We start from the raw sequence: 56,337 nt of genomic DNA on the forward strand, positions 1-56,337 counted from the left end.
CAGCGGGTCGAAGTCCTCCGCGGCTGACGCCTCCGCCCGGCGGGCCTCCCGCAGCGCCTGGGACGCCTGCCGGCCGCACGGGCAGGACGGAGTGTTGTCGGCCGTCCTCGGCGCGCCGCATTCCGGGCAGCCGTTCGGTTCCTTCACGTCTTCGTCCCTCCCCCTCCGGAGATTATGCAGATCTCCTCCACCGCTGGGGCTCGACAGGCCATAACCGGCCACCCGGACGACGATGGAAGCGGGCGTCCGATCCTCGGGAGGGCTCCATGGCCGTGGGCGAGCAGGGTGTCACGGACGTGCGGGACGCACCGCACGTGCCGGGGAACGTGCGGGCGTCGATCGGCGCCCTGCTCCTCGGGATGCTGCTCGCCGCACTGGACCAGACGATCGTGTCGACCGCGCTGCCGACGATCGTCAGCGACCTCGGCGGGCTGGAGCACCTGTCGTGGGTGGTGACCGCCTACCTGCTCGCCTCGACCGCCGCCACCCCGCTGTGGGGCAAACTGGGCGACCAGTACGGGCGCAAGCGGCTGTTCCAGGCCGCGATCGTGATCTTCCTGGTGGGTTCCGCGCTGTGCGGCATGGCGCAGGGCATGGGGCAGCTCATCGGCTTCCGGGCGTTGCAGGGTCTGGGCGGCGGCGGGCTCATGGTGCTGTCCATGGCGATCGTCGGCGACATCGTCCCGCCGCGCGACCGGGGGCGCTACCAGGGGGTGTTCGGGGCCGTGTTCGGCACGACCAGTGTGCTGGGCCCGCTGCTCGGCGGGCTGTTCACCGAGCAGCTGAGCTGGCGGTGGGTCTTCTACGTCAATCTGCCGGTCGGCGTGGTCGCGCTGGCCGTGATCGCGGGTGCGCTGCGCATTCCGCGCAGGGGCGCCCGGCACACGATCGACTACCTCGGTACGTTCCTGATCGCCTCCGTGGCCACCTGTCTGGTACTCGTCGCCTCGCTGGGCGGCACGACGTGGGCGTGGGGGGCGGCCGAGACCGTCGGGCTCGTGGTGCTGGGCGTCGTGCTCGGCGTGGCGTTCGTGCTCGTGGAGCGGCGGGCCGCCGAGCCCGTGCTGCCGCCGAAGCTCTTCCGGATCCGGACGTTCGCTCTGTCCGCCGTCATCAGCTTCATCGTCGGTTTCGCCATGTTCGGGGCGATGACCTATCTGCCGACCTTCCTGCAGGTCGTCCACGGCGTGACGCCGACCATGTCCGGTGTGCACATGCTGCCGATGGTGGTCGGCATGCTGCTGTCGTCGACCCTCTCCGGGCAGGTCGTCAGCCGCACCGGGCGGTGGAAGGTGTTCCCGGTCGCCGGCACGGCGGTCACCGCGATCGGGCTGCTGCTGCTCCACCGGCTCGACGAGACCAGTTCCACGGCTGAGATGAGTTCGTGCTTCTTCGTGTTCGGGCTGGGGCTGGGGCTCGTCATGCAGGTGCTCGTGCTCATCGTGCAGAACGCCGTGTCGTACGAGGATCTCGGCGTCGCCACCTCCGGCGCGACCTTCTTCCGGTCCATCGGGGCCTCGTTCGGCGTCGCCGTCTTCGGGACCGTGTTCGCGGGCCGGCTGGACGACAGGCTGACCGGCGCCCTCCGGGGCGTGGCGGGGGTCTCCGTCGACGCGCTCGAGTCCGACCCGCGGCGGATCGCCGCCCTGCCGGCCTCCCTGCGCCCGGCCGTCCTGCACGCGTACGCGCAGTCCATCACCGACGTCTTCCTCTACGCCGCCCCCGTCGCCCTCCTCGGGTTCGTGCTGGCCTGCTTCCTGACGGAGGACACGCTGCGCGGGTCGGTCACCGCGCCCGACGTCACCGAGACGCTGGCCAGCAATCCGGTGGAGCGGTCGTCGTACGACGAGGTGTGCCGCGCGCTGTCCGTGCTCGGCACGCGGGAGGGGCGGCACCAGATCTACCGGGAGATCACCGAGCGGTCCGGGTACGACCTGCTGCCCGCCGCGAGCTGGCTGCTGCTGCGGATCAAGAAGCACGGGACGGTCGAGCCGGGTCTGCTCGCCGAGCGCAGTTCCGTGCCGCTGGCGGTGGTGATCGCCGCCGTCCGGCAGGTGGAGGAGCGGCGGCTGGCCGAGCGGGAGGGCCTGGACCTGGTCCTGACCGCCGAAGGGCGGCAGGTCGCCGAGCGGCTGTCGCTGGCCCGGGAGGAGTCCCTGGCCGCGCTGCTCGGCGACTGGTGGGGGCCGGGCCGGCCGACCGATCTGACGCAGCTGGTCAGGGAGCTGACCGGGGAACTGTGCGGCTCGGACCGTGAGCAGCCGCAGAACGGGGCGCCGACGCGGATCGGCTGAGCAGGTCCTTGGCGAACCAGTGCCCGGCGTACGGGTCGTCGTTGTGCGGCTCGGTCTCGGTGTAGCCGAGGCGGGCGTACAGGGCGCGGGCCTCCACCAGGTCGCTGCGGGTGTCGAGGATCATGCGCGTGGCGCCCAGCGCACGGGCGGCCTCCTCCGCCGCGCGGACCAGCAGCTGGGCGCCGCCCCTGCCGCGCAGCTCCTCGCGCACGAAGACGCGGGTGAGTTCGGCCGTGGTGGGGTCCAGGACGCGTACGCCCGCCGAGCCGGCCGGTTCGCCGTCGTGCCGGGCGATCAGCAACTCGCCGGTGGGCGGGGCCAGTTCGGCGCCCGTGGTGGCGGCGATCCCGCGCTCCAGTTCGGCCGGATCGGTCCGGCGGCCCTCGTGCAGCAGGTACCAGCGGTCGCTGACCTCGGTGTAGTACGCCCGCCACAGGGCGACGGCGGCGGGGGAGCCGGGGGGTTCCGGAGCGATGGTCCAGGTCATGCCGTTCATTCTGCGGAGGCGGGGGGCGGGGGGTGCAACCGGTTTCCGGGGTGCGGCGGGCCCGCCGTTTGAGCGGTGCCTCGCGGGCAACCCGATGACAGAACCGGCCCGTTGGGCCGACACAACGGAAGGCATCCATGTCCACAGGCATGATCGTTGCGTTGATCGTGATCGTGGCGGCCGTGGTCGTTGTCGCGGCCGTCCTGACCCTGCGCTCCCGGGGCCCGCGCGGCGGCCGGGACCTGAAGCGGCGTTTCGGGCCCGAGTACGACCGCGTCGTGGCCCGGCACGACGGGGACGCCAAGGCCGCCGAACGTGAACTCACCGAGCGCGTGGAGCGGCACGGATCGCTGCGGGCACGGCCGCTGGAGACGGCGCGGCGCCAGCAGTTCGAGGCGCGCTGGGCGGCCGCGCAGGAGCGCTTCGTCGACTCGCCGCGTGAGGCGGTCGCCGAGGCCGACCGGCTGATCGCCGAACTCGCCGCGGAGCGCGGCTTCCCCGACGGCGGCCAGTACGAGGAGCAGCTCGCCGCCCTGTCCGTCCACCACGGCCACCGGGTGCACGGCTACCGCCGGGTGCACCGGGCCGCCCACGTGCCCGTGAACGCCGGCGACGCGGGCGAGCGGGCCGCCACCGAGGAGATGCGCGCGGCCATGGTCGAGGCGCGCGCCCTGTTCGAGGAACTGATGACCGACTCCCGCCACGGCGTCGGCCGGCGCCGCGCGGAGAGCGACGAGGCGGGCAGGGCGCCTGCCGGCAAGGCCACGCCGTGGGCGTTCGGCCGGCGTCACCCGAAGGAGGGCTGAGACAGATGTCCGACGTGACACGCCCGGCGGGCGGCACACCGGCACCGGCGGAGCGGGGCGGCGGTTCGCCGACGGGTGGCGACAGCGGTGCGGGGAGCGGTGCGCACGCCGACGCCGGCACCGGCACGGACACGCGGAGCGGTAGCGGTGCGCACACCGGCACCGGCACCGGCGCCGGTACCAGCGTCGGCACCGGCGCCGACAGTGGCGCGGGCGGTCGTGGTGAGCAGGGGCGCGCGAGCTCGCGGCTGCTCTCCGCCGAGGAGTGCGACACGTTCTCCGGGCGGTTGCAGCACGCGGTGGCGGGATTCGTCGACGCGCCGCACGACGCCGTCGAGGAGGCCGACCGGGTCCTGGAGGAGATCGCCGGCCGCTTCGCGGAGGCCGTGACGCGGCGCCGCCGTACCCTGCGCGCTTCCTGGCAGAGGCAGGACGGCCGGGCCGGCGGGTCGGCGGCCGGCGACACCGAGCAGCTGCGACTGGCCCTGCGGGACTACCGCGCGCTGGCCGAACGCCTGCTACACGGGTGACCCGTCCGCCCGGCCCTCGCGCCACCGGCGTACGACCTCTTCCACGTCGTACGGCTTCTTGCCCAGCGGGGGGCCGGGCGGCGGCTTGAACATCATGTCGCGGATCTTCACGTTGATCTCCGTGACGATCTTCCGGACGATCCGTTCCGAGGGCGCCGCGTACGCCGCTTCGAGCGCGTCCTCGGCCTCCTTGCGCAGGGCCAGGGCAGGCGGCAGGACCGACAGGCCCTCGCGCGCCATCTTCTGCCTGACCCACCAGAGCTCGTCGTACGAGGTGTCCGCGCCGTTCGGCAGGGGTTTGCCGGCGCCGGGCAGTGCGGCGAAGTCACCGCGCGCCTGCGCGTCGCGGATCTGTTTGTCCACCCAGGACTCGAAGGGCACGCCGGGCGGCTTTCGCTCGGTCATGAGCTCATTGTGCCGGACGTGACACGGCCGGGCGATTTATCATTCCGCGGTGCGCCGACCAGGCAGGCGTACGAGGCGGTTGCAGGCCGTCGAGGGATCGTTCAGGAGGAGCGCACGTGCTCGAACTCACCATGGCCACCGTCTCGGGGGAGCAAGAGGGTGCCACTGCCGGCATGGTCATGGCCGACGCGCCGAGTGAGCCCGGCGCCGTGCTGCGGGTGGGGCGGGACAAGTCGGTGTGCCGTCTGGCGACCCCCGACGACTGGCTGTTCGTCTCCCGCGTGCACCTGGAGTTCCGGTGCGGTCCGGAGGGGACCTGGCAGGTGACCTGGCTGCGCGGTTCGCAGCCCGACCCCTCCTCGGAGGTCCGGCTGATCGTCGGGGAGTACGCGCAGACCATCGCCTACGGAGGTCATGTGGCGCTGCCCCCGGGCAGCAACGGCGAGGTCGTCATCCAGGACCGCACCGCCCCGCGCAGTGTCAACGTCGGCTTCTACCACGAGGGTTAGCCGGCCACGATCGTCCTCGGCCGTCCGGTCCGTTCCCGTCAGGGGGCAGGCGGGGCGGCCGACCGCGCCTCCTCCGCACGGACCTGCCGGGGGAGGCTGTCCGGTGTGGCCGCGGGAGGCGGACACGCGGTCCTCGGAACGGTCCCGGTCACCGCCCGGGGGAAGTCAGCCGGCGGGGTTCGATGCGCTCCTCCACCGCCCTGGTTCCGTCCCTTGCGACCAGGTAGGCGCTCCTGCCCGGGATTTCCGTCACGGCCTCCACCAACTCCGTTCCGCGGTAGACCAGACCGACTCCGTCGTCCGTGCAGTGAGCAGCGGGCAGGGTGCCGTCCGCCACGAGCCGGTGGATCAACGGGCGCCGCCCCGCATCGGAGTCGTAGTGCACGCCGTTGCCGTAGGGCAGGAAACGGAGTGCGTCCGTGACCGGGCGCAGTCGCGGCCCGAACGAGTCGGTCGCACCTCCCTGGAACCAGCAGATGGAGCCGGCGCTGACTCCGCTGAGCACGACGCCTGCCTGCCAGGCGCGGTGCATGATGCGGTCCAGGCCGTGCGCCCTCCACACGGCCAGGAGATTGACCACCGAGCCCCCCGCGACCCAGACCACATCGTGGTCGAGCACCGATCCCTCGACGTCCTCGACGTTGGGCATGGGAAACAGTTGCAGCGGCGTCAGGTCGAATCCCGCCACCCGCGCGGCCTCGGTCATACGAGCCGTGACGTGCTCGGCGTCCCCGGCGGCGGTGCCGACGTACATGATGCGTGGGCGTCGGCCGTGAACCCCGGAGAGTTCGACCGCACGATGCACCAGGGCATCGAAGACCACCCTGGTCCGTCCACCGGCTCGGTGTCCGCCGGAAGTCGCGACGATGGTCGGTTCCAGTGCCGTCATGGCCTTGATCGTATCGGTGCCGTTCCGGGGCCCCGGCGCGGTGGCGGATTCCGCCGCCGGGGCGGGCGAGCGGCTTCCAGGAGGGAGAATCGCCTGGTCATCCGGGGTCACCGGGTGTTCGCGGAATACGGCCGACGGCCGCGACGCGCCTTTTGTCCCACTGGCGCCTTGTGGCCGTGCAGGACCTTCCCCATGTCGTCGCTGGTGCCGGTCCCGGCCCGGCCGCCAGTATCGGCACTGCTGGGTCCGTCACGGACCCGGCGGGCAGGTCAGCACGAGGAATCCGGCGGGCGGCACGTCACAGGGTGCTGCCGGATTCCGGTGCCGCACGTTACTACCGAGAGAATCCGACGACGTGGCCAGCAGACACGCGGCAGACTCCGTCCGGCCTCCGCGGCGCGACGGTGTCTCTGTTTCCACCGGCTCTCTGTACGACGTCGGTCTTCCGACCGAAGACGCGGTGTCGGTACTCGCCGACCTGGGTGTCAGGGACGTCGAGATCTACCTCCAGGGCCCCCCGGAGACGGGCCGTGGCTACGTCCGGCGGCTGGCCGACCGGTGCCGGGAGGCGGGGGTGCGGGTCGGTTCGGTGCACCCCTACGTGTTCGGGTTCGAGAACCTCCTGTACACCACCTACCGACGGCAGCAGCGCTGGGCCCTGCGGCAGTTCGAACGGTACGTGCAGATCTGCGCCGAGCTGGGGGCCGCCCACTACGTCGCGCACGGGCCGCCACGGCACCATGTGGTGGACGACGGGCGGATGAGCGACCGGTACCTGGCGGTCACGGCGGAGCTGGTCGAGACGGCTCGCAGCCACGGCGTGGTGTACTGCATGGAGAACGTGTCGTACGGCCTGCTGCGCGATCCGGCCGACGTCGCGGCCCACCGGGCGGCACTGGACGTACCGGTGCCGATCGTCCTCGATGTGAAGTCGGCGTGGAAGGCGGGGCTGCGCCCGCAGGACTTCGCTGCCGCGCTGGGCGAGGACATCGCCTTCGTCCACATCAGCTTCCCCGATCACGTGGGCGCCCGGTACGGCCTGTGCCCGGGGACCGACCTTCCCGACCCCGATCTGACAGCCATGGTGGGGACCTTGACGGCGATGCACGGGGCCCCGCCCAGAACCGTCGTCGAGGTGTGCGGGGCATCCGACGTCCGCGCCGTCGAAGCGGCGGTGGCGGCGACGGAGTCCCTTCTCGCACCGCACGCAGGCCCCGGGGGCCCCGGTGGCGGCCAGGCCGTCACCGGAGGCGCCGGCCCGTCGTACACGAGCTCTGAAGGAGAGCGATGCCGATCCACCTGACCGCAGGCGTCATGACGCACCCGAGCCGGAAGGACAACGCTCTGCGCGTCATCCGCTCCCAGGGCGATCTGGCCGTCGAACTCGTCGAGGACCCCGTCCCCCACGGTCGGCCGGGTGCCGCCCGCACGGCACAGCGTGCGTGGGAGGCGATGCCGGACGCCTCGACGCACCACCTGCTGCTCCAGGACGACATCATGGCGACGGAGGGGCTGGCGGGGCATCTGGCCGATGTGATCGCCCAGGTTCCCGACGCGCCGCTGTGTCTGTTCACCGAGTGGGCGTCCAGAACGGCACAGGCCGTCAGGCTGTCGGTCCTCGAAGGCCACGGGCTCGTGGAGGTGGTGGACCGGCTGCACACCACCCAGGGGGTCGTCCTTCCCGCGGGGATCGTCAGGGACTTCACGGCCCACCTGCGCGGGTCGGGCATAGACATGGTGAACGCCGTCGCCGACGCCGACCTGCTCTTCGAGTTCCTGCGCGCGGAGGGGCACACGGTCTACGTGACCGCCCCCAACCTGGTGGAGCACATCGAGCTTCCGAGCCTGCTCACCAACGACATCCTGCGCGGCCCGCGGCAGTCGCCCTGCTTCGATCCCTCGCTGCCGCCCCGTGCCTGGTCCGTGGAGCCGGCCGGCCGGGCAGCCGTCATCCCGCACATGTCCACGGACGGCCGGTCCTACTGTCATCGCCGCGACGACGGCGGCGGCTGGAGTTCCGGTCAGACGGTCGACTGGCTGGCCGAGCTCGGCGTGCCGTTGCCGCACCTCTTCGCGTCGTTCCGAAGTGAGCTGGCGGCACTGCCGCAGGCCCACCAGGTGCGGGCCGCCGTGTCGGACCCGCTGGTCTTCCAGCTGTGGCTGACGGCACTGGCGTCGGGTCAGGTGATGCGCGCGGAGCGGGGGTACGACCGGGCCGCGCTGGCGGCGGCGCTGGCCGAGCCCACGGCCGAGCTCGCCTGGTCGACCCTGGTGCCCGGCGCACTGCGCAAGACGCTTCCCGTGGAACTCGGCCACACGCTGGGCCGGGCCCTGAAGCCGATGCTGACGCGGGCGCTGCTCGACGCGGCCGGCCTTTTCGAGGGCTGACGCGGTGTCCGTGCGTTCCGGCGTCCGGCCGGCACCTCAGCGGTCCGCGCCCGGGGACGGTTTCCGCAGTCTGCTGGTGTGCGACATCCTTCCGTGGCGCAGGTTCGGGGGCGCCATGCGCTGCGACATCGTCGCCCGCGCCCTGGCCGCCCTGGGCGAGGTGGACCTGCTCGTCCTGTCGAACGGCGCGTACCCGGTTCCCGACGGCACCGTCTTCTCCCGCGTGCAGGTGCTCCCCCAGCACACCCCTGCCACCTCGCCCGCCGGCCCGCCCGGGGCGGCGGCCGCATCCGCGGCCGCGCAGGTCCGCACCGTGCGCGAGCAGGTCCACCGGGACGTGGCGCCATGGGTTCGCGAGACACGCTACGACCTGGTCTGGTGCGCCCGGGAACGGAACTGGCTGAAGTTCCGCGGCCTGGTGGACGCCCCCTCGGTCGTGGACGTGGACGATCTGGAGGACGTACTGATCAGGCGCTGGCTGGCGCTGGACCGGGCCCCGGACGGTACGGCGCTCACCCCCTCGCGCCGCGCCGACATGCTCCGCGACGCACGATGGTGGGCCTCCGTCCACCGCCGGACGGAGCGCACTGCCGACGTCCTCGTGCTCGCCAGCGAAGCGGACCGGGACCGCACCGGCCTCTCGCAAGCGGTCGTCGTGCCCAACACGTACGAACGTGAGCATCCGCCGGCCGCGTCCACCGCGCAGCCGTCCGTGCCGGCCGGCGGTCCGGTCCTGCTCTTTCAAGGCGCCCTCACCTGGCCGCCGAACGAGGACGCGGCTCTGTGGCTGGTCGAGGAGATCGCTCCGGCCGTCCGGCGGACCCATCCGGAACTGCGGGTCGTCCTCGCGGGTTCTCCCTCGGCGCGTGTCCTGGAGCTGCGCGGCCGTCCCGGGGTCGAAGTGGTGGGCCGCGTACCGGAGATGACGCCGTACCTCGACGCCGCCGACCTGGTGGTCGTCCCGTTGCGGGTGGGCGGGGGAACCCGCATCAAGATTCTGGAGGCGTTCGCGCACGACGTCCCCGTCGTGTCCACCGCCGTCGGGGCGGAGGGCATCGGTGTCGACCCCGGGGTCCACCTGGAGATCGCGGACACCGCGGACGCGATCGCCGACCGTTGCCTGCGCCTGCTCGCCGAGCCGCGGCGCGCGCGGGACATGGCCGGACGTGCCCGCTCGTTCTATGAGAACGGTCACCGGGCCGCCCACGCGCGGCAGCGGATCCACGAGGCGGCCGAACGCGCGCTGCGCCGGGCGGCGAGCCGCTGAGCGCGGTGTCGTCCACAGCCGCGACGTCAGGCGTCGTCGCGGCCGCTTCCCTCGGACAGGACGGTCTCCCGCGCCCAGGCCTCGCGGGAGTCGGGATCGTGCGGCGCCCGGGCGCACACGACGTAACGGTCGGGGGCCCGTACGTCGGAGCGGCCCCCCAGCGCCGCCATGAAGGCGCTGTGCAGCTCCGCGGCGCGGCGCGCCGGGCGGTCGGCGAGGTAACCGACCAACTCGGCCGTACCGTCCGGCGGTTGCGTCGCCCGATCGAGGAAGAGGCGAGCCGTGGCGTCGCCGGTGACCTCCTGCCAGAGGCGCCGGGCGGCAGCCAGGTCGACCCATCCCTCGGCGTACGGGACCCAGTCCGGCCGGCCGACCCGGGTGATGCCCAGGGTCGAGCCGAGCAGCGGGCCTTCGAGATCGTCGTGTGCCGCCGCGGTCACCACCCGCTCTACCGCGTGCAGCACGTGACGCATGTCGCCGACCGAGAAGTACCCGGTGTCGCAGACGAGGGAGAGCAACGTGCACGGGTCGGCCGACCGCACCGTGAGGTAGAAACGCGCGTCCGACGTGTCGGGGCAGGCCGCCTCGGCCACCGTCGTCCTCTCCGTGAGCCGGCCGAGGGCCGCGGGACCGGGGTCCCACTGGTCCACCCTCCCGCCGGATCGGCCGCGGATGTCGTTGAAGTGGGCGGCGAGGTCCTGGGTCGCGCCTCGCAGGTGCTCGTGGTGCCTGCGCAGCCGCCATGCCTCCTCGGGGTCGTAGTATCCGTTGCCGTACGCGGTCAGACCGGCCTGGAACGTCTTGCGGACGGTCTGCCGGAAGGAGGCCTGGCCGGTGTCCACGGTGATCAGCCCGTCCCAGGACAGCGTGCCGACCACATGGCGCCGTGCGGGATTCTCGCGGTTGGAACAGATGGTCTGCATCGGAACGACCCGGTGCCCGGTGAACTCCCCGAGTGCCGACACGGTCGCGGCGAGCAGGACGGAGGTGCTGCTCACCCGCATCCTGGAGGCGGCCAGTTCGGCGGCGACCGCGATCGCTTCACTGCGCATGACCAGCCGCCGGAAACGGGGTGTCCCCTCGGCACGCCGCGGATAGTCGAACAGGGTGGCGGGGGCCGTGCGCAGGCCGCGCGACCAGTGCCTGAGCGCCCGCTCGCTCGCGGCCCGGCCCTGCGGGGACTGCTCGTAGGCGGCCACGTCGAGCGGCTGGCAACTCCTCGGTTCGATCCTCCGCCCGGCCAGGGCCTGGCGCAGGTCTCCGGTCAACTGCCGCAGACCCTCCTGGTCCACCGCCAGGTGACCGACGGCCACGGCCAGCCGGGAGGGACGCGCGCCGTCCGTCACCAGGGCGAACCGGACCTGCCACTCGTTCCTGCCGAACGGCCGGCCCGCCAGTTCCGCGGCGATGGTCCTCGCCGCCTCGTCGGGCCCGTCCGTGACCTGGTAGCGGGCCAGTGACAGCGTCCCCGACGCCTGGACGGTCTGCCACAGCCGGCTGTCCGCGAAATGGAACACGGTGCGCAACGCATCGTGCGCCCGTACCAGTTCCGCGACGGCCCGGGTCACCGACCGCGTGTCGCACCCTTCGGGGACCTCGACGGTCCGTGCCAGGTTGAAGTGCGCCTCGGCCTCGGGAGCGGAGTCGAGACAGTGCCATATGGCACGCTGGCCCCAGGTGGCGACGGCCGTCGCGGCCCGGCGCCCGGTGACGTCGATCCGCAGCTGCTCGGCCGGGGTCAGTGCTTCCATCTGATCGTGTCCTTGTGTCGTCGGGCACCGGGGCGCGGCCGCCGCATTCGCCGGCCGGCAGAGCGGTTCGGTGGGGATGTCGTCGCACACCGAGGCCGGCGGTCAGACGAGGAGGCGCCTGCGGGCCTCCACGCCGGCCTGGAAACGACTGCTCGCGCCCAGGTTCTGCATCAGATCGGAGACGTGGCGGCGACAGGTGCGCAGCGAGACGCCCAGCCGCCTGGCGATGGCGTCGTCCTTCATTCCGGTGGCCATCAGCCGCATGATCGCCAGAACGAGTTCGTCCCCGAGCCACGAGGGCTGCGGGTCCGTGCAGGTGTACGAGGAGGCCCTGTTCCACGTCTCCTCGAAGGCGGCGGCCAGCACGGAGACGAGCACCGGGTTGCGGACGGCGAGGGCGATGTTCTCCTCGCCACCCGCGCGCGGCTCCCCGTCGGTGCCCGTCGTGGCGGCTTCGAGCGCCTCCGGTACGCGCAGAACGCAGACCGAACGATCGATCACCACCATCCTCAGGGGAACCTCTCCGACCGTCCGGATCTCCGCTCCGGAACGCGTGGCGGTGTCCATGAACCCCTCGGAGGGGAGGTGATACCTGGCCGCGTGCTGGAATACCGCTCGCACCCGGACTCCGCGACCGCCGGCGTCGGCGAGCCACTTCCGGCCCAGGAGCCGGTGGTCCACCCTCTGCTGGATGAACAGCACCTCGGTGGAACAGCCCGCCACCTCCTCCTCGATCAGCTGGTCGAGCTCCTTCCCGTCCGTCATGGTCTGGATGATGTCCCGGGACTCGAGCCGCTGCATCTCCTGGTGGGTCCGCAGCAGTGCCTGAAGGCGTGCGCGCAGGTTCTCGGCGTCCTCCACGCGGCGCTGAACCTCTTTGTCTATGGGAGTCATCAGCTTGGCCATGGCGACCCGGGGGGAGACTGCCCGCCAGGTGCCGTGGTCGCTCTCGGGTTCGATCACACGCAGATCGGTGAGAACGCGGCGAGCCTCACGGATCTCCGCCGAGGTGGCCCCGGTCCGCTCGGCGAGCTTCTCACCGTCCCATCTTCCGTACTCGACGACGTGCTGGTACCCCTCCAGGAGGAGGTAGTTCAGGTCGAATCCGGCACTGATGATGGACATGGTCATTCTCCGGAGGTGAGTCGACTGCGTCCCACAACATGGCTCTGCTCGCACGCCGAAGCGGTGTGCCGGCCGACATGCCGCGAAACGACCGGTCCCCGAGGGAGGCGGATCTTTTCGAGCTTAAGGAGCAGCACTCGAACAGTTGATGAGTAGCCGTTGCTTATGATTGGCAACTGAGGCCCGTCCGAAGGTGGTTGGCGCGCGACGTGCCGCACCGCCCGTCACCGGAACCGACCGCTACGAGCGCCTCACCCCGTCTGCCGCACGGCCGACTCGTACACGGCTCGGACCCGTTGGGCCGCCTGCTCCCAGGAGAAGCGGGACTCGGCCCGGCACCGGCCGTTGCGTCCCATGCGCTGGGCGGTCGCGGGATCTGCGATCAGGCGGTTCACCCGTGCGGCCAGTTCCCTGACGAACCTCGCCGGATCGGCCGGCCTGCCGTCGTCCGACGCCGTCGCGGGCACCAGCAGTCCGGTCTCCCCCTCCACCACGACCTCGGGTATGCCACCGACGTCGGCGGCCACGACCGCGGTCCCGCACGCCATGGCCTCCAGGTTCACGATGCCCAGGGGTTCGTAGACGGAGGGACAGACGAACGTCCGGGCGTGCGTGAGGAGCTGGCACAGCGCGGCGCGGGGGAACGGGCCGCTGATCCAGACGACGGGTACTCCGGTGTCCCGCAGCCGGGCGACGGCCAGGCCGAAGCGACGCCTGAGTTCCGGGGAGTCCGCCGTCTGCGCCACGACGACGAGCTGGGTGCCGCGGAGAAAGCTTTCGGCGGCCCGCAGAAGGTGGCCCAGCCCCTTCTGCGGGGAGATCCGCGCCACACAGGCGACCATGGGCCGGTCCAGCGCGAGCCCGAGGCGCTCCAGGTGCTCGGTGCCGTGATCCGGCGCGAACTCGGTGGTGTCGACACCGTTGTGGATCACGCAGACCCGGCCGGGATCGACGGCCGGATAGACCCGCACGATGTCGGCGGCCATCGCGTGGGACACGGCGATGAGGCGGTCCGCGCCCACCAGGGCCGCCTCCTCCATGAACGAGGACAACCGGTAGCCGTCCGCGAGCTGATCGGCCTTCCACGGCCGCAGCGGCTCCAGGCTGTGCACTGTGGCGACGTGTGGAATGCCGTGCCTGGCCTTGGCCACGTGGCCGGCGAGGTTGGTGTACCAGGTGTGGCTGTGCACGAGCGAGCTGCCCCGAACGGCGTGCCCCATGGCCATGCTGACCGCCATGGCGCGCAGCGCCGTGCCGGACCCCTCGCCCAGGCCCACCGGGTAGGCCCGCACCCCGGCATCGGGCCGGCTGTCGCCGTAGCAGTGGATGCGCAGGTCCAGGTGGGGGCGCAGGTTCCGGGTGAGGTTCGCCACGTGGACCCCGGCGCCTCCGTACACCGAGGGCGGGTACTCCCGGGTGAGCAGGTCGACTCGCATTCCTCTCTTCCTCCTCATCGCGCGCCCGCCGGGGCGACCGCCGCGTCCGGGTCCGGCCCCTCGGCCCTCGCGAGGAGTCGGCGGTACAGGACCGCGTAGCGGCGTGCGGTAGCGGCCCAGGACCAGTCCTGCTCCATGACACGGCGTCGGACGGTGTCCAGGTCGTCGGGCGATCGCGCGATCCAGGCGAGCGCGGCGAGGACCGTCTCACGCACCGAGAGCGCGGTGTGTTCCGCGATGAAGAAGCCGGTCCCGGCCACCGGATCGCGCCGCAGGTCCACCACCGTGTCGCGCAGGCCGCCGACCGGGCTGACCAGAGGGAGCGTTCCGTAGCGGTAGGCGATGAGCTGGTTGAGTCCCCCGGGCTCACTGCGCGAGGGCATGACCGTGAGGTCGGAGCCCGCGTAGAGGAGCCAGGCGACGTCCTGGTCGAAGCGCGGCACATGGGCCAGCAGCCCGGGGGCCGCCTCCGCCAGCCCGGACAGCTCCCGCCGCAGTTCGTCGGTGGCGGGGCCGACGAGCACCAGCTGGAGCCGTCCCGCGCGGAGCAGGGGGCCGAGCCCGGCGAGCAGCAGGTCGGTCCCCTTCTCGGGGACGAGCCGGGAGCAGACGCCGAGCACCGGCAGCGCCGGATCCTCGCGCAGCGCGAGCCGTCTTTGCAGGGCCCGCTTGCCGGATCGCTTGCCGGCCGCCACGGTCCCGGCCCCGAAGGGAGCGTGGCCGTGGCCGTCGGCGCCGGGATCCCAGCAGCTGCCGTCCACGCCGAACGGGATGCCGGTCACCTCGGTTTCCCGCAGCGCCGCGGCCACCGGGTCCTCGTCGGCCCGCGCGACGAGTTCCGCGGCGTAACCGCTGCTGCACGTGGCGACGGCGTCCGCGGCCTGGACGGCCGCCAGCAGCAGGCTCGGGCGTCCGCGCGAGGCCTCCGTCAGAAGGCTCAGCCGCCGGGCGGGCAGGCCGAGGGTGGCCGGGGCGCAGTGCGTCAGGTCTCCCCGGTACAGGCCGTTGTGGACGGTGAGCAGTTGCGGCAGGCGAGGGAAGCGAGCGCGCAGGTGGGCCATGGCCGCGCCGGACTGCCAGTCGTTGCCGTGCACGAGCCCGTACCGCGGTCCTGTCGCCGAGAGCCACCGCGCGACGCACCAGCCGAAGTAGGCCGCCCGCTCCGCCTCGTCGGCGAAGGGCGCGTAGTGCTCGTCCCGGTACATGCCGGGGCGGTCGTACCACGCGTCCGACCGGATGAGGTAGACGCCGCTGTCCACCGGGGGGTCCACGAGGCGGTGCACGGAACCCTCCGCGCGCACACCGCCCACCCGGCGGGCGGGAAGGCGCAGGACCTCCTGGGTGCGCAGGCCCGAGCGCTCCAGCAGGCGGGGATAGCAGGGGAGGACGATGTCGTGCCGCAGCCCGCAGTGCTCACCCAGTGCGTCCGGCAGGGCCTTGCCGGTCAGGCCCAGGCCGCCTTCCGCGAAGAACGGGGCCAGCTCCTGTGTGACGTAGAGTGATCTCATGCCGCGGACGTCTCCGTCGGGAACGGCCGGGCTGTCGGACGGGGGAGGACCGGCCATGCGTCACCACCCCCCGCGCAGGCCCCGGCGGAGTCGGCGCAGTCCCTCGCGCAGCACGGCTTCCGGTTTGCAGAAGGTGAACCGCACCTGGGCGCCGGCGGCACCCGGGTCGGTGTAGAAGACCGAGTTGGGGATCGCCGCCACTCCGCAGCGGCGCGGCAGTTCACGGCAGAACCGCAGGCCGTCCGTGGCGCCGAGCGGGCCGGCGTCCACCGTGACGAAGTACGTCCCCGCGGGCCGGCTGACCGCGAAACCCAGCTCCGCCAGGCCGTCCGCCAGCAGGTCGCGCCTGCGCTGGTAGTCGGTCCGCAGGTCCTCGTAGTAGCTGTCGGGGCAGGCGAGCGCGCGCACGACGCCGTGCTGCAGCGGCGTGCCCGCCGCGAAGGACAGGTACTGCTTGACCCCCTGGACCCGGGAGAGCAGGTCGGCGGGGCCGGTCGCCCAGCCGACCTTCCAGCCGGTGACCGAGAAGGACTTGCCCGCGGAGCTGATGCTCACGGTGCGCTCCCACATGCCCGGGACCGCGGCGACCGGGTGGTGCCGCCGACCGTCGTAGACCATGTGCTCGTACACCTCGTCCGCCACGACCAGGAGGTCGTGCTCGGCCGCGATCCCGGCGACGGCGCGCACCTCGTGCTCGTCGAGCACCAGTCCCGTCGGGTTGTGCGGGGAGTTGAGCAGCAGCATCCTCGTCCGGTCGGTGACGGCCGCCGCCAGCGCGGCCTGATCGAACCGGAAGCCGGGCTCGTGCAGCCGTACCGGCACGAGCGTTCCTCCCGCCATCGACACGCAGGCGCGGTAGAGGTCGTAGAAGGGCTCCAGGACGACGACCTCGTCACCGGGGGAGACGAACGCCAGGACGGCGGCGGCGATGGCCTCCGAGGCTCCGGCCGTGATGACGACCTCACTGCGGGGGTCGACCGGGATCCCGTACCAGTGCCGCTGGTGGTGTGCCACCGCCTCGCGCAGGGGAGCGATGCCGGGCACGGGCGGGTACTGGTTGTGCCCGGCGCGCAGCGCCGCCACCGCGGCCTCGATGATCTCCACGGGTCCCGCGCTGTCGGGGAACCCCTGGCCCAGGTTGACCGCGGCATGTGTTTCGGCGAGGGCCGACATCTCGGTGAAGATGTTCACCTCGGCCGTGTGCCGGCCTGCCGCGGTGTTCACGTGTCCTCCCCGAGGACGTCGGAGGCGGCGGCCGGGGTGCCCGGTTCCAGCAGCCGCCGGAAGGGCCGCGGCGCGATGCTCCGGAACGTCTCGGTGGCTCCGCAGGGCAGGGCGTTGCGGCGCAGGAAGTCGCGCAGGTCGTGCGCGACGTCGTCGAGTCGGCCGGACAGCGTGCCGGAACGCAGCTCGAACAGGACGGTATCGGTGGCGGTCCGCAGGTCGGGCCGGTCCTCGACGGTGAGCAGCAGGCGTGTCCGTCCGCCGGGCGGTGGGCCCGCGGAGCCGGGGGGAACCGGACTCACCCGGTGCCCGTCACCCACCAGCAGGTCACCGGCCGGTTCGCGTACCGCGGGCAGCCCTTTCCACGCCAGCTCACGCGCCCAGGCCTCCAGGAGTCCCTCGATCCGCCGGTCAGCGGTCTCGCCCGTGACCGGCTGCGCGAGCAGCGGCCGCTTGACGACGGCGGGCACGCCCGCGGCGAGCACGCCGGACGGGAGGTCCCGGGACACGACGGCGCCCGCCGCGAGGATGGTGTCGGCGCCGACGCGCACGCCGGGCAGGACGGTGACGTGGTATCCCAGCCACACGTTCCGTTCGATGTGCACCCCGGCGAACGTGGCGTCGAAGCCGTCGAGCAGGCGGTGACCGAAATGGAATCCGTGTGTCCACACGGAGAGGTAGCAGCCCGAGCCGACGTCGTCCTCCAGGACGATCGGCAGATTGGCGTTGAGGACGCTGTGCGGGCCCAGCGCCACGCGGTGGCCCGCGTCGACGGTCGAGGTCGAGGCGGTCGTGCCGCCGTACCCCACCCCTGAGTCGTGGCCGAAATAGAACAGGTCGCCCGCCAGGAACCGGCGGCAGGTGATGGACACCCGGTGCTCCAGGCGGGAGCCCCGGCCCACGGCGAAGCGGTCGGCGACGAGGACTGTCACCCCGTCCTGGAGCTGGCTGCCGTCGCCGATGCTCACCTGCGCGGCCCGCACGTCGCAGCCCGCGCCGATGTGCACGTCGCGCCCCAGGTCCAGGTCGTCCGCGACGAGGACCGCTCCGTCCCCCACGCTCACGCCGGGGCCGATCCGGACGTCGCCGCCCAGCCAGGCCCGCACCCCGCGGCCGACGCGGGCGCCCGCGTCGGCCAGCCGCCGGGCGCCCTCCTCCCCCGAAGTCGTCATGACGCCCCTGCTTCCGCCGCGACGTTCCGGTCGAGCCAGCCGGGGCCGCCGGCCCGGCGGTAGGTGACGTGCCCGGGCCACTCGTGGCCCTCCAGGACGCCGTAGTTGTCGAGGATCAGCCGGCCGCCGGGGCGTTCGGAGGCGAGCAGCCCGGTGTACGGCGCGGTCCGGAACTCCGGGTGGTCGGCGACGATGAGTACGGTGGCCGCGCGACGCACCGCCTCCGTGGGATCCGCCACCGCGGTGCCCGGCGCTGTCAGCGCGTCGATCTCCTCGCAGGTGTACATCGGGTCGTGCAGGGTGTGCGGGATGCCGAGCTTGCGCAGCCGCGCGGTGATGGCCAGGGCCGGGCTGAGGGTGGCCACCTTGATGCCGCCCTTGTAGGCCAGGCCGAGCACGAGCACCTCGCCGCGCTGTCCGGCGGCCTCCGCCACGGTCTCGCGGATGCTGTCGTCGGTCTCCACCGCACTGCTCAGCAGCGACAGCTCCTCGCGGTGCGCGGCCCCCAGGAGGAGGTACCTGCTGGCCAGCGGGACGCAGTAGCCGCCGGTGCCGAAGCTCGGGTGGTAGGTGCCCATGTTCCACTTGGTGCCGGCGAGCTGGAGCACTTCCACCATGTTCACGTGCGGGAAGGCGAGCGTGAGCTGGTTGGCGAGGGTGATCTCGACGTGCCGGAAGGCGTTCTCGACGCACTTGACCAGTTCGCCGACCCTGTGGTCGGCGGCCCGGTGCAGACGGTCGCACATCAGGGACAGCACACCGTGGGCCGCGGTCGCCGAACGATCCCCCACGCCGCCGAACACGCGGTCCAGTTCCCGCAGTCCGTATCCCTCGGCCAGGAACCAGTCGCGCCGGGGTGCCAGCGCGATCAGCAGGTCCCGGTCGGGCTGCAGCCCGCGCCCGGACAGCAGCGGCAGCAGGATGTCGTCGACGGTGCCAGGGGTCAGCGTCGACTCTATGACGACGAGCGGCGGCGGAAGGCCGGCGTCGCGGTCCCCGCGGGACGCGGCGATGTCCACGAGCGCGGTCACCACGGCGGCCATGGCGTCGCTGTACGGTGCGGCCTCGCGCTCCGTCGGTACCGCGACGAAGTGCACCGCGACGTCGTCGGCCGCGGTGAGCTGCCGGTCGGCGGTCAGCGTCAGGTCCGCCTCGGTGCCGGCGGCCGCCCGCAGCTGCGCCACACGGCTCTCGCTCACGTCGAAGCCGAGTGTGCGTACCCCGGCCTCACGCAGAGCCTCGACGGTCGACCAGCCGATGTAGCCGAGGCCCCAGACACAGACGCGGGCGTGTCCGTCGCGCAGGGCGGAGCCGTAGTCGTACACCCCGGCTGCCTCGCCGTCGGCGTCCGTGGCCCGGCCATGCGGTTCAGTCATCTTCTTCTCCCTCTCTCACGTGGTGGTCGTCCATCGGCAGAGGTGCGGTCGGAATGCCGAGCGGCCCCGGCCCGTCGGTCCGGCAGCGGAGCAGCCGCAGCGACTCGGCGGCGGGGACGCCGACGTGACGCCCGTTCAGCAGGGCCTGCTGCCGGGCCCACTCCTCATCGAGCGGTCTGAACCCCTGCCCCGGGTAGGAGAACGAGCGCAGGGCGTCGAGCTTGCGCGGCAACTGGTCGGCGATGGGGACGAAGACGTTGGGGACGAACTCGAGGAACCTCGTGGTGCGGTGCTCGTTGGGCCCGAACTGGCACAGCGACACCTCGGGCCACCGGCGGGAGGACGACACGACGGCCCGTGCGACCCGGACATGGTCTCCGTGCGAGTCGCCTTCCCAGTGGGTCAGCACCGCGTCCGGGCGTACCTGTGCGACGAGGTCGTCCACCAGCCGCACCACCTCGTACTCGGGAATGTCCTCGACCTGGTCCAGTGGTTCGCGGGCGAGCCACCTCAACCGGTGGCCGAGGATCGAGGCGGCCCGCTCGGCGGCCCGGACCCGCAGGCGCCGGTGCTCCTCGTCCGCCTCGGACACCGCCACCACCGCAACGGTCGCCTCCGTCCCCCGGTCACCGAGCAGGGCCAGCGTTCCGCCGACCGCCAGCTCCGCGTCGTCCGGGTGAGCCGCGACGACGAGGACCCCGCTCACGTGGAGCCCTTTCGCCCGGCGGCCAGAACGGCACCGAAGCGCCGCAGGTAGGAGGTGAACTCGGTGGACGTGGCTCCTCCGGTGGCCTCCACGGCTTCCGCCAGCCCGGCGCACCGGTCGGCGAAGACCGGTGGCCGTACGCCGTTCAGCGACGCACGGGTGACCGCGACCTTGACCCACGTCGACTGGTACATGTTCGCGCCGTCCAGCCTCGCCCCGCTCAGGTCGGACTGGCTGAACCGGCTGTACGCGCAGTTCGCTCCGGCGAGGTTGGCGTCGGACAGGTCGGCGGCGACGTAGGCCTGCACCAGGGTGGCGTTCTCCAGGTCCGCCGCCCGCAGGCTCATGCCCTTCGGCGGGTCTCCGGTGATCATGGCGCGGTACAGGTTGGCGTCCCGCAGGTCGGCGCTGGACATGTTGGTGTCCCGGACGGTCAGGCAGCGTGCCATGGCACCGGTCAGCACGGCGTTCGACAGGTCGCTTTCGACCACGCCCAGGTTCTCGGCCCGCAGCCCTGAGGCCGCGGCGCCGCGCAGCGTGGAGCCGGTGATCTTGCCGTTCACCAGGCTGGCGCCCGTCAGTTCGGCCCCCGGCCAGGAGCAGCGCCGCAGCGTGGCCCCGGTGAGGTCGGCTTGCGAGAAGTCGGCAAGGGTGACCGTGACGTCGGTGAAGTCACCGTCGACGGCCTTGAGGCGCGCCGCCTGCCAGTCGGCGCTCACCATCGTGTCGAGCCGCAGTCGGGGCAGGTCGGCGTCGCGCAGTACGAGTCCGTCCGCCGACGTCAGCCGCTGGAGCACCAGTCCGCGTCCGGAAGCCCCCTCGAGCGACGTCTCGCGCATGTTCGACTTGGTGATCGACAGTTGGTCGAGGCAGGTGCCCTGGAAGACCGCCCGCTCCAGCATGCTCTCGTTGATCAGGCTGCCCTGGAGGTTGGCCCCGGAAAAGGTCGCGCCGCTGAGGTCGCACTGGTAGAAGCTGGAGCCGGCCAGGTGCGAGCCGTCGAGCCGGACGTTGCGCATGCTGCAGCCGTGGAAGAGGGTTCCGGTCGCATCACGCAGCCCGGTCAGGTCCGCGTCGTCGAATGTGCATGTCTGCGCGGCCAGCGCGTGGACGTAGGCCGAACGCAGGCTGGCGCCGGAGAGGTCGGTGCGCTCCATGGCCGGACAGACCATCGTCGCCTCGCTCAGGTCGGCGCCGTCCAGGCGGGTGCCGTGCAGGACTGCGCGGTTCAGGTTGGCCCGCCGCAGGTTCGCTCCCCGCAGGTCCAGGTTGCTCAGGTCGGCTTCGGTGAGGGTGAGGCCGCGGCCGGTCTCGTCGATGGACCGCTGGGTGAGCTTGGAGAGCTGCGCGGCGATCTCGGTCCGCTCTTCGCCCTCGGCGCGCGCGTAGCGGCCGACGAGATCGAGTGCTTCGTTCATGGGTTCGGTTCGTTTCTGTGCGGGGTGGATGGTTCAGGAAGCCCTGTCGAGCGGTTCCGCCAGTGCCGCGAGGAGGTCGGCCCGCGGCGGGCCGGGATCCTGCGCCGGCCTCTGCTCCCGGGCCGACCGGTGCAGCCGCAGGGCCCTTTCCACCAGGCGGGCGTCCGAGGTCAGCCGGTCGGGCGGGTCGAGGAGGTGGATGCGGCGCTGCACGGAGCGGGACAGCAGCGGGTCCCGGACCGCCTGCGGGTGGACGACCTTGCGGAAGAACAGCGGGTTGTCCGGGTCTTCCCAGCCCGGCGCGGCTCCCGCCGCCAGGCGGGCCCGCTCCGCGTCCTCGGCCGCCGCCACCCGGAAGTACGGCAGGGCGTGCTCGGTGAGGCGACGCACCGTGTCCGCGGTCACCGTCGCGCGCCTGCCGCGGGCACAGATCGCCTCCGCGACCACGCGCGCGTGGTGCAGCGCCAAGCTCACGCCCCAGCCGTTGGTCGGGTTGGTGTGGCACAGAGCGTCACCGACCGGCAGGACGCCCGCTCCCTTCCCGCCCGCGTGCGGGCGGAAGTCCCGCAACGCGTTGCGCAGGCCGCCCATCGTGAACACCGGGGACGCGGGTACGGAGGTGTCAGGGTGCAGCCACTCCCGCAGCGGGCCGAGCAGCGAGGCGGCGCGCAACCACAGAGCGTCGTCCCGCAGGCGTCTCAACTCCTGGTCCGAGGGCGGGGTGTTGAGCGTGACCACGAAGTGCCCGCCGTCCTCGGGCAGCAGCGAGTAGCGCAGGTACCCGAGATCGCCGGTCGGGCCGAAGATCCAGTCCCCCTGTGGTGCCCGCACACCGGGGCGCAGTCTGAAGTGCCGGGCGTAGTAGCGGGTGCCGGAGGCCTGGAAGGTCTCCGGCGGCGGCGCGGCGCCGGCCTGCTCCAGCCACCGCGGCAGCGCGGAGCGCCGCCCGGTGGCGTCGACGACCCACGGGGCCTCGACGATCTCGCCGGAGTCCAGGACCACCCCCCGGCTTCCGCCGCCCGGCACGGTGGCCAGCCCGGTGACCCGGATGCCGGTCCGGACGGTGACCCCGGGCTCGCGTGCCACGGCCGTCCGGAGCATCCACTCGAACACCGCGCGACGCACCATGAGTGCCGAGACGGACTCGTCCCGCCCGGGCCGTCCGACCTGGAACGGCCGTTCCTCGGCTCCGGCCGCGATCAGGCCCGCCAGGACGTCGGGTGCGTGATCCCGCAGCAGGAGCCAGGCGAGTCCGTGGATGTTGTGTCCCTGCCCCATCTGCGGAACGCCCGGGCGCGACCAGTGGTCGAGGCTTTGCCGCACGTCCTGCGGCGGGGCAGCCGGATCGCTCTCCAGCAACTCCACGTGCCCGCCGGAGCGCGCCACGAACAGAGCGGTGGCCAGTCCGGCGACACCGGCTCCCACCACGAGCGCGTCAGCCATTGCCGCACCCCTTGTCGCCCTCGCGGGCGGCCGGTGCCGACAGGGCCACGGTGCGGGCGAGACCGCGGTCGACCTTCCCGGTACGGCCCAGCGGCAGGTCGTCCACCACGTGCACCCGGTCGGGCGTCTTGTGACGCTCCAGCCGCTCACGGCTCCAGTCGAGAAGGCGGACGGGGTCCACCGCGCGGCCCGGGCGGGGCATCAGGAGAAGGTGCAGCCGCTCCCCGAGGAGGTCGTCGGGCACGCCGACCGCCACGCAGCCCGCGCAGTCGGGGTGGGCGCTGAAGACGTTCTCCACCTCCAGAGGAGAGATCTTGCTCCCGCCCCGGACGATGAGGTCCTTGGCCCGGCCCGCGAGTTCGAGCAGGCCGTCGGGGCGCCGGCGTGCGCGGTCCCCGGTGCGCAGCCAACCCTCGGTCAGCGTCGCCGCGGTGGCGGCCGGGTCATCGAGGTATCCGGTCATCAGATGCTCGGTACGGATCCACAGTTCGCCGGCGTCGCCCGGGCCGCAGTCCGCGCCGGCCGCGTCCACGACGCGGATCCGTACGCCGGGTGTCGGACGGCCGAGCGTTCCGGCCTCCTGGTCGTACCGGTCCGGGGTGAGAATGAGGTCGGAGGTCGCGCTCTCGCTGAGACCGAACACGTCGGCGATCGAGGAACGGGGGAAGCGGGCGCGCACCTGACGGCCCAGCGGCCCCGGCAGCGGTTCCCCGCCCGCGATCCACAGACGGGGTGAGCACCGCGCGGCGATCCGCCGCAGGAGGTCCTCGCCGTCCTCGGCGCCGTCGAGGGTGCGCAGGATGATGCGGAGCATGCTCGGGACGACGGCGGTCCGGTCGATCCGCAGGCTGGTGAGATCGTGCAGGAACCGCGTCGCCGAGAACGCGGGCCGCAACTGGAGCAGTCCGCCGGTGGCCAGGGTGAGCAGGGACGTCCACTGCCCGAAGCTGAAGTGCAGTTGGAGCACCTGGAGAGTGACGGTGTCCGGCGCGAACGGAAGGACCTGCTGGATGGCCCGGAGCTTGCCGACGAGAACGCGGTGGGAGAGCACCACGCCCTTCGGCTCGCCGGTGGAGCCCGACGTGAAGATCACCAGGGCCTGATCGGCGTCCAGTTCGGCGGGGCGGGAGCCGGCGGTTCCGGCGAGGGTCCGAAGGCCCTCGCCGGACGGCCCGTTGCCGAACAGCTCCTGCCAGGATTCCGGAGTGTCCGCTCCGGCCAGGAACCGCGCCCCGGTGCGGCGGGCGATCCGGCGCACCACTTCCAGGGGCGTGGTGGGGGAGACCGGGACGACCACTCCCGCCGCGAGCCAGATCGCCAACTCCCAGATGATGTCCTCGGGCCGGTTGCCCGCCGTGAGCAGTACCGCCTCGCCGGGCCGGCATCCCGCGGCGGTGAGCAGGACGCCGCCGCGCTCGGCGGCGGCTGCGAGCCGGCCGTAGGTGACCTGCTGGGTGGGAGTCGCGAGGGCGGCACGCTCGGTGTGGCGGGCGGCGGACGCCAGGACGAGCTGCTCGATCCGGTTCGCGCCGTGGGCGATCACGGGGCCTCCTCCGGCAGGACACGGCCGAACCAATGGGGAAAGGCCGATGCCTGCGCGATGTCACGGGAGCCGGCCAGGGCCATGGCGAGCCGGTCGAGGCCGAGCCCGACGCCACCGTGCGGCGGGCATCCGTCGGCGAGGACGTCGAGGAGCACCTGGTAGTGCTCTGCGGGCAGGTCCATGGCGCGCAGTACGGCCAGTTGCTCGGCCGCGTCGTGGATGCGCAGGTCGCCGCTGCCGATCTCGTATCCGTTCAGGACCAGGTCGTAGGAGTAGGTCCGCAGGGAGCAGGCGTGGTCGGCGTCCTGGGGCGGCCGCTCGGGCCGGGCCATGGGGTGCCGGACCAGTCTGGGCCGTCCCGATCCGTCCGGCTCGGCCAGCGGGAAGTCGGTGATCCAGACGAAGCTCCACTCGTCGGGATCGGTCCGCAGGTCGGGGGTGTCGGTGCCGTGGTGGGCCACCGCGGTGGCAGCGTCCATCTCCGGGAAGGGGGTGCTGATCGCACGGCCGGCCGCCCGGCACACGCGGACCATCACCCGTTCCACCATGCGGCGGATCTCGGCCGGGTCGTCGGTGACCATCTCGATGTCGATCTGGATGAACTCGCGCATCCGGTCATAGCGTCCGGGCTCGCGCGGCTCGTCGCGAAAGCAGTGCGCGAACTGCAGGTAGCGGGTACGTCCGCTCGCGATCAACATCTGTTTGAACAACTGCGGAGACTGGGTCAGCCACCACTCGTCGCCCGCCGCGGACTGGGCGCGGATGAGTCCTGCGGAGTACTCGTTGATCCGCTCGCCGAGGACCGGTGTCTCGTACTCCTCGAACCCCTCGCCCTCCAGTTGCGCACGCACCTCTCGCACGATGCTTCGGCGCAGTGCCAGGTTCGCCCCAACGACCGGGTCGCGCAGGTGCGCGAGCGTGGCCGCGGCGAGGTCCGTGGCGTAGGGCCGGGTCGGTGATGTGGTCTCACTGGACATGGTGTTCGGCTTCCTTCGGTCGGCGTGCAGGGCCAAAGGCCTGCCGGCAAAGGGCACGGCCGGGTGGTTCGGGCCGTGGTACCGCGGCGTGTGCGTATGCGGATCGGGTGCGCCTGCTTCGTATGCGGCGGCGCGGACGTCGCCGGGGCCCGAGGTCTTCCGCAGTCAGACCGCTCGTCGGGGTGCCCACGAGGCCTCGATGAGGGGGCGGTGATCCGATGCTTCCCCCGCATCCCCCGCGGGGGCCAGCACGTCGGGAGGTAAACATCGTGCATGGCCGAAAGGATCCAGGAGGATGAAACGGACGTTCCGCGCATCGGGGGAGTCGTCGGCGCGGCCCTGGGCGCCCGTGGTCCAGGACGTCGTGCCGCTCGGTCGGTGTTCGGGGAAGAGCCGCTCCCGCACCCGCGCCGCCGTCCTCGTCGCTGGACGGGCCAGGGGCTGCCGGATCCTGGCGGAGAGTGCCGCGTCGCCGCGCGGGAGCGTTCCGTCCCGGCCGGTCAGGACCGCGGCGAAGGGCACGGGGCCAGGCACGTGCCCGCGGCGCTGTCACGCGGCCGGCCGGTGAGCCGCGGACCGGTGTGCACCGCTCCGTCACCCGTCGCCGGGGTCCCCGACCGGCCAGCCGCGCGCGGCGAGTTCCTCCCGCAACTGGACGGGGTTCTTGTAGTGGATGGCGTCGTAGCCCAGTCGCCGGGCCCCGTGGTAGTTCTCCCGGGAGTCGTCGACGAAGGTGGTCGTGGCCGGGTCCAGACCGAACCTCGTGCGTGCCACGCCGAATATCTCCGCGGAGGGCTTGAGGAACCCTTCCTCTCCCGACACCACGATCCCGTCGAACAGGTCCAGGAACGGAAAACGGCGCCGCACGAGCGGGAACGTCTCCGCGGACCAGTCCGTGATGGCGAACGCGCCGCGTCCGGCGTCGGTGATCCTCCTGAGCAGGGCGACGTTGTCCGGGATGTCGCCCGCCACCATCTCCTCCCACCGCTCGCGGAAGGCGGTGATCATTTCCCGGTGCTGCGGGAACCGGCGGCAGAGCAGGGCGATGCCCTCGCTGAACGGCCGTCCGCGGTCCTGTTCCAGGTTCCACGCGGGGGTGCACACGGTGGCCAGGAACTCCTCCATCCCGTCCCGGTCCTCGCCGAACAGCCCGCGGTAGAGGTGGCGGGGATTCCAGTCGATCAGGACACCCCCCAGGTCGAACAGGACCGCCGAGGTCCGCGGCTTCGCCCTGGCCGATGCTGCGTTCACGTTCTGCTCCCTTCCTGCCGGGCTCCGGACGGCTGGTCACGGAGCGGCACCGCTCAGCTCGACGGGACGCCCTCGGCCACCGAGTGGAGTCCGCGCAGGGTGTAGAACACCTCGAACTCGTGCTCCGCCAGATCGATCTCCGTCCCGGTCGTCTCCTCCACGAAGATGACCAGCCGGATCACCATGTGGGAGTCGATCAGGCCCATGTGGAACAGGTCGTCGTCCTCGCCGATCTCCTCGAGCGCGTGTCTCCCGGTCTCCTCCACCGCCTCGGCCAGGAACTCCTTGACCGCCTGGTAGAACTCGTCTCTGTTCATTCCTTGACACCTCTTCGGATCGAAAGTGCGGATCCGACCGGACCCGACGCGGCGCCGCTCGCCGTGACTTCTGGTCAGTTACCGGCTCCCGCAGGACCGATCAGGCACGTTCCCCCAGCACGGCGCCCCCGAGACGCACATGGGTCGCGCCGGCGGCGACCGCGGCCTCCAGGTCGCCGGTCATACCCGCGGACAGCGCCGTGGCGGCGGGGTGCAGGGTACGCAGCCGTGCGCCGATCTCGGCCACCCGCTCGAAAGCGGCGCGGGGCCGGTCCATGTACGGGCCGTCCTGCGGGGCGACGGTCATCAGGCCATCGAGCCGCAGGCCGGGAGCCTCCACGATCGCCGCTGCGATCTCTTCGACCTCCTCCGGGGCCGCTCCGCCACGCCGCCCTCCCGACTGCTGCACGTCCAGGGCGACTTGGACGAGGCAGCCCAGCGGCCGGTGGGCGCGGTCGGACTGGGCGACGGCGCGGGCGAGCGCGTCGACCAGCCGAAGCCGGTCCACGGAGTGCACGGAGTCCGCGTAGCTCACGACCGAGCGGGCCTTGTTGGTCTGCAACTGGCCGATGAAGTGCCAGCGCAGCGGGAGCCCCGCGCAGAGGGCGGCCTTCGGCGCGGCTTCCTGGTCGCGGTTCTCACCGACGTCCCTGACACCCAGTTCGGCGAGCAGCCGCACGTCCGCGGCCGGGCGGGTCTTGGTGACCGCTATCAGGGTCACCTCCTGTGGCGGGCGTCCCGCGGCCTCGCAGGCCGCGGCAACGCGCCGCTCGGCCCGCCGCAGGTTGCGGGCCAGTTCGTCCTTGCGCTGTGTCGTCTCGGCGGGCAATCGACAAGCCTCTGCTGTTCGGTGCGGTCGCTTGGGTCGGCGGTCGTCCGGGCGGTGCCCCGGCCGGACGGCGGAACACCTCTCCCCGACCGCGGCGGGCAGGATCTTCCCCTCAGGGGGTGAGACGGTTCGGGCCACGGAAGAGGAATGTCGCCTCGCGGATCGAGTCGAGGCCGAGCAGCACCATCAGCAGCCGGCCCAGTCCCACGCCGAAGCCTCCGTGCGGAGGACAGCCGTAGCGGAAGCAGTTGAGGTAGTCCCGCATCGGCTCGGTGTCCATCCCCTTCTCCGCGGCCTGCCGGAGCAGCACGTCGTGGCGGTGCTCCCGCTGCGCCCCGGTGGTGACCTCCAGTCCTTTCCACAGCAGGTCGAAGCTCAGCGTCAGGTCCGGCCGGCCGGGCGCGCGCATGTGGTAGAAGGGCCGGAGGCCGACGGGATAGTGGGTGACGAAGACGAACTCGTGTCCGGTGGTCTCCTCGATGTGGGCGGCCAGTGTCCTTTCCCCCTCCGGGTCCAGGTCCTCCTTCACCCCGTCGGGATCCCAGCCGCGGGCATGCAGGATCTTTCCGGCTTCGGCCATCGTCACCCGGGGGAACGGCGTTCGGGGCACGACGACCTCGACGCCGAACTCCTCCCTGATGGCCTCGCCGTGCCTGTCGGCCACCCGGGACATCGCGTGGGCGAGCATCCGCTCCTCGAAGTCCATCACCTCCTCCACGTCCGAGATCCACGCGATCTCGGCGTCGATGCCCGTGAACTCCGTGCTGTGCCGCGACGTGAAGGAGGGCTCGGCCCGGAAGACCGGGCCGACCTCGAAGACCCGGTCGATGCCGGCCGCGATGGCCATCTGCTTGAAGAACTGCGGCGACTGAGCCAGGTAGGCGTTCCGGTCGAAGTACCCCACCCGGAAGACCTCGGCACCCGTCTCCGAGGCGGTGCCCATGAGTTTCGGCGTGTGCATCTCCGTGCATCCCTCGGCGTACGCGTATTCGCGCATCGCCTGTTCGAGGGTGGTCTGCACGGTAAAGAGGAGGCGTGCCGGCGACCGCTTGCGAATGTCCAGGAACCGCCAGTCGAGCCGGTGGTCCGGTCCGCTGTGCTCGTCGACCGGCAGTGGTGTCTCGGCCAGGCCGACGATCTCGACGGTCTCGGGGACGATCTCCAGTCCGTTCAGCTTCACCGCCGCGTTCTCCACCACCCGTCCGGTGACGCGGACGGCCGACTCGGAGGTCAGCCGCTCGAGGCGGGACTCCACCTCATCGTCCCCGCCGCCACGCCGATGGGTCACCTGAACCATGCCCGTGTGGTCCCGAACGAGGACGAACTGCATCGTGCGCTGGAGGCGCAGGGTGTTCACCCACCCCCACACCGAAACGGTCTTCCCGACGTGTCGGGGCAGGTCGGAGACGAGTGTGCGCTCGGGCTCGCTGATCATCGAAGTCCTCCGGAAGAACAGGTCAGTGCTTCGTCCCCGGAGGGAGGCCGGCCGTGGCTGGGGCCGATGGACCGGCGTCGTCGATCCTCCGTACCACCTCGGTCAGCAGCGCCGTCTCCTTGTCCCTGACGCGGTTCAGCAGATCGAGCGAGTTGTCGAGGTAACCCTTGCGGCCGTTCTGGAGGTGATCGCGCATCATGACATTGCGCAAAGCCATCGCGTCGGTCTCGATCTGGCGTGCATCGTCCTGCAACGAAGCGATCGAGCCGATGAGATCCGCGAGTCGCCCGACGCGTGCGGTCATCATGCGTTTGTGCTCCCAGAGGATGTGCAGGTGGCGAATGTCGTAGGGGCGCTCACGCTTCGCGTATTCAATGATGAATTGCTCCAGGGGCTGGTACACGTCCATTCCGTACCGGCAGGGGCGTGGTGCTCGAAGCATGTCGAAGTGCCGGGAGGTGTCGATCGAGTGCAGGTACTCGTGGAGGGTGCGGCGGACCAGTTCCACATTGAAGTCGTACCTGATCGGCGGGTAACCGAAGTCGGGTTGCCTGCGCGGCCGGTAGAACACGACCGGCGCGTTCTGGAACCTCTCGCCGTCGAGCGCGTGGTGGGACCTGCCGAAGTCCTCCTGGCTCACCTCGGTCGAGCGGAAACGCATCTGCTCGTCGAAGCCCAGGACGGTGAAGGTGCCCGTCCGGTCGTCGACGCCGTGCACGAGAATGTCGTGTTCCTGGTGCTTGACCTGGAAGAAGCGGCGGTTCGGAATGTGGTACTCGTCGATGACGAGATAGGCGTAGTAGCCGTTCGCCAGCGCGTTCCGGACAACCTCGACGATATCGGCCGACGTGTACCAGGCCCTTGTCCCGCGCACCACTTCCAGCCACGGCGAGAGCGCGTAGTCGTACAGATAGAACGTCAGGGGCACCTCGGTGTCCCAGCCGCGCTCGTCGTACTCGAGCTGGATGTAGTTGCTCAGTATCCAGTCCGAGGCGCGCTCGTCGGTCGCCTGGATCGCCAGTGGGAACGCGTAGAACTGGTAACCGAGTGCGACCGGGTCCCCGATCGGGAGTCGTATCGTGGCGTGACTCACGACTGTTCTTCCTCTCCTTGGCGGTTCCTGCCCATGTGTCGGGTGAGGACTGTGGTGGATCCCGGTCCGCTGTTCGCCTCCCGGCCTCCCGGGGGGCGCCCGCGGGCCGGCGGGCACGGGCGGTTCACACCGTCTCCAGCGAGGCGGCACGTCGGCTGCGCAGCTCCAGCAGCCGCAGGGCCACGGCCCCGACCACTCCGTAGCCGATCCCCAGGGCCAGTTCCGTGCCCAGAAGCCGGCCGGCCTCCGCCACACCGCCGCCGGCCGCCAGCAGCCGCGCCGCCTCGATGCTGTGCGTCATCGGGAGCACGTCACCCGTCCGGACGATCCAGTCGGGCAGCTGCGCTCGCGGGACATTGGCCCCCGTGAATATCAACAGCACTCCGAAGAGCACGTTCGACACCACTGATATGTCCCGGAACCGCAGCCCGAACGCGGCGTTCACCAGGCCCAGCCCTGTGCACGACAGGTTCGCGCAGACGATCGACACCAGCACCGGAAGCACCGTGGTGAGCCTGATGTCGACGCCCATGACGGCGCTGCCCGCGAACAGCGCGAACAGTGATACGGCGAACCCGTTGACCATGACGGGCAGAGATCTGCCGAGGACGAGAGCCAGCCGAGGCGCGGGCGAGACGAAGAGAGAACCGAGAGTGTTCTCGAGGCGCTCCGTGACGATCGTGTTGGTCATCCCGAACAGGCAGGGAATCGCGCTGTACTGGATCGCGTTCCCGATGACGAAGAACTGGTCCGTGGCCACGCCCGCGTTTCTCCCCATGTACGCGAAGAGCATGATCTGAGCCAGCGGCGTGACGATGAACGAGGGTATGAGGATCCAGGGTGACAGCCAGTCGAAGAGTGCCCGGTAACTGAGCACCCCACCGATGAGGGTGATGCGGAGAAACTTCTTCACAGTGCCGCCGTAGTTCATCTGAGTGAGAGGGTCGCGCTCTGCCGCGCAGCTCGCAGAAGGGTGCCTGTCAAGCGGATGCCGACCGCGATGAGCACGACGGCCGTGGCGGAGCACGCCAGAATGCTGGTCCACGGCGACCGGCCGGCCGCGGCCTCCCTGATCGCTCTCATGCCCCAGGAGGGGGGAAGCAGCCAGGAAACGGGGGTCATCCACCCGGGCAGGACGGAGGCGGGCACCAGGAAGCCGCACAGCAGCCAGACCGGGTATTCCAGGGCGCTGCCGAGGGCCCAGGCCCCGCGGTAGCGCACGAGCGTGACGGCCAGGATGAAACCGAGAACCCCGAAGGAGAACACCGTGGTCACGATCGCCAGGACGAACGGCGCCGGCCGTCCGACCCCGATGTCGACACCGAACACGAAGTGCGCCCAGAGCAGGCACGCCGCCATGCCGTACGTACCGATCGTGGAGACCGCCAGGACGATGGAGACCACGGAGGCCGGGAACGGCGTGGGTGCGGCCACGAGCAGTTCGAGCGTCCCCAGGCCCCGCTCGCGCTGGAGGATGTTGCTGGCCGTCGACGTGATCGACGTCCAGATCGTCATGACGCCGGCTCCCAGGGCAGCGTAGGACAGCGCGTTCCCGTTCCCGGCCGCGCGGTAGATGAACAGCGTGGTGGTGCTGAAGAACAGGGGCCAGACCACCTGCATCACGCTGTCGAACACGGAGCGGTTGATCATTTTGAGGTGCAGCCACCAGCTCACCGCGACCAGCCGCAGGATCCTCGGGAGATTCATCCGCCGTCCACCAGTTCCACGTACGCGTCCTCCAGGGTCGGCTCACGGGTGAGAACGCCGCGTACCGGGAGACTGTCGAACGCTTCCAGCACGGCCGAGGTGACCTCCGCCGCCGGAGCCGTCCGTATCAGCACCACCTGTGCCTGGTCGCGGTCCTCGACCGTCACCGCACGCACACCGTCGAGTGCTCGCACGCGTTCGGCCGCGGTCTTCGACGAGCCGTAGACCGTGACTTCGAGCACCTTGCCCTGCGAGACCCGCGACTTCAGTTCCAGCGGCGTTCCCTCCGCCACGAGCGAGCCGTCCCGGATGATGGCGATCCGGTCGCAGAGTTCGTCCGCCTCGTACATGTAGTGCGTGGTCAGCAGGACGGTCTTCTTCTCCGCGGCCAGAGCCGCCACCGTGCCGCGCAGCTTCCTCGCGCCCACCGGATCGATGCCTATCGAGGGTTCGTCGAGAAAGACGATCTCGGGGTCGTGGAGGAGTCCGCGAGCGATGTGCAGCCGCTGGCGCATCCCGCGGGAGAAGCCTTCCACTCGCTCGTGACGGCGGTCGCTCAGGTCGACCATCTCCAGGAGGCGGTCGATCCTGCGTCGCTGCTCACGGGCCGGTACGCCGTAGAGCTCGGCGAAGTAGCGCAGGTTGTCGTACGCGGACAGGCGGTCGTAGAGGCCGCGGTCGCCGCCGAAGACGTAGCCGATCCGTTTGCGGACCTCCGTCGGGTGGGTGGCCACGTCGAATCCGAGGACCTTGACGGTGCCGGAGGTCGGGAGCAGCAGGGTGGTGAGAATCTTGATGGTGGTCGTCTTGCCGGCCCCGTTGGGACCGAGCAGACCGAACATCTCCCCCGGCTCGATGTGAAAGCTCACACCCCGGACCGCCTCGGTCTCCTGCCTGCGACGCCAGAAGGCGCCGGCGCGTGTCCGGTAGGTACGGGTCATCCGGGTGACTTCTACGATGCTCATGAGCCGGCGTCCGCCTGTGGGTCGAGGGTTACCTGCTTCCGGTCCGGGGGCGCACACCCGCGCCTGCGGGCCGCCGGTGCCCGGATGAGGCCCGGCGGGACACCGTCAGGACGGCGCGGGCGCCTCGCCCGCGCGCCTCCCCTCCTGCCTGGCGTTCCAGGCCCGGAGCTGGGCCGGGGACACGTCCAGGGGGCTTGCCACGACACGGTCGAGGAACCACTGGTGGATCTCGTCGGCGCGCTGGTACATCTCCTTCTGGGAACCGGCGGTGAGCACCAGACTGCCGATCTTCGACACGGTGTCTCCGGTTCTGCCCATGACGTATCCCGGAGGGATCTCGATCGTGGCGAACTCCACGTTCGGCAGCGCCATCAGATCCTCCGCGGAGGGGCACGAGAGCAGCGTTCCCGGCACGTACGGGAGTTGCATGTGGCCCACCGCGCCGGGGCGGACCTCGGGCTTCAGGGCCGGGTCGATGCCCAGCGCACACCGGATGGCGGCATGCGCCAGACTCACGCCGAACTTGTGGAGGACCTCCTCCTGGATCAGCCCGCCGCCCCGCCGTGCCGCGCACTCGCCGAAGACCAGCCGGCCGGACTCCTCGTCGTGGAAGAGCTCCATGTGGAAGACACCCGCTTCCAGGCCGAGCGCGGCCACGGAGCGTTTCGCCACGGGCACGACCAGGTCGTAGACCGCGGCGTCGTCCACCGGATCGAAGAGGGACGTCGTCAGGGGAAGGGATTCGGTGACCGCGGACAGGCAGGGTGCCCGGTAGGCGCCCACGCTGACGAACTGCACCTGCCCGTCGAACACCACCCCGTCGACGTGCAGTTCCTCACCCGGCACGAACTCCTCGAGGATGAAGGTCCGCAGCTGGCGTCCGACCCAGTGCTGGGCGCGCAGCCGGTCGGCCGCCGCCCGCAGGTCGGCGTCGCACGTGATGAGCGAGGTGTCCTCCGTACCGCCCGCGGCGACGGGCTTGAGGACCGCACGCCGGTACGGCAGCGAGAAGTCCTCAGGAAGATCGCTCAGGTCCTCTATGACCATGAAGTCCGCCACGGGCACCCCCGCCGCGCGCACGGCGGTCTTCTGCAACGACTTGTCGCGGAAGGTGGCCGCGACGCGGGGCGGCAGGGACGGGACTCCGAACGCGGCACCGAAGAGGGATGCGGCGACGACCGCCCACTCGTCGGTCGAGTACACTGCGTCGAACGAGGCAGGGTCGATCCCCGCCCGGTAGAGCCGGAGCAGCACGGACTGCATGTTGTGCGACCGGTCCTGTACGAACAGTTGGCGGTCCCCCGAGGGGACCACCACCTCGCCCCAGTCCTTCTGCACGGATCCGATCACGACGGTAACGTCCACATCCAGATCGGCACATGCACGGACAGCGTGTGCGTCGTCGCTGAGCATCAGGAGTGACTTACGGGTCATGGTGCATCCAAATCGTTGAGGTGCTGAGGCCGCCGCGCGAGGGATGCGCCGGATTGCCCTGGGCCTCGAAACCGCGCCCCCGGCACGGTCGTTCAGCTGTCCACCGGCCACGCAGGGCGCGCTGCCGGTGGTTGGTTGCCGATGCTATAAGCGCAATCCGGCCAGACATTCGAGTTGTCGGCGTCATTGAGTGCCAGGCAGCAAGGAGCCGGAGGGGCAAAAGGGACACGCGCCGCCCGGCACGAGAAGGCATCGGGCGCGGTGTGCCGGCCCCGATGAGTGACGCACGCCGAAGAGACGAGCGACCGGGCGCCGGGCGGCCTGTCCTCACGGACACCGCCCGCGCGCCTGTTCGACGCGGGTGACGGTGTCAAACGGGTGCATGACTCCTGCGAGTGGGTCCCGGGCCGGCCCGATCGCCGTTCCCGGCGCGCGTCGCGGGGGACCCGGATGTGATCCAGCTCGCGCCCGCCGGAAGCGGCACAACCAACGGCCGACTATCGTCATCCCGATAAAAGGGGGATCGACGCCAGGTGAAGCAGGGGTTGCCTGCGTCTCCCTCCGGGGGCGTGCGAGCCATAGGGTGCGCATAAGAACGACGGGGCGGGAGGCCGACCAGGCGTGGCGAACGTGGAGCACAGCGGGCGACCGGCGGAACCCTTCGGGGCGACGGCCGTCGGCGGGGCCGGAGGAGGTCTGCGCGCGACGCGGCTGGGCCTGTGGCTGATCGCGACGGTCCTCGCGGTACGGCAGGTGGCCGTGGTCCTCGGCACCCCCCGGGGCGACCGGCTGACGGACCTGGAGACCTGGGTCGGCCCCGACGGCGTCCTGCACGTGAAGGGGTCGCTGTACGACTCCACCCGTTTCACCGGCACACCCTTCGGCGGCCTCGTCATGAAGCCGCTCACCCGGGCGGCCGAACAGGCCCTCGGCTGGGGCTGGACCTTCGGCACGCTGCTGCTGGTCGTCGCGCTCGGCCTGGTCACCGCCCGCGCGCTGCCGCCGCCGGTGAGCAGACGCACCTCCCTGCTCGCCGCGCCCGTCGCGATCAGCCTGCTGATGCTGTCGCTGCCGGTGCGCAACACGCTCTGGCTGGGCCAGACCAGCATCATCCCGGTGCTGCTGGTGCTGCTGGGCTGCTTCGTCGTACGCGGCCGGTACACCGGCGGCCTGCTCATCGGCTTCGCCGCCGCCCTGCAGCCGACGGTCCTGCTCTTCGCGCCGCTGCTGTGGTTCACCGGCCGCCGCCGCGCCGCCCTGACCACCGGCGCCGCCTTCGCCGCCTGCACCGCGCTCGCCTGGGCGGCGATGCCGCACGACTCGTACACCTACTGGGTGCACCACATGGCGGGCACCGGCCTCGGCGGGGCGGCCGACGACCTCGCCAACCAGTCCCTGCACGGCGCCCTGCTCCGGCTCGGCCTCGCCGGGCCCCTGGAGATCGCCCTGTTCCTCGTGCTCGGCGCCGCCGTCGCCTTCCTCGGGCTGCGCCGCGCCGTGCGCTACGCCCGCGAGGGGCAGCTGCTGCTCGCCGTCGCGATCACCGGCTGCGCGGCCATCGCCGTGTCGCCGACCACCTGGCAGCACCAGCTGCTGTGGGTGCTGCTCGCCGTCGTCGGCCGGGTCGGCAAACGGGCCTCCGACCGGTACGTGTGGCCGGTCGCCGTCGTCCTGGTGATGACGCTGCCCGCGAGGATGATGCTGCCGAACATGGCGGCCCTGTACGTCCTGCGTGACAACGTCGTGCTGCTCGCCGCCCTCGCCGCGGCGACCGTCGTGCCGTTCCTGTCCCGCACCTCGCCGCACTACCGGTCGCCGATCCCCACCGAGTACGCCGATCCGGTACCGGCCCGCTTCCGCCACGTGCCGCTCCTCCCGGCCCTGCGCCGGGTGCTGACCCGCCCGAACCTGCTCCTCGAACTGCTCCTCATCCGCGTCACCTACGCCGCCTACCAGCAGGTCCGCCTCGCGGCCACCGGCGGCACCATCTCGGGCGGGCGCACGCGGGCCGAGGCGCACGGCCACCAGATCCTCGGCCTCGAGCGCGCCCTGCACATCGACATCGAGCACTGGGCCAACCACGCGGTCGTCAAGGTCGGCTGGCTGCGCGACTTCTTCGACTTCTACTACGAGTCGTTCCACTTCGTCGTCCCGCTGAGCGTCCTCGCCGTGCTGTACTGGCGCCGCCCCGTCGACTACCGCTGGGCCCGGGCCTCCCTCGGCTTCGCCACGCTGCTCGCGCTGGTCGGCTTCTGGCTCTACCCGCTGGCGCCGCCGCGGCTGCTGCCCGGCCACGGCATCATCGACACCGTGCACGGCGTGCAGGACTTCTCCAAGCCCGACTACGGCACGCTGACCGCCCTCACCAACCAGTACGCGGCGATGCCGTCGCTGCACTTCGGCTGGTCGCTGTGGTGCGGACTGGCCATCGCGGTCATCGCTCCCCGGTGGTGGATGAAGGCCCTCGGCCTGCTGCACCCGCTGTTCACCGTCTCGGCGATCGTGGCGACCGGCAACCACTGGGTGCTGGACGCGGTCGGCGGCGCGGCGGTCGTGGGCGCGGGCTTCGGGCTGGCGTACCTGCTGCAGGGGCCGCGTGCCGCCCAGGCCGCGGCCCCGGCGGCCGAAGCGGCTCGTGTGCCGCGCAAGGAACCCGCACCCGGCTGACGGCGCCGTCCCCTCCGCCCCGCGGCTGAGCCGGCGGGGGAGGCAGGGGCGGGGCGTCGGGGTGAGGTGTGCTCCTGCCTCCCTCGCGGACGGGCCGGCGGCGCCGGGATGCCGCCGGCCCGAGACGGGTCAGCCCGCTTCGACGCGGAGTTCCTTCACGCCGTTGATCCAGGAGGAGCGCAGCCGGCGCGGCTCACCGGCCAGGGTGAGGGTCGGCAGGGCGTCGGCGATCGCGTCGAAGATGAGGCCGATCTCCAGGACGGCCAGGGACTTGCCGAGGCAGTAGTGCGGGCCGCCCCCGCCGAAGCCGAGGTGCGGGTTGGGATCGCGGGTGATGTCGAAGCTGCCGGGGTCGTCGAATGCGTCGGGGTCGTGGTTGGCGGAGGCGTAGAAGAGGCCCACCCGGTCGCCCTTCCGGATCAGCTTGCCGCCGAGTTCGGTGTCCTGGGTGGCGGTGCGCTGGAAGGCGTTGACGGGGGTCGCCCACCGGACGATCTCCTCCTCCGCCGTCGCCGGGCGCTCGCGCTTGTACAGCTCCCACTGGTCCGGGTGGGTGAGGAAGGCGTGCATGCCGTGGGTGATGGCGTTGCGGGTGGTCTCGTTTCCGGCCACCGCCAGCATCAGTACGAAGAAGCCGAACTCGTCGGAGCTGAGGCTGCCCTCGTCCTCGGCCGCCACCAGCGTCGTCACGATGTCCTTCGCCGGGCACTGCTTGCGGTCGGCGGCCATGTTCATGGCGTAGGCGATGAGTTCGGTGGCCGACTCGGCGCCGACCTCTTCGGTGATGGCGTACTCGGGGTCGTCGTAGGCGATCATCTTGTTGGACCAGTCGAAGATCTTGGCCCGGTCGTCCTGCGGGATGCCGATGAGCTCGGCGATCGCCTGCAGGGGCAGCTCGCAGGCGACCTCGGTGACGAAGTCGAACGGGCCCGGGTGGGCCACGGCGGCGCGTGCGATGGCGTCGGCGCGGGCGTGCAGCCGGTCCCGCAGCGCGCGGATGGCGCGCGGGGTGAACACGCGCTGCACGATCTGGCGCACCCTGGTGTGTTCCGGGGGGTCCATGTTCAGCAGAATGAGCCGTTGGGCGTCGATCGCGTCGCGCTCGATGTGCTCGTTGAAGCGGATGATCGCCGTGTTGAGGGTGGAGGAGAACAACTCCGGGTGAGTGGAGACGTACTTGACGTCGGAATGCCGGGTGACGGCCCAGTAGCCCTCGTCCCGGAAGCCGGCCACGTTGCCCGGCTGGGGGATCCAGCGCACCGGTTCGGCCCGGCGCAGCTCCGCGAACTCCGGCAGGGGCACGCGCTGGTGCAGCACATCGGGGTCGGTGAAGTCGAACCCGTCGGGAAGCGCTGGACAGGGCATCGGCAACTCACTCCAGCCATCTGACGGTCCATCAGGAATGGCGCTGAAGGTAATAACGGGTTCTACAACTGGCAAGGGGTGCGACGCCGTCAATTGCGTGCGGGATCCGTGCAGATCTGCAGATCAAGACATCTGGCGCTGCATGACCCTTGCGAGGGTGCGTGGGGCGTCAGCACACTGCCATTAGAACTAGAACACGTACTAGTTCTGCGTGGCGGGTGGGCCGGGACGCCCCCCTCGCGCGGGTACCGGAGGAGAGGATCAACCCCCCATGGCCGCGGAACCCGTGATCGTCGAAGCCGTACGCACCCCCATCGGCAAGCGCGGTGGCGCGCTCGCCAACCTGCACCCCGCCTACCTCCTGGGCGAGACCTACCGTGAACTCCTCGGCCGCACCGGCATACCCGCCGACTGCGTCGAGCAGATCGTCGGCGGCACCGTCACGCACGCCGGCGAGCAGTCCATGAACCCCGCGCGCACGGCGTGGCTGGCCATGGGGCTGCCCTACGAGACCGCGGCGACGACGGTCGACTGCCAGTGCGGGTCCTCGCAGCAGGCGGCGCACATGGTGGCCAACATGGTCGCCACGGGCGTGATCGACGTCGGCATCTCGTGCGGCGTCGAGGCGATGTCCCGGGTGCCGCTGGGGTCGGGCTCGAAGCACGGGCCGGGCAAGCCGTTCCCCGACGAGTGGAACGTGGACCTGCCGAACCAGTTCGAGGCGGCGGAGCGGATCGCCCGCCGCCGCGGCCTGACGCGGGAGAACGTCGACTCGCTCGGCCTGGTCTCCCAGGAGCGGGCCGCCGTGGCCTGGTCCGAGGAGCGGTTCAAGCGGGAGACGTTCGCCGTCCAGGTCCCGACCACCGAGGAGGAGCAGCAGGCCGGTCAGGGCATGTGGCGCCTCGTCGACCGCGACGAGGGGCTGCGCGACACCTCGATGGAGGCGCTGGCGCGCCTGAAGCCGGTGATGCCCACGGCCGTCCACACGGCCGGCAACTCGTCGCAGATCAGCGACGGCGCGGCGGCCGTCATGTGGGCCTCGAAACGGATGGCCCGGGCGCTGAAGCTGAGGCCGCGGGCGCGGATCGTGGCCCAAGCCCTCGTGGGCGCCGACCCGCACTTCCACCTCGACGGTCCCGTCGACGCGACGCGCGCGGTGCTCGGCAAGGCGGGCATGTCGTTGAAGGACATCGACGTCGTCGAGATCAACGAGGCCTTCGCCTCCGTGGTGTTGAGCTGGGCCCAGGTCTTCGGGCAGGACCTGGAGAAGGTGAACGTGAACGGCGGCGCGATCGCGCTCGGGCATCCCGTCGGCGCCACCGGGGCCCGCCTGATCACCACCGCCCTCCACGAACTGGAGCGCACCGACAAGGAGTTCGCGCTGGTGACGATGTGCGCCGGCGGTGGCCTGGCCACCGGGACGATCCTCCAGCGGCTGTGAAAACGACTTGGCAGGGTTGACGCGGACTGATCAACTTGGCCGGTGCTGATCAACGTGATCCTCCGCGCCCTGCCCTTCTACATCCGCGAACCGGTCATGGTCGCCGTCTGCCTCGGCTTCGCCGGCCTGGCCCTCTACTGGTTCGTCATGGTGGGCGGCCTGGCCAGGGGCGGCTTCGGACTGCTGTTCCTGGCGATCGCCGTCCTGCGCGCCCACTTGTTCCGCAAGGAGTGGAGATCCCGCAGAGCGGCGAAGGAAGGCGGTGCCGCGCGGCAGGCGTAGCCCGTACCGGTGGCTCCGGTCCCGGGCCACCACCGTCCGGGTCCCCGGCCGGCGGGGGACCCGGCAGGCCCCGCCTGATCCGCGCTCACCGCTTCTCGGGGGCCTCGAAGGTGACCGCGGTCTCGAACGCGGCCCGGCGGGTGGCCCTGCGCAGTGCCCTGAGCACGGCCGGGCCCAGCGTGAGCGTCAGCACCACGGTGACCACGGCCCGGCCCAAGTCCCAGCCCAGGGACGTGGCCGCGCAGTAGGCGACGAAACGGGCCAGGTTGGCGGGGACGGCCGCGTGCGGATCGAAGGCGATGCCCGAGGCGAGCGCGCCCATGAAGGGCCAGCCGGCCAGGTTCATGATCGTGCCGTAGGCGAACGCGGCGAGGAAGCCGTAGACGGCGAGGAGGCCGGTCTCGCCGCGGCCGCGCAGCCGGTCCGGGCCCGGCAGCAGGCCCGCGCCCATGGTGAACCAGCCCATCGCCAGCATCTGGAACGGCATCCACGGGCCCACCCCGCCGGTGAGCAGCGCCGACGCGAACATGGTGAGCGAGCCGAGGGTGAAGCCGAACCCGGGACCCAGCACCCGGCCGCTGAGCACCATCAGGAAGAACATCGGCTCGATGCCGGCGGTTCCGGCGCCGATCGGACGCAGGGCGGCGCCGGCCGCCGCGAGCACCCCGAGCATGGCGACGGCCTTCGGGCCGAGCCCGGACTCGGCGATCGTCGCGGCGACGACGGCGACCAGCAGCACCAGCAGACCGGCGAAGAGCCAGGGGGCGTCCTGTGCGTGGGCGCTGAGCTGCGAGGCGGGCGGGGCGAGGAAGGGCCAGCCGAAACCGGCCACGCCCACGGCGCTGACCAGGGTGAGGGCGGCGACGGAGCGGGGGCCGAGGCGGACCGCTCCGGCTTGCGCGGTCATCCCAGTGCCTCCCGGACCTGGGCGACCGTCAGCCACTCCTGCGGGGCGAGGATCTTGGTGACCTGCGGGGCGAAGGAGGGCGAGGAGACGACGACCTCCGCGGTCGGGCCGTCCGCGATCACCTCCCCCTCGGCGAGCAGCACCACTCGGTGCGCGAGCTCGGCGGCGAGTTCGACGTCGTGCGTGGCGAGGACGATCGCGTGGCCCTCGGCGGCGAGGGAACGGAGCAGGGTCACCAGACGGGCCTTGGCCGCGTAGTCCAGGCCCCGGGTCGGTTCGTCGAGCAGGAGCAGGGGCGGGCGCGCGGCCAGCACGACGGCGAGCGCGAGCGTGAGGCGCTGGCCCTCCGAGAGGTCGCGTGGGTGGGTGTCGTCGGGTATGCCGGGGAGCAGCTCGGAGACCAGGGCGCGGCAGGTGCCCGGGTCGGCGTGGGCGTCGCGGTCGGCGGCGGCGCACTCGGCCCCGACCGTGTCGGCGTACAGCAGGTCGCGGGGTTCCTGCGGGACCAGGCCGACACGGCGCACCAGGTCGGCGGGGGGTGTGCGGTGCGGGGTCGCGCCGCCGGTCAGGACCGAGCCGGCGGTCGGGGCGACGAGGCCGACCAGGGTGCCGAGGAGGGTGGACTTGCCCGCGCCGTTGCGGCCCATGAGGGCGACGGTCTCGCCGGGGGCGACGGTGAGGTCGATCCGGCGGAGGGCGTCCACCCGGTCCCGGCGGACGGACAGGGAGCGGACCTCGGCGACGGTGGGCGCGGCGACCGCGGGGGCGCGGTGCCCGCGGAAGACCGGCCGCCACCGGCCGGCGGGGGCCGGGCGAGGGGGCGGCACGCTCGCCGCCGCCTGCACGCTCGCCGCCGCCTGCGGGGCGGCCCCGGGCCGTGCCCGTCGTGACAGCCGCTCCCGGAGGTCGCCGGCCCGGCGCCGCGCGTCCCGCACCGTCAGCGGCAGCGGGGACCAGCCGGCCAGGCGCCCCAGGTCCACCACCGGCGGACACACCGGCGACACGGCCATCATCCCGGCCGGGTCGCCGAGGACCGGGGGCGCCCCGGGGGCGGGCAGGAGGACGACCTGGTCGGCGTACTGGATGACGCGTTCCAGGCGGTGTTCCGCCAACAGGACCGTCGTGCCGAGGTCGTGCACGAGGCGCTGCAGGACCGCGAGGACCTCTTCCGCCGCCGCCGGGTCGAGGGCCGAGGTCGGTTCGTCGAGGACGAGGACGCTGGGGTGCGGGGTGAGGACCGAGCCGATGGCGACGCGCTGCTGCTGGCCGCCGGAGAGGGTGGCGATCGGACGGTCGCGGAGACCGGCCAGGCCGAGCAGGTCGAGGGTCTCCTCCACGCGGCGCCGCATCACGGCGGGCGGCAGGCCCAACGACTCCATCCCGTAGGCGAGTTCGTCCTCCACGGTGTCGGTGACGAAGTGCGAGAGCGGATCCTGCCCCACCGTCCCCACCACGTCCGCGAGTTCGCGCGGCTTGTGGGTGCGGGTGTCGCGGCCCGCGACCGTGACACGGCCGCGCAGCGTGCCGCCCGTGAAGTGCGGCACCAGGCCGCTGACCGTGCCCAGGACCGTGGACTTGCCGACCCCCGACGGGCCGACCAGCAGCACCAGTTCGCCCTCCGGGACCTCGAGGTCCACGCCCCGGACGGTGGGTTCGGCCGCACCGTCGTACGTCACGGAGACGTCCTCGAAGCGGATCACGACGGCTCCTCGGTCACGACGACTCCTTGATCACGACGGCTCCTCGGGAGCGACGGCTGCCTGGGGGTGACGGCTCCCTGGGGAGCGACGGCTCCCTGGGGGCGAGGAAGGACGGCAGCAGGCCGAGCAGTACGGCCGCCGCGGGCCACAGCGGCAGGGCGGGGGCGACGAGCGGCACGACGCCGGGGTGCAGCGCCTCCGGGTCGCCGGCGGCGGCGAGGGCGAGCAGCGCGGCGACCGCGGCGCCGGACCCCGCGACCAGCCAGGCCCGGACGTCCCACCGGTCCGGGCGGTACCGCGTGCGCGGGCTGCGGCGCCCGCCCAGCCGCAGTCCGGCCAGGGCCGCGGCCACCCCGGCGAGCAGCAGCGGCAGCCCGTAGGCGCCACCCGCGGCGGTGAGCAGCCCGTACGTTCCCGCGCAGACGCCGAGCAGACCGCCGAGGGTGAGGGCGGCGGTGGTGCGGCGTACGGCGGGAGCGACCTCGGCGGTGCGGCCGTAGCCGCGGGCGTCCATCGCGGCGGCCAGCGCGACGGACCGCTCCAACGCGCCCTCCAGCACCGGCAGTCCGACGTGCAGCAGGCCGCGGACGCCGCTGTCGGGACGGCCGCGCAGCCGACGTGCGGCGCGCAGCCGCTGGACGTCGGCGATGAGGTGCGGCGCGAAGGTCAGGGCGACGACCACCGCGACGCCCGTCTCGTACAGCGCGCCCGGGAGGGACTTCAGTAGACGGGACGGATTGGCGAGGGCGTTGGCGGCGCCCACGCAGATCAGGAGCGTGGCCAGCTTCAGGCCGTCGTAGCAGGCGAAGACGAGCGACTCGGCGGTGACCTCGCCGCCCAGACGGACGCCCTGCGCCCAGTGCGGCAGGGGGACTTCCGGGAGGGCGACGATCACGTGCGTGCCGGGGATCGGGGAGCCGAGGGCGACGGCGAAGAACAGGCGGACGACGAGGACGGCGAGCGCCAGCTTGACGAACGCGGAGTAGGAGCGCGCCCAGGGGGCCCCGGTGCGGCAGACGGCGACGACGTAGGCGGACGTCGCGACGAGCAGGGCGAGCAGCAGGGGGTTGGTGGTGCGGGTGGCCGCGGTGCCCAGACCGAGCGACCACAGCCACCAGGCGCCCGGGTGCAGCGGGGGCCTACCCGCCATGCCCGCGTCGCCGGGTCTGCCACACCGCCGCCGCGCCCAGCAGCGCGACCGCTCCCACACCGGCGAACAGCCCCACCGACGGACCGCCGCCGCCCGTCCCGTCCGCCTTGTTCGTGTTGTTCCTGTTGTTCCTGTTGTTCGTGTTGTTCGTCTCCGTCCCGCCCGCCGGCTTCTCCGCGTCGGCGACCTGCTCCCCGCACCCCTTGTGCGGATACCCGGCGATCGCGCACAGCAGGGCGTTGGTGTCGTAGCGCAGCGGCTTCGCCACCGAGGCCAGGACGTCCGCCGTGCTGGCGCCGGCCGGCACCCGCGCGCAGGCGGTACGGCCGGCCGGCGGCGTCTCACCCGAGGGCGCGTCGGCCGCCGTGCCGAAGTCGATGACGAGGCCCACCCGCTTCTCCCCCTCCCGCGCCGGAGTCCGCGCGCAGATCGTCGAGAAGGACGCGGTCCCGCGCGGTTTCGCCGCGTCGCTGGAGTCCGCGCTCAGCGAGAAGCGGAAGCCCTGGACGTCGCCGTCGGAGGGGCGGGCGGTGCCGGGGCCCTGGGTGGCGTAGGTCCACCGGCCGGCTTCCGACTCCCAGAAGGACCAGTAGCGGTAGCCGGTGGCCCGGGCCTGGCCGGTGGCGGCCAGGGCCAGCAGCACGGTGGTCAGCAGGACGGCGAGGCGGCGTGTCACGGCCGGCGCCTCTTGTTGCGGCGGCTGGGCAGCAAGCCGACGACGATGCCGGCGACGAGGCACCCGCCGACGGTCCACCAGACGCCGGAGCCGGAGTCGTCCTTCTCGCCGGCCTCGGCGGAGTGGGCCTTGGCGGAGGCGGAGGCGGGGGCCGGGACGGACGCCGGCCTGGGGCCGGTGGCGTTCAGCAGCCCGACCAGGTCCTGGCCGCCGAAGTCGCGTACGTCGGCGCGCGCCGCGTTCGCGGCGAGGATCAGCTCCGCGTAGGCGGCCGGTCCGTTGGTCCGGGCCCACTGCGCGGAGTTCGCCTCCAGCCAGCGCACGGCACCGGCCGCCCGGTCGCCCTGGCCGGCGGTGGCGAGGGCGAGGACGGCGTCGGCGGTGTTGCCGTAGTCGGGCTGGGGCTGGGCGCCCGGCATGGCCGAGGTCAGGTGCCGGTCCTTGGCCAGGGCCTTGATCAGGTACGCGGCGCCGTTGCGCGCGGCCTGCCCGGCATCGCTCGCGTCGGCGCAGACCGGGGAGGCGTCCGCCGGCTTCCCGGCGGCCCCGGTCAGACCCTTGCCGAGCGCGCCCACCACGGCCGCGGCCGTCGCGTCCGCGTTGGCGGCGAGCCCGCCCTTCTTGTCCGGCTGGTAGGCGAAGGCGCCCGCGTCCTTCGCGTCGCACGGGAGGGCGAGCTTCAGCAGGGCGTCGTAGGGGGACTTGCCGCCCTTGGTCACCCGAGCGGGCTGCTCGCCCACGGCGGCGAGGGCGCCGATGACGACGGCCGTCGAGTTGGCGTCGCTCGCCCCGCCCGGCGCGTAGCCCCAGCCGCCGTCCTTGTTCTGCACGGACTTCAGCCAGCTGACGGCCTTGCCGGTGGCGGCGTCGTGGCCGCCGAGGGCGGCGAGGGCCTGGACGGCGGCGGCCGTGCTGTTGGTGTCGACCACGACCTTGACGTCGCAGGCCTTGGCTCCGTCCGCGCGGAACGGCGCGAAGGCCCCGTTCGCGCACTGCTGGCCGACCAGCCAGTCCACTGCCTTCGCTGCCGGGCGCACGCCCGCGGTGTCCTGCGCGAGCAGCGCCAGCGACTGGCGCCAGACGCCGTCGTACTTCGGGTCGGAGGTGCCGTACAGGCCGTCGGGTATCGCCGCCGACGGGGACGGTGACGAGGTGGCGGCGACGGCGGGCGCGGCCGCGCCCATCACGGCGGTGGCTGCCAGGGCCGCGGCGGTGCGGCGGACGACGTTCATGCTCGGCGGGTGCCTTCCCCTACGGGAGCGGGCAGCACGGGACACCCCGGGCGGCTCGGCTCCGTATGCCTCGACGGTGCCGTGCGCCGGCGGACCGCCGACGCACCTGAGCCGGTCACGACCGTACGGGGCAGTCCGGCTGACCGCCCTCGGCGGACGGTTCACGGTTGCGGGTCAGCGCCGGAATTGCACCGGCTTCCCCCCGTACGGGTGTGATGACGACCTGGCTACTGTACCGGCCCGTAGGAACGCCCTGAGCGGCGGCCGTCAGTGGCACCCGTCACCCCGGCCCGGTCGTTCCGCGGGCTCCACGGGCGCCCGTTCACACGTGCCCCACGGCCACGTACGCCACCGGGTCGCTGCCCGCCACCGCCTCCGCCCGGCCCAGCTTCACCAGCCGTCGCAGGTGGGCCTCGGCCTCGGAGACCGCGATGTTCCTCGATCCGTACGGTATCCGCGCCCAGGGCCGGTTCCACTCCATGCGCTCGGCGAGCTGCCAGGGCGTGAGCGGCTCGGCCAGGAGAGCGTGCAGACCGGCGAGCCGTTCCTCGTGGTGCGCCAGCAACTCCCGTACGCGGGCGGAGGCGTCGGTGAAGGCGTGCTGGTGGGCGGGGAGCACCTCGGCGGGGGCGAGCCGGCCGACGCGTTCGAGGGAGTCGAGGTAGTCGCCGAGGGGATCGGCGGCATCCCCCACGCTCGGCTTCGCGCGCGCGGGGGCACCCCCGTCGTCGTCGGGGTCCTCGTACAGGCCGATGTGCGGGGTGATCTCGGGCAGCAGGTGGTCGCCGGAGAACAGGCGGCCGTGACCCGGGTGCCGGGCCTGGTGCCGGGCCGGATGCTCCTCCTCCAGGTGCAGGCAGACGTGTCCGGGCGTGTGGCCGGGCGTCCAGATCGCGCGCAGGCGGCGGCCGGGCAGGTCGAGGAGTTCGCCGGGGACGATCTCGCGGTCCGGCAGGGCGGGGGAGAAGCCCGGCAGGGTGGTGCGGGGGACGGCGGCGCGCAGGGGCGCGACGTGGTCCTCGGGGGCGCCGGCGGCGGTGAGTCTGGCCGCCATGTAGGCGAACCAGCGGCCCGGCCGGGTGTCGCGGGTGCGCCGCACGACGGCGGTGTCCGCGGCGTGCATGGCGATCCACGCGCCGGACGCCTCCCGCACCCGGCCGGACAGGCCGTGGTGGTCGGGATGGTGGTGGGTGATCACCACCCCGTGGATCTCGCCCACGGCCGTGCCGCACGCCGTCAGCCCCTCGGCGAGGGTGTCCCAGGAGCCGGGATCGTCCCAGCCGGTGTCGATCAGCACCGGGCCGCGGTCGGTGTCGACGACGTACACCAGCGTGTGCCCGAGGGGATTGTCCGGGATGGGGACCTCGACGGACCGTACGCCGCCGCCGTGGTCGTGCACCTGCGCCATGGGCCGCCCCGTCCTGATCGCTCGTCGCACTGACCCCGCTGCGAAGCCATTGCTCACTATAACTAGAACTGGTATCAGTTCCTGAAAGAGCGTCAGAAACGGTACCGCCCGACCCCGTAGGAGGCAGTCGGTCATGACCGGGCTCGTGGAACACGGACAGCTGTTCATCGGCGGGGAGTTGACCGATCCCCTGGGCGAGGGCGTCATCGAGGTGATCTCGCCGCACACGGAGGAGGTTCTCGGACGGGTGCCGCACGCCTCGGCGGCGGACGTGGACCGGGCGGTCGCGGTGGCGCGGACGGCGTTCGACGAGGGCCCGTGGCCTCGGATGCCCCTCGACGAGCGGATCGCGGTGGTCACCCGCATCAAGGACGGGATCGCGGCACGGCACGAGGAGATCGCCCGCGTGATCTCGTCCGAGAACGGCTCGCCGTACTCCTGGAGCGTCCTCGCGCAGGCGCTCGGCGCGATGATGGTGTGGGACGCGGCGATCACGGTCGCCCGGAACTTCCGGTACGAGGAGACACGCGACGGCGTACTGGGGAAGATCCTCGTGCGCCGCGAGCCGGTCGGGGTGGTCGCGGCCGTGGTGCCGTGGAACGTCCCGCAGTTCGTGGCCGCCGCCAAGCTCGCGCCCGCGCTGCTCACCGGCTGCACGGTGCTGCTCAAGCCGTCGCCCGAGTCGCCGCTGGACGCCTACCTCCTCGCCGACATCACCCGCGAGGCGGGGCTGCCGGAGGGCGTGCTGTCGATCCTGCCGGCCGACCGCGAGGTCAGCGAGTACCTGGTCGGCCACCCGGGCGTCGACAAGGTGTCCTTCACCGGCTCCGTCGCGGCCGGCCGGCGCGTGATGGAGGTGGCCTCGCGCAACCTGACCCGGGTGACCCTGGAACTGGGCGGCAAGTCGGCGGCGGTCGTGCTGCCGGACGCGGACCTGGAGACGTCCGTCGCGGGCATCGTCCCGGCGGCCTGGATGAACAACGGCCAGGCATGCGTGGCCCAGACCCGCATCCTCGTACCGCGGGCCCGCTACGGCGAGTTCGCCGACGCCTTCGCCGCCGCGGCGAGCGCGCTCGTGGTCGGCGACCCGCTGGACCCGGCGACCCAGGTCGGCCCCCTGGTGGCCCGGCGCCAGCAGCAGCGCAACCTGGACTACATCCGCATCGGCCAGGAGGAGGGCGCCAAGATCCTCGCCGGCGGCGGCCGCCCGGCGGGCCTGGACCGCGGCTGGTACGTCGAGCCGACGCTCTTCGGCGACGTCGACAACTCCATGCGGATCGCCCGCGAGGAGATCTTCGGCCCGGTCATCTGCCTGCTGCCCTACACCGACGAGGCCGAGGCCCTGAAGATCGCGAACGACTCGGACTACGGGCTGAGCGGCAGCGTCTGGACGGCGGACGTGGCCCACGGCATCGAGGTCGCGCGGCAGGTCCGTACCGGCACGTACTCCGTCAACACCTTCAGCCTGGACATGCTCGGCCCGTTCGGCGGCTACAAGAACTCCGGTCTGGGGCGGGAGTTCGGGCCCGAGGGCTACGGCGAGTACCTCGAACACAAGATGATCCACCTGCCGGCCGGCTGGGAGGCGTGAGGGGGCATGGGCGACCGCTGGCACGTCGAGGTCGACCGTTCCCTGTGCATCGGCTCCGCCCAGTGCGTCCACCACGCCCCTGACGGCTTCCGCCTCGACGCGGGCCGCCGGTCCCACCCCGTCGAGCCGGACACCGACGCCGACGAGCGGGTGCTGGCGGCGGCGGAGAACTGCCCGGTGGAGGCGATCGTGATCACCCTGCTGGGCAGCGGGAACGGGGAGCCGGTGTTCCCTCCGGAGGAGTAGGGGCGCGGGGCCTCTCCGTGCGACACTCCGCCTCGTCTGTCAGTGATCCATGGGGGCGGAGGAGCGAATGCGGCGAGTGGGGGCCGTTGGGGCCGCGGTTCTGGCGGCCGTGGCACTGGCGGGATGCGGGGGCGGCCCGGCCGGGCGGGCGGCGGCGGGCGGTGAGTCCGGGGCCGCCGCGGACGGCCGCGGAGGCGGCGTGGCCGCCGCGGACGACAGGACGCCGACCGCACGCGCCGTGCGGGCGGACATCCGGGCCGCCGCCGTGGCCGGGGGGTTCGGACGGCTGGAGTTCCTCGACGTGCGGCGCGAGCTCGACCGCTGGGGGCCGTGCCAGGTGTTCGGCCAGATCCTGACCTCCGCCCGGCCGGCCCGGGCCGCCGCCGCGTGGGCCGTCGCCGTGCTGGAGGACCGTGGCTGGAAGGCGAACGGGCCCATCGAGGACGAAGCCGGAGTCGGCTGGGTCCTGCAGCGGAAGGGCTGGTCGCTCTCGGCCGTGTTCGGCGTGGCCTCCGCCGAGACCGTCGCCGCCGGACTGCCGCCCGGACAGCGCGACCGGGCCAAGGACTTCAAAGGCGTGATCTTCGAGGGAACCGGCAGGGGCTGCACAGGGTCCCGGGACGGCGCGGCTAGTCCGTCTCCCTGACCTCCGTCAGGTCGATCAGGCGGCACACCGTCTCGATGTCGATCTTCACCTGGGCGATGGAGGCGCGGCCCGAGAGCCAGGTGATCAGGGCCGAGTGCCAGGTGTGTTCGATGACGCGGACCGCGGAGAGCTGCTCGGGGGTGGGGCTGTCCAGGCCCATCGCGTCCAGGATGATCACCGTCGTCCGGCGGGAGACCTGGTCGACCTCCGGCGAGACGCTGCGGTCGGCGAAGGTGAGCGCGCGGACCATCGCGTCGGCCAGGTGCGGTTCGCGCTGCAGCGCCCGGAAGGCCCGCATCAGGGTCTCCGCCACCCGCTCCGCCGCCGTCTCGCCCTGCGGCGGCTTCTTGCGCAGCGTGCCGTGCATGTGCTCCAACTGGTCCTGCATCGTGGCGACCAGCAGGTGCACCTTGGACGGGAAGTAGCGGTACAGGGTGCCCAGCGCAACCTGCGAGGACTCGGCGACCTCCCGCATCTGCACCGCGTCGAAACCGCCCCGGCTGGCCAACTGGGCGCTCGCGTGCAGGATGCGGCGGCGCCGCGCCTCCTGGCGCTCGGTGAGCGGCGCCGCCGCCGGCCGCGCGGAGGCCGACCGCGCGGAGACCGGCCGCGCGGCAGTGGATTCCGCCTTGGACCCCTTGGACACCTTGGCTTCCGCGGACATGGGCACCGTTCCGTGACATTCGGTGAGGGCAGGTGATCGGACCGAGCATGACAGGGCGTCGGCCGTGGCGCGAATCACCTGATCCACTGGTCACAGCACCCCTACCTGCCGGTAGATTCAGAGCCTCCTGGACGATCAAGTCTGAAACTTGTTCTAGATTAGCGTCCCGGCGTAATCTCGCGGGACAGTGCAGCCAGAAGGGGGCCCAGAGTGACCGCTGAGGCCAGTCAGGCGGGCCCTCTCGGGGACCGTGCCGCAGACGGCGAGCGACCGCTCGACATCGCGCTCCTCACCTACAAAGGGAACCCGTTCTGTGGCGGCCAGGGCGTCTACGTACGGCACCTGTCGCGCGAACTGGCCCGCCTCGGCCACCGGGTCGAGGTCATCGGCGCGCAACCGTACCCCGTTCTGGACGAGGCCGGGGACCACGACGGCCGGCTCACCCTGACCGAACTGCCGAGCCTCGACCTCTACCGTCAGCCGGACCCCTTCCGCACCCCGAAGCGCGACGAGTACCGCGACTGGATCGACGCGCTGGAGGTCGCCACCATGTGGACCGGCGGCTTCCCCGAGCCGCTGACCTTCTCCCTGCGCGCCCGCCGCCATCTGCGCGCCCGTCGCGGCGAGTTCGATGTCGTGCACGACAACCAGACCCTCGGGTACGGCCTGTTGGGGGACGTCGGCGCGCCCCTGGTCACCACCATCCACCACCCCATCACCGTCGACCGGCAGTTGGAGCTGGACGCGGCCGAGGGATGGCAGCGCAGGTACTCCGTGCGCCGCTGGTACGCCTTCACCCGCATGCAGAAGCGCGTCGCGCGCCGGCTGCCGTCCGTGCTCACCGTCTCCGGCACCTCGCGCCAGGAGATCGTCGACCACCTCGGCGTGCGCGACGACCGCATCCACGTCGTCCACATCGGCGCCGACACCGACCTGTTCTCGCCCGACCCGTCGGTGCCCGTGGTGCCGGGCCGGATCGTGACGACGTCCAGTGCCGACGTGCCGCTCAAGGGCCTGGTCCACCTGGTCGAGGCGCTCGCCAAGGTGCGCACCGAGCACCCGGCGGCCCACCTCGTCGTCGTCGGCAAGCGGCCCGCGGAGGGGCCGGTCGCGCAGGCGGTCGAGCGCTACGGCCTCGAAGGCGCCGTCGAGTTCGTCAAGGGCATCTCGGACGCCGAACTGGTCGACCTGGTGCGTTCCGCCGAGGTGGCGTGCGTGCCGTCGTTGTACGAGGGGTTCTCGCTGCCGGCGGCCGAGGCCATGGCCACCGGCACGCCGCTGGTCGCGACGACCGGCGGGGCGATCCCGGAGGTGGCCGGCCGGGACGGCGAGACGTGCCTGGCCGTGCCGCCCGGCGACTCCGGGGCGCTGGCCGCGGGACTGGGCCGGCTGCTCGGCGACCCGGAGCTGCGGGTGCGGCTGGGCCGCGCCGGACGCGAGCGGGTGCTGCGGCGCTTCACGTGGGCCCGGGCCGCCGAGGGCACGGTGGCCCGGTACCGCGAGGCGATCGCCCGCTCCGCGACCCCCGCCACCGCCGCCCTCCGCACCGGCCCCGCTGCCGCCCCCGGCCGCGCCGCGGCCGCGACGGCGAGCGGCCGAGCGGGTGCCGTGAACGCCGCCGCCGCGGACGCCGTCGCGGGCGCGGGCGCCGAGGCGCAAGCCGATACGGACGCCCGGGCGAAGACGGAAACCGCCGCCCCGGCGAAGACGGAGACAACCGCCCCGGCGACAGCGGTTACGGCCGCCGCCCAGCCGGAGGCCGCCGCACCCATGACCGACGTCGATACCAACCGCGAAAGCAGGGCCACGTGCTGACCGTCGACTTCTCCCGGTTCCCGCTCGCCCCGGGCGACCGCGTCCTGGACCTCGGCTGCGGCGCCGGCCGGCACGCGTTCGAGTGCTACCGGCGCGGCGCGCAGGTCGTGGCGCTCGACCAGAACGGCGAGGAGATCCGCGAGGTCGCGAAGTGGTTCGCGGCGATGAAGGAGGCGGGCGAGGCCCCGGAGGGCGCCACCGCGACCGCCATGGAGGGCGACGCCCTGGCGCTGCCCTTCCCCGACGAGTCCTTCGACGTCGTGATCATCTCCGAGGTGATGGAGCACATCCCGGACGACAAGGGCGTGCTCGCCGAGATGGTGCGGGTGCTCAGGCCCGGCGGCCGGATCGCCATCACCGTGCCGCGCTACGGCCCCGAGAAGGTCTGCTGGACGCTGTCGGACGCCTACCACGAGGTCGAGGGCGGCCACATCCGCATCTACAAGGCCGACGAGCTCCTCGCGAAGATCCGCGAGGCCGGCCTGAAGCCGTACGGCACGCACCACGCGCACGCGCTGCACTCGCCGTACTGGTGGCTGAAGTGCGCCTTCGGCGTCGACAACGACAAGGTGCTGCCGGTGCGGGCGTACCACAAGCTGCTGGTCTGGGACATCATGAAGAAGCCGCTGGCCACCCGGGTCGCCGAGCAGGCGCTGAACCCGCTGATCGGCAAGAGCTTCGTGGCCTACGCGACCAAGCCCCACCTGCCCCGGGTGGACGCCAAGTGACCACACCCCGGACGGAACACCTCGTCCTGCCCGGGGTCCTCACCGCCGAGCAGGCCGCCGCGACCGTCCGCGGCATCCTCGCCCAGCAGCGGGAGGACGGGGCGATCCCGTGGTTCAGGGGCCACCACCTCGACCCGTGGGACCACACCGAGGCCGCGATGGCGCTGGACGCGGCGGGCGAGCACGAGGCCGCCGAGCGGGCCTACGAGTGGCTCGCCCGGCACCAGAACGAGGACGGCTCCTGGTACGCGGCCTACGCGGACGGCGACTTCGCCGACGTCACCGACCGCGGCCGGGAGACGAACTTCGTCGCCTACGTCGCGGTCGGCGTGTGGCACCACTACCTGTCGACCGGCGACGACACCTTCCTGGACCGCATGTGGCCGCACGTGTACGCGGCGGTCGAGTACGTGCTGCGGCTGCAGCAGCCCGGCGGGCAGATCGGCTGGAAGCGCGAGGACGACGGCACGGCCGTCACGGACGCCCTGCTGACCGGCTGCTCCTCCGTCCACCACGCCCTGCGCTGCGCCCTGGCCATCGCCGAGCAGCGGGAAGAGCCGCAGCCCGACTGGGAGTTGGCGGCCGGCGCACTGCGGCACGCGATCCGGCGCCACCCGGAGCGGTTCCTCGACAAGGACCGCTACTCGATGGACTGGTACTACCCGGTGCTGGGCGGCGCGTTGACCGGCGCGGAGGCCAAGTCCCGTATCGAGGAGGGCTGGGACCGTTTCGTGGTCCCCGGCCTCGGGGTGCGCTGCGTCGTGCCCAACCCCTGGGTGACCGGCGGCGAGTCGGCCGAACTCGCCCTGACCCTGTGGGCGATGGGCGAGTCCGACCGGGCGCTGGAGGTGCTCAAGGCGATCCAGCACCTGAGGGACGCGGACAGCGGCCTGTACTGGACGGGGTACGTCTTCGAGGACGAGGCGATCTGGCCGCAGGAGCTGACCACCTGGACCGCGGGTTCACTGCTGCTCGCGGTCGCCGCCCTCGGCGGTCACGAGGCGACCTGCACGGTCTTCGGCGGCGACCGCCTGCCGGCCGGCCTGGACCCCGACTGCTGCGACTGAGCCCGCCGCCGCCCGGCCCCCGGTGCCGCCGGGCGGGGTCGGCGCGCGGGCCCGGTCAGTGCCGCTGGGCGCGGTTGGCGATGGCGTGGCCCACGAACAGGTAGACGACCGCGGCCAGGCCGTAGCCGGCCACCACCCGTGCCCACGCCGCGTCGAACGTGAACAGGTCGTACGACCAGCCCGCCAGCCAGCGGGCGGCGTCGTGCACGAACTGCACGAAGTCGTTCGCCCGGTTGGCGTCCAGCAGGTACATCAGGATCCACAGGCCCAGGATGCCGGCCATGACGTCGGCGACGATCGCGATGACCGTACCGGCCGAGTTCGTACCGTTGCGATATCGAGGGGACATACACCCCGGATTGCCGCCGGAGCGCGGACGAAACCCGGACCGGTGGAGCGCGTTCCGCCCCCGCTCCCCTTCCGCGTGTCCCTGCCGACCGGTGGTCATTTCGCCTTCGATCAGGCCGAGTTGGCCGTTCCTGTGCCGTGCGTTCGACGCCGGATCCGTCACGGCCGACGAACCACGGCTCACCGTACGCCGGAGAGCCAGAGGCCGATTACCGCACCACCTGTGGGCCGCGTTGCGGCTGGCGGTGACCGGGCCGCTGTCCCTGCTGCTGCCGGTCTACGCCCCCGGCCCTATGAGGACATCACCACGGTCGAGGCCAGGACGGCCTTCCGAGTCCGGCTTCTTCAGAGACCCGGAGGTGCGGCGGCTGCTGCTGCGGCACGGCATCCGGGTGGACATCCACGAGCTGGGCTCCCGCGGCATCGCCACCACCTCCCTGAAGGGCATGGACGCCGTCTTCCCCTCCGGGCAGCCCGCGGCGAAACTCGTCCGCGACCGGCAGCAGCGCACGTCGGTGAAGTCGTCCTGCCGCGTCGCCTCCGCGGCGGTGCGCGAGCGGCCCGGACAGCCGGTCGCGATCGTGCTGATGACCGACGGCGAGAGCAACTCCGGCACCGGCTACGGCGAGTTCCTGCGGCGCCACCGCCGGCTCGGCGCCGCCGCGGCGGCGGTGTGGGACGCGTGGGGCCGGCAGTGGCTGGTCCGGTGGCTGCTGACGGCCGCGGCCTGGGCCTGGCTGTGCGGGTACGGCGCGCCGAACCTCGTGCGCTGGTCCAGGTCCCGGCAGGGCGGGGACCGGGGCCGGGTCCGCGGCATGTGCTTCTGCCTGCACCGCAAGCGCGTGATGGACATCTTCGAGAGCGGCGGCTTCACGGAGGCGCTGAGGCAGGAGGTCGCCGACCGCACCAACGTCTCCGCCGGCACCGGGGACCGGGCCCCGGCCAAGGGCAAGGTCTCCAGGGAACGCGTCACCACCTACGTCAGGGAGGAGACCCCGATCAAGGTGATCCGGCTGCTCATGGACACCATGCGCAAGGAGGACCGGCTGGTCGACGCCGACCTCACCACGGGCGTGCTGCAGCCCAACCGCGCGGTCGCCGCGAGACTGCGCGAGCGGCGCCGTGAGGACATCGCGCTGAGCGACGTGATGTCGGAGTTCGGGTGGGTGACCGCCCGCTTCACCGCGAGCCGGCCCGAGGGCGGCGACATCGTGCTGCGCGCCGGCCACGGCGACGGCCGGCCCGCGCACATCCGGGTGACCTGCGCGGTGCGGGACGTGCGCGAGCAGTTCCGGGACGAGGAGTACTCCGACGGCATCGAGTTCCAGGCCCGCTGCCTGGGCAAGGTGCGCAGCTGGAACCGGCAGGCCCGCGAGCTGACCCTGGACGCGGTCGCGGTCTTCCGCTGAGCGGCCAGGGGGTGTCCGGCGAACGCCCGCGACGCCGCGGGCGTTCGCCGGACACCCCCTAGGAGTTGAGTTCGGCCAGCACCCGCAGGGTCCGCCGGTCCGGGACCAGCGCCAGCAGGTCCGTCACCGGTCCCGCGCGCCACGACCGGAGCCGCTCGGCGATCCGTTCCGGCGGTCCGACCAGGGAGACCTCGTCGGCGAAGGCGTCCGGCACGGCGCGGACGGCCTCCTCGCGCCTGCCGTCCAGGAACAGCCGCTGGATCCGGCGCGCCTGCTCCTCGTACCCCATGCGGGCCATCAGGTCGGCGTGGAAGTTGCGGGCGGCGTGGCCCATGCCGCCGATGTAGAAGCCGAGCATGGCCTTGACCGGGGCGAGGCCCTCCGCCACGTCGTCGCAGACCCGGACCTGGACCAGCGGGGCGACGAGGAATCCGGGACGCACGTCCCCGACGGCGGGCCCGTACGCCTCCGGCCGGGTCGGCGACCAGTACAGCGGCAGCCAGCCGTCGGCGATCCGCAGCGTCTGCGCGACGTTCTTCGGGCCCTCCGCGCCCAGCAGCACGGGCAGACCGGGCCGCAGGGGGTGGGTGATGGGTTTCAGCGGCTTCCCGAGCCCGGTGCCGTCCTCTCCCCGGTAGGGGTGGGAGTGGAACCGGCCGTCGAGCGCGACCGGCGCGGCCCGCCGCAGCACCTGCCGTACGACGTCGACG

52 protein-coding genes and 1 riboswitch (2 of these 53 cut by a window edge) are annotated in these 56,337 nt (G+C 72.3%); of the genes, 17 read left to right on the forward strand and 35 right to left on the reverse strand.

The window, feature by feature from the left end; all coding sequences use genetic code 11:
• Nucleotides 1-147, reverse strand: the 5' portion of a protein-coding gene (locus tag VKA29_RS31580; RefSeq protein ID WP_324789431.1) for a peptidoglycan-binding domain-containing protein. Its footprint begins 714 nt before the window's first position; the window shows 147 of its 861 coding nt (coding positions 1-147); the start codon lies at nucleotides 145-147; its stop codon lies beyond the left edge, outside the window.
• A 119-nt stretch (nucleotides 148-266) separates the two neighbouring features.
• On the opposite strand from VKA29_RS31580, the gene VKA29_RS31585 reads away from it, so the two are divergent.
• On the forward strand, nucleotides 267-2,294 hold the full coding sequence (locus VKA29_RS31585) for an MFS transporter (protein WP_324789432.1): 2,028 nt from the start codon (nucleotides 267-269) through the stop codon (nucleotides 2,292-2,294).
• Here the strand turns inward: VKA29_RS31585 and VKA29_RS31590 are convergent.
• Complete coding sequence (locus VKA29_RS31590; protein WP_324789433.1) at nucleotides 2,218-2,781, reverse strand: GNAT family N-acetyltransferase; 564 nt, start codon at nucleotides 2,779-2,781, stop codon at nucleotides 2,218-2,220. The two genes, VKA29_RS31585 and VKA29_RS31590, sit on opposite strands and share 77 nt — an antisense overlap.
• Before the next feature lie 137 nt (nucleotides 2,782-2,918).
• Here VKA29_RS31590 and VKA29_RS31595 point away from each other — a divergent pair, with 137 nt between their 5' ends.
• Nucleotides 2,919-3,587, forward strand: a complete 669-nt coding sequence (locus VKA29_RS31595; protein ID WP_324789434.1) for a hypothetical protein — start codon at nucleotides 2,919-2,921, stop codon at nucleotides 3,585-3,587.
• 5 nt (nucleotides 3,588-3,592) lie between these two features.
• On the forward strand, nucleotides 3,593-4,117 hold the full coding sequence (locus VKA29_RS31600; protein ID WP_324789435.1) for a hypothetical protein: 525 nt from the start codon (nucleotides 3,593-3,595) through the stop codon (nucleotides 4,115-4,117).
• On the opposite strand, the gene VKA29_RS31605 is transcribed toward VKA29_RS31600, so the two are convergent.
• On the reverse strand, nucleotides 4,106-4,522 hold the full coding sequence (locus VKA29_RS31605) for a DUF1992 domain-containing protein (RefSeq protein WP_324789436.1): 417 nt from the start codon (nucleotides 4,520-4,522) through the stop codon (nucleotides 4,106-4,108). The genes VKA29_RS31600 and VKA29_RS31605 overlap by 12 nt on opposite strands.
• Before the next feature lie 116 nt (nucleotides 4,523-4,638).
• On the opposite strand from VKA29_RS31605, the gene VKA29_RS31610 reads away from it, so the two are divergent.
• Nucleotides 4,639-5,031 carry a hypothetical protein gene (locus VKA29_RS31610; RefSeq protein WP_324789437.1) on the forward strand — a complete coding sequence of 131 codons (393 nt, stop codon included), beginning with the start codon at nucleotides 4,639-4,641 and terminating at the stop codon, nucleotides 5,029-5,031.
• 148 nt (nucleotides 5,032-5,179) lie between these two features.
• On the opposite strand, the gene VKA29_RS31615 is transcribed toward VKA29_RS31610, so the two are convergent.
• A complete protein-coding gene (locus VKA29_RS31615; protein ID WP_324789438.1) occupies nucleotides 5,180-5,920 on the reverse strand; it encodes a peptidase E in 741 nt (246 codons plus the stop codon).
• A gap of 460 nt (nucleotides 5,921-6,380) precedes the next feature.
• Between VKA29_RS31615 and VKA29_RS31620 the strand changes: the two genes are divergently transcribed.
• The 3 genes from VKA29_RS31620 (at nucleotide 6,381) to VKA29_RS31630 (ending at nucleotide 9,575) form a co-directional block, all read left to right on the forward strand.
• The gene (locus VKA29_RS31620; protein ID WP_324789439.1) at nucleotides 6,381-7,223 is read left to right on the forward strand and encodes a sugar phosphate isomerase/epimerase family protein; all 843 of its coding nucleotides are present in this window, start codon (nucleotides 6,381-6,383) and stop codon (nucleotides 7,221-7,223) included.
• Nucleotides 7,208-8,308 (forward strand): hypothetical protein, encoded by a 1,101-nt coding sequence (locus VKA29_RS31625; RefSeq protein WP_324789440.1) that lies wholly within the window; start codon nucleotides 7,208-7,210, stop codon nucleotides 8,306-8,308. Before VKA29_RS31620 ends, VKA29_RS31625 begins: the two co-directional genes overlap by 16 nt.
• Nucleotides 8,309-8,423: 115 nt before the next feature.
• Nucleotides 8,424-9,575: a glycosyltransferase family 4 protein gene (locus VKA29_RS31630; protein WP_324789441.1), complete on the forward strand. Its 1,152-nt coding sequence runs from the start codon at nucleotides 8,424-8,426 to the stop codon at nucleotides 9,573-9,575.
• A 26-nt stretch (nucleotides 9,576-9,601) separates the two neighbouring features.
• On the opposite strand, the gene VKA29_RS31635 is transcribed toward VKA29_RS31630, so the two are convergent.
• From VKA29_RS31635 to VKA29_RS31735, 21 genes are all read right to left on the reverse strand, one after another.
• On the reverse strand, nucleotides 9,602-11,326 hold the full coding sequence (locus tag VKA29_RS31635) for a condensation domain-containing protein (RefSeq protein WP_324789442.1): 1,725 nt from the start codon (nucleotides 11,324-11,326) through the stop codon (nucleotides 9,602-9,604).
• A 102-nt stretch (nucleotides 11,327-11,428) separates the two neighbouring features.
• The gene (locus VKA29_RS31640; RefSeq protein ID WP_324789443.1) at nucleotides 11,429-12,451 is read right to left on the reverse strand and encodes a helix-turn-helix transcriptional regulator; all 1,023 of its coding nucleotides are present in this window, start codon (nucleotides 12,449-12,451) and stop codon (nucleotides 11,429-11,431) included.
• A gap of 251 nt (nucleotides 12,452-12,702) precedes the next feature.
• The gene (glgA, locus tag VKA29_RS31645; RefSeq protein ID WP_324789444.1) at nucleotides 12,703-13,887 is read right to left on the reverse strand and encodes a glycogen synthase; all 1,185 of its coding nucleotides are present in this window, start codon (nucleotides 13,885-13,887) and stop codon (nucleotides 12,703-12,705) included.
• A 14-nt stretch (nucleotides 13,888-13,901) separates the two neighbouring features.
• A complete protein-coding gene (locus VKA29_RS31650) occupies nucleotides 13,902-15,395 on the reverse strand; it encodes a glycogen synthase (protein WP_324789445.1) in 1,494 nt (497 codons plus the stop codon).
• A gap of 60 nt (nucleotides 15,396-15,455) precedes the next feature.
• Nucleotides 15,456-16,619 carry an aminotransferase class I/II-fold pyridoxal phosphate-dependent enzyme gene (locus VKA29_RS31655; protein WP_324789446.1) on the reverse strand — a complete coding sequence of 388 codons (1,164 nt, stop codon included), beginning with the start codon at nucleotides 16,617-16,619 and terminating at the stop codon, nucleotides 15,456-15,458.
• Entirely contained in the window at nucleotides 16,616-17,791 is a 1,176-nt protein-coding gene (locus VKA29_RS31660) for a DapH/DapD/GlmU-related protein (RefSeq protein WP_324789447.1), read from the reverse strand. Before VKA29_RS31660 ends, VKA29_RS31655 begins: the two co-directional genes overlap by 4 nt.
• Nucleotides 17,788-19,167 carry a UDP binding domain-containing protein gene (locus VKA29_RS31665; protein ID WP_324789448.1) on the reverse strand — a complete coding sequence of 460 codons (1,380 nt, stop codon included), beginning with the start codon at nucleotides 19,165-19,167 and terminating at the stop codon, nucleotides 17,788-17,790. Before VKA29_RS31665 ends, VKA29_RS31660 begins: the two co-directional genes overlap by 4 nt.
• On the reverse strand, nucleotides 19,160-19,873 hold the full coding sequence (locus VKA29_RS31670) for a PIG-L deacetylase family protein (protein ID WP_324789449.1): 714 nt from the start codon (nucleotides 19,871-19,873) through the stop codon (nucleotides 19,160-19,162). The genes VKA29_RS31665 and VKA29_RS31670 overlap by 8 nt, the downstream gene beginning before the upstream one ends.
• A complete protein-coding gene (locus tag VKA29_RS31675) occupies nucleotides 19,870-21,291 on the reverse strand; it encodes a pentapeptide repeat-containing protein (RefSeq protein ID WP_324789450.1) in 1,422 nt (473 codons plus the stop codon). Before VKA29_RS31675 ends, VKA29_RS31670 begins: the two co-directional genes overlap by 4 nt.
• A gap of 33 nt (nucleotides 21,292-21,324) precedes the next feature.
• On the reverse strand, nucleotides 21,325-22,734 hold the full coding sequence (locus VKA29_RS31680) for an NAD(P)/FAD-dependent oxidoreductase (RefSeq protein WP_324789451.1): 1,410 nt from the start codon (nucleotides 22,732-22,734) through the stop codon (nucleotides 21,325-21,327).
• Nucleotides 22,727-24,277, reverse strand: coding sequence for a class I adenylate-forming enzyme family protein (locus VKA29_RS31685; protein ID WP_324789452.1), 1,551 nt, complete (start codon nucleotides 24,275-24,277; stop codon nucleotides 22,727-22,729). The genes VKA29_RS31680 and VKA29_RS31685 overlap by 8 nt, the downstream gene beginning before the upstream one ends.
• On the reverse strand, nucleotides 24,274-25,254 hold the full coding sequence (locus VKA29_RS31690) for an amino acid--tRNA ligase-related protein (RefSeq protein WP_324789453.1): 981 nt from the start codon (nucleotides 25,252-25,254) through the stop codon (nucleotides 24,274-24,276). Before VKA29_RS31690 ends, VKA29_RS31685 begins: the two co-directional genes overlap by 4 nt.
• Nucleotides 25,255-25,848: 594 nt before the next feature.
• Nucleotides 25,849-26,505 (reverse strand): HAD family phosphatase, encoded by a 657-nt coding sequence (locus tag VKA29_RS31695; protein ID WP_324789454.1) that lies wholly within the window; start codon nucleotides 26,503-26,505, stop codon nucleotides 25,849-25,851.
• A 53-nt stretch (nucleotides 26,506-26,558) separates the two neighbouring features.
• Nucleotides 26,559-26,822, reverse strand: coding sequence for an acyl carrier protein (locus VKA29_RS31700; RefSeq protein WP_324789455.1), 264 nt, complete (start codon nucleotides 26,820-26,822; stop codon nucleotides 26,559-26,561).
• 100 nt (nucleotides 26,823-26,922) lie between these two features.
• On the reverse strand, nucleotides 26,923-27,651 hold the full coding sequence (locus tag VKA29_RS31705) for a YggS family pyridoxal phosphate-dependent enzyme (protein WP_324789456.1): 729 nt from the start codon (nucleotides 27,649-27,651) through the stop codon (nucleotides 26,923-26,925).
• 112 nt (nucleotides 27,652-27,763) lie between these two features.
• Nucleotides 27,764-29,086, reverse strand: coding sequence for an aspartate--tRNA(Asn) ligase (gene aspS / locus VKA29_RS31710; RefSeq protein WP_324789457.1), 1,323 nt, complete (start codon nucleotides 29,084-29,086; stop codon nucleotides 27,764-27,766).
• A gap of 22 nt (nucleotides 29,087-29,108) precedes the next feature.
• Nucleotides 29,109-30,179 carry a hypothetical protein gene (locus tag VKA29_RS31715; protein ID WP_324789458.1) on the reverse strand — a complete coding sequence of 357 codons (1,071 nt, stop codon included), beginning with the start codon at nucleotides 30,177-30,179 and terminating at the stop codon, nucleotides 29,109-29,111.
• 124 nt (nucleotides 30,180-30,303) lie between these two features.
• On the reverse strand, nucleotides 30,304-31,092 hold the full coding sequence (locus tag VKA29_RS31720) for an ABC transporter permease (protein WP_324789459.1): 789 nt from the start codon (nucleotides 31,090-31,092) through the stop codon (nucleotides 30,304-30,306).
• 14 nt (nucleotides 31,093-31,106) lie between these two features.
• Nucleotides 31,107-31,886, reverse strand: a complete 780-nt coding sequence (locus VKA29_RS31725) for an ABC transporter permease (RefSeq protein WP_324789460.1) — start codon at nucleotides 31,884-31,886, stop codon at nucleotides 31,107-31,109.
• Complete coding sequence (locus VKA29_RS31730) at nucleotides 31,883-32,851, reverse strand: ABC transporter ATP-binding protein (protein ID WP_324789461.1); 969 nt, start codon at nucleotides 32,849-32,851, stop codon at nucleotides 31,883-31,885. The genes VKA29_RS31725 and VKA29_RS31730 overlap by 4 nt, the downstream gene beginning before the upstream one ends.
• 105 nt (nucleotides 32,852-32,956) lie before the next feature.
• On the reverse strand, nucleotides 32,957-34,201 hold the full coding sequence (locus VKA29_RS31735; RefSeq protein WP_324789462.1) for an ATP-grasp domain-containing protein: 1,245 nt from the start codon (nucleotides 34,199-34,201) through the stop codon (nucleotides 32,957-32,959).
• A gap of 705 nt (nucleotides 34,202-34,906) precedes the next feature.
• On the opposite strand from VKA29_RS31735, the gene VKA29_RS31740 reads away from it, so the two are divergent.
• Nucleotides 34,907-36,952, forward strand: coding sequence for a bifunctional glycosyltransferase 87/phosphatase PAP2 family protein (locus VKA29_RS31740; RefSeq protein WP_324789463.1), 2,046 nt, complete (start codon nucleotides 34,907-34,909; stop codon nucleotides 36,950-36,952).
• A 129-nt stretch (nucleotides 36,953-37,081) separates the two neighbouring features.
• On the opposite strand, the gene VKA29_RS31745 is transcribed toward VKA29_RS31740, so the two are convergent.
• Nucleotides 37,082-38,317, reverse strand: coding sequence for a cytochrome P450 (locus tag VKA29_RS31745; RefSeq protein WP_324789464.1), 1,236 nt, complete (start codon nucleotides 38,315-38,317; stop codon nucleotides 37,082-37,084).
• Nucleotides 38,318-38,588: 271 nt separating this feature from the next.
• On the opposite strand from VKA29_RS31745, the gene VKA29_RS31750 reads away from it, so the two are divergent.
• Both VKA29_RS31750 and VKA29_RS31755 read left to right on the forward strand, forming a co-directional pair.
• Nucleotides 38,589-39,758: a steroid 3-ketoacyl-CoA thiolase gene (locus VKA29_RS31750; protein WP_324789465.1), complete on the forward strand. Its 1,170-nt coding sequence runs from the start codon at nucleotides 38,589-38,591 to the stop codon at nucleotides 39,756-39,758.
• Nucleotides 39,759-39,800: 42 nt separating this feature from the next.
• Nucleotides 39,801-40,040 carry a hypothetical protein gene (locus VKA29_RS31755; RefSeq protein WP_324789466.1) on the forward strand — a complete coding sequence of 80 codons (240 nt, stop codon included), beginning with the start codon at nucleotides 39,801-39,803 and terminating at the stop codon, nucleotides 40,038-40,040.
• Between the two features lie 85 nt (nucleotides 40,041-40,125).
• Here the strand turns inward: VKA29_RS31755 and VKA29_RS31760 are convergent, their stop codons facing one another.
• From VKA29_RS31760 to VKA29_RS31785, 6 genes are all read right to left on the reverse strand, one after another.
• The gene (locus VKA29_RS31760; protein WP_324789467.1) at nucleotides 40,126-40,947 is read right to left on the reverse strand and encodes an ECF transporter S component; all 822 of its coding nucleotides are present in this window, start codon (nucleotides 40,945-40,947) and stop codon (nucleotides 40,126-40,128) included.
• Entirely contained in the window at nucleotides 40,944-42,647 is a 1,704-nt protein-coding gene (locus VKA29_RS31765) for an ABC transporter ATP-binding protein (RefSeq protein ID WP_324789468.1), read from the reverse strand. The genes VKA29_RS31760 and VKA29_RS31765 overlap by 4 nt, the downstream gene beginning before the upstream one ends.
• A gap of 13 nt (nucleotides 42,648-42,660) precedes the next feature.
• Nucleotides 42,661-43,797 (reverse strand): energy-coupling factor transporter transmembrane component T, encoded by a 1,137-nt coding sequence (locus VKA29_RS31770; protein WP_324789469.1) that lies wholly within the window; start codon nucleotides 43,795-43,797, stop codon nucleotides 42,661-42,663.
• Nucleotides 43,787-44,473: an SCO2322 family protein gene (locus VKA29_RS31775; protein WP_324789470.1), complete on the reverse strand. Its 687-nt coding sequence runs from the start codon at nucleotides 44,471-44,473 to the stop codon at nucleotides 43,787-43,789. The genes VKA29_RS31770 and VKA29_RS31775 overlap by 11 nt, the downstream gene beginning before the upstream one ends.
• Complete coding sequence (locus VKA29_RS31780) at nucleotides 44,470-45,705, reverse strand: prenyltransferase/squalene oxidase repeat-containing protein (protein ID WP_324789471.1); 1,236 nt, start codon at nucleotides 45,703-45,705, stop codon at nucleotides 44,470-44,472. The genes VKA29_RS31775 and VKA29_RS31780 overlap by 4 nt, the downstream gene beginning before the upstream one ends.
• Before the next feature lie 128 nt (nucleotides 45,706-45,833).
• Nucleotides 45,834-45,907, reverse strand: a riboswitch (cobalamin riboswitch).
• Between the two features lie 120 nt (nucleotides 45,908-46,027).
• Nucleotides 46,028-47,113, reverse strand: coding sequence for an MBL fold metallo-hydrolase (locus VKA29_RS31785; RefSeq protein WP_324789472.1), 1,086 nt, complete (start codon nucleotides 47,111-47,113; stop codon nucleotides 46,028-46,030).
• A 133-nt stretch (nucleotides 47,114-47,246) separates the two neighbouring features.
• On the opposite strand from VKA29_RS31785, the gene VKA29_RS31790 reads away from it, so the two are divergent.
• From VKA29_RS31790 to VKA29_RS31800, 3 genes are all read left to right on the forward strand, one after another.
• Entirely contained in the window at nucleotides 47,247-48,704 is a 1,458-nt protein-coding gene (locus tag VKA29_RS31790; RefSeq protein WP_324789473.1) for an aldehyde dehydrogenase, read from the forward strand.
• 6 nt (nucleotides 48,705-48,710) lie between these two features.
• On the forward strand, nucleotides 48,711-48,950 hold the full coding sequence (locus VKA29_RS31795; protein WP_324789474.1) for a ferredoxin: 240 nt from the start codon (nucleotides 48,711-48,713) through the stop codon (nucleotides 48,948-48,950).
• Between the two features lie 199 nt (nucleotides 48,951-49,149).
• Nucleotides 49,150-49,596: a hypothetical protein gene (locus VKA29_RS31800; RefSeq protein WP_324789475.1), complete on the forward strand. Its 447-nt coding sequence runs from the start codon at nucleotides 49,150-49,152 to the stop codon at nucleotides 49,594-49,596.
• Here VKA29_RS31800 and VKA29_RS31805 read toward each other — a convergent pair.
• Nucleotides 49,580-50,260: a TetR family transcriptional regulator gene (locus VKA29_RS31805; RefSeq protein WP_324789476.1), complete on the reverse strand. Its 681-nt coding sequence runs from the start codon at nucleotides 50,258-50,260 to the stop codon at nucleotides 49,580-49,582. The genes VKA29_RS31800 and VKA29_RS31805 overlap by 17 nt on opposite strands.
• A 210-nt stretch (nucleotides 50,261-50,470) precedes the next feature.
• Between VKA29_RS31805 and VKA29_RS31810 the strand changes: the two genes are divergently transcribed.
• From VKA29_RS31810 to VKA29_RS31820, 3 genes are read left to right on the forward strand one after another with little or no spacing between them, the layout of a single operon-like run.
• Nucleotides 50,471-52,075, forward strand: a complete 1,605-nt coding sequence (locus VKA29_RS31810) for a glycosyltransferase family 4 protein (protein WP_324789477.1) — start codon at nucleotides 50,471-50,473, stop codon at nucleotides 52,073-52,075.
• Complete coding sequence (locus tag VKA29_RS31815) at nucleotides 52,069-52,803, forward strand: class I SAM-dependent methyltransferase (protein WP_324789478.1); 735 nt, start codon at nucleotides 52,069-52,071, stop codon at nucleotides 52,801-52,803. Before VKA29_RS31810 ends, VKA29_RS31815 begins: the two co-directional genes overlap by 7 nt.
• On the forward strand, nucleotides 52,800-53,870 hold the full coding sequence (locus VKA29_RS31820; RefSeq protein WP_324789479.1) for a prenyltransferase/squalene oxidase repeat-containing protein: 1,071 nt from the start codon (nucleotides 52,800-52,802) through the stop codon (nucleotides 53,868-53,870). The genes VKA29_RS31815 and VKA29_RS31820 overlap by 4 nt, the downstream gene beginning before the upstream one ends.
• Before the next feature lie 55 nt (nucleotides 53,871-53,925).
• Here the strand turns inward: VKA29_RS31820 and VKA29_RS31825 are convergent, their stop codons facing one another.
• Nucleotides 53,926-54,219: a hypothetical protein gene (locus VKA29_RS31825; RefSeq protein ID WP_324789480.1), complete on the reverse strand. Its 294-nt coding sequence runs from the start codon at nucleotides 54,217-54,219 to the stop codon at nucleotides 53,926-53,928.
• Nucleotides 54,220-54,577: 358 nt separating this feature from the next.
• Here VKA29_RS31825 and VKA29_RS31830 point away from each other — a divergent pair, with 358 nt between their 5' ends.
• Nucleotides 54,578-55,627: a hypothetical protein gene (locus VKA29_RS31830; protein ID WP_324789481.1), complete on the forward strand. Its 1,050-nt coding sequence runs from the start codon at nucleotides 54,578-54,580 to the stop codon at nucleotides 55,625-55,627.
• A 58-nt stretch (nucleotides 55,628-55,685) separates the two neighbouring features.
• Here VKA29_RS31830 and VKA29_RS31835 read toward each other — a convergent pair whose 3' ends face one another.
• On the reverse strand, nucleotides 55,686-56,337 hold the 3' portion of the coding sequence (locus VKA29_RS31835) for an LLM class F420-dependent oxidoreductase (RefSeq protein WP_324789482.1). The gene runs 359 nt beyond the window's last position; 652 of the gene's 1,011 nt are visible here — the last part of the coding sequence; its start codon lies beyond the right edge, outside the window; the stop codon is at nucleotides 55,686-55,688.

The sequence above is a fragment of the Streptomyces sp. H51 genome, from assembly GCF_035656535.1.
Lineage (GTDB): Bacteria > Actinomycetota > Actinomycetes > Streptomycetales > Streptomycetaceae > Streptomyces.

Bases quoted from the DNA above. Each gene is read 5' to 3' on its own strand.
- VKA29_RS31585 (WP_324789432.1), top strand. From the start codon at position 267: ATGGCCGTGGGCGAGCAGGGTGTCACGGACGTGCGGGACGCACCGCAC.
- VKA29_RS31590 (WP_324789433.1), bottom strand. From the start codon at position 2,781: ATGACCTGGACCATCGCTCCGGAACCCCCCGGCTCCCCCGCCGCCGTC.
- VKA29_RS31595 (WP_324789434.1), top strand. From the start codon at position 2,919: ATGTCCACAGGCATGATCGTTGCGTTGATCGTGATCGTGGCGGCCGTG.
- VKA29_RS31600 (WP_324789435.1), top strand. From the start codon at position 3,593: ATGTCCGACGTGACACGCCCGGCGGGCGGCACACCGGCACCGGCGGAG.
- VKA29_RS31605 (WP_324789436.1), bottom strand. From the start codon at position 4,522: ATGACCGAGCGAAAGCCGCCCGGCGTGCCCTTCGAGTCCTGGGTGGAC.
- VKA29_RS31615 (WP_324789438.1), bottom strand. From the start codon at position 5,920: ATGACGGCACTGGAACCGACCATCGTCGCGACTTCCGGCGGACACCGA.
- VKA29_RS31625 (WP_324789440.1), top strand. From the start codon at position 7,208: ATGCCGATCCACCTGACCGCAGGCGTCATGACGCACCCGAGCCGGAAG.
- VKA29_RS31630 (WP_324789441.1), top strand. From the start codon at position 8,424: ATGCGCTGCGACATCGTCGCCCGCGCCCTGGCCGCCCTGGGCGAGGTG.
- VKA29_RS31635 (WP_324789442.1), bottom strand. From the start codon at position 11,326: ATGGAAGCACTGACCCCGGCCGAGCAGCTGCGGATCGACGTCACCGGG.
- VKA29_RS31640 (WP_324789443.1), bottom strand. From the start codon at position 12,451: ATGTCCATCATCAGTGCCGGATTCGACCTGAACTACCTCCTCCTGGAG.
- glgA (WP_324789444.1), bottom strand. From the start codon at position 13,887: ATGCGAGTCGACCTGCTCACCCGGGAGTACCCGCCCTCGGTGTACGGA.
- VKA29_RS31650 (WP_324789445.1), bottom strand. From the start codon at position 15,395: ATGAGATCACTCTACGTCACACAGGAGCTGGCCCCGTTCTTCGCGGAA.
- VKA29_RS31660 (WP_324789447.1), bottom strand. From the start codon at position 17,791: ATGACGACTTCGGGGGAGGAGGGCGCCCGGCGGCTGGCCGACGCGGGC.
- VKA29_RS31665 (WP_324789448.1), bottom strand. From the start codon at position 19,167: ATGACTGAACCGCATGGCCGGGCCACGGACGCCGACGGCGAGGCAGCC.
- VKA29_RS31675 (WP_324789450.1), bottom strand. From the start codon at position 21,291: ATGAACGAAGCACTCGATCTCGTCGGCCGCTACGCGCGCGCCGAGGGC.
- VKA29_RS31680 (WP_324789451.1), bottom strand. From the start codon at position 22,734: ATGGCTGACGCGCTCGTGGTGGGAGCCGGTGTCGCCGGACTGGCCACC.
- VKA29_RS31690 (WP_324789453.1), bottom strand. From the start codon at position 25,254: ATGTCCAGTGAGACCACATCACCGACCCGGCCCTACGCCACGGACCTC.
- VKA29_RS31700 (WP_324789455.1), bottom strand. From the start codon at position 26,822: ATGAACAGAGACGAGTTCTACCAGGCGGTCAAGGAGTTCCTGGCCGAG.
- aspS (WP_324789457.1), bottom strand. From the start codon at position 29,086: ATGATCAGCGAGCCCGAGCGCACACTCGTCTCCGACCTGCCCCGACAC.
- VKA29_RS31725 (WP_324789460.1), bottom strand. From the start codon at position 31,886: ATGAATCTCCCGAGGATCCTGCGGCTGGTCGCGGTGAGCTGGTGGCTG.
- VKA29_RS31730 (WP_324789461.1), bottom strand. From the start codon at position 32,851: ATGAGCATCGTAGAAGTCACCCGGATGACCCGTACCTACCGGACACGC.
- VKA29_RS31745 (WP_324789464.1), bottom strand. From the start codon at position 38,317: ATGCCCTGTCCAGCGCTTCCCGACGGGTTCGACTTCACCGACCCCGAT.
- VKA29_RS31750 (WP_324789465.1), top strand. From the start codon at position 38,589: ATGGCCGCGGAACCCGTGATCGTCGAAGCCGTACGCACCCCCATCGGC.
- VKA29_RS31760 (WP_324789467.1), bottom strand. From the start codon at position 40,947: ATGACCGCGCAAGCCGGAGCGGTCCGCCTCGGCCCCCGCTCCGTCGCC.
- VKA29_RS31770 (WP_324789469.1), bottom strand. From the start codon at position 43,797: ATGGCGGGTAGGCCCCCGCTGCACCCGGGCGCCTGGTGGCTGTGGTCG.
- VKA29_RS31780 (WP_324789471.1), bottom strand. From the start codon at position 45,705: ATGAACGTCGTCCGCCGCACCGCCGCGGCCCTGGCAGCCACCGCCGTG.
- VKA29_RS31785 (WP_324789472.1), bottom strand. From the start codon at position 47,113: ATGGCGCAGGTGCACGACCACGGCGGCGGCGTACGGTCCGTCGAGGTC.
- VKA29_RS31790 (WP_324789473.1), top strand. From the start codon at position 47,247: ATGACCGGGCTCGTGGAACACGGACAGCTGTTCATCGGCGGGGAGTTG.
- VKA29_RS31795 (WP_324789474.1), top strand. From the start codon at position 48,711: ATGGGCGACCGCTGGCACGTCGAGGTCGACCGTTCCCTGTGCATCGGC.
- VKA29_RS31805 (WP_324789476.1), bottom strand. From the start codon at position 50,260: ATGTCCGCGGAAGCCAAGGTGTCCAAGGGGTCCAAGGCGGAATCCACT.
- VKA29_RS31825 (WP_324789480.1), bottom strand. From the start codon at position 54,219: ATGTCCCCTCGATATCGCAACGGTACGAACTCGGCCGGTACGGTCATC.